Consider the following 57,032-nt stretch of genomic DNA (forward strand, 5'->3'; position numbering starts at 1 on the left):
GTTCAGCCCCATCTTGGGGCCGGAGGTGTGCCCCCACCTCCGGCCCCAAGATGGGGCTGAACCGAGGAGAATCGAGATGATGAAAATACGTTTGTTGCTGGTTGATGATGAAACCGACTTTCTCACCGCCTATTCGCGCAGATTCGAGCGCAGAAATGCCGAAATAACCATCGCTTCAAGCGGTCAGGAGGCCATTGACAAAATTCGGGACGCCGAGTTCGACGTGGTCATTCTCGACGTCATGATGCCCGAGATGAACGGCATCGAGACCTTGAGGCGCATCAAGGCCATAGCCCCCGACCTTCCGGTCATCATCCTGACAGGACACGCCGATTCCAAGACGCTCATCCAGGGCATGGACTTCGGCGCCTTCGACTTCATGCTCAAGCCGGTGGGTACCGACGAATTGTATTTCAAGGTGCTGGATGCCGTCAGATCCAGGCAGCGGAGCTAGGCCCAACTGTCGGAGGTGTGCCGTGAAGAATACGCTCAAGACTCTTTTCAATTTCATTCACAGAAATCCTGACGAAAAGGATGAAACGGCAGAACTGTTCCTGGCAAAATCGGAGAACTTCCGGCTGCTGCTGTCGGCCAACAACGAAGCACTTGAACTCATGGCCGAAATGACCGGCGAGGCGCAGTCCGACCAGGTGTTCGGCATATCCCACGTCAGGGCGCAAAGCCTCAAGGTGGCGTCGGGCGTGCGCCAGATGATCGAACGCCTCTGCCTCATGGCTCCCGGAAAATATGAAGCGCTCAGGAATGTTTTCAACAATGTTGTCCAGTCCATGGACGAAGCTTTCGAATCCCGTTCGGCCCGGCCGCTCGGTCCTGTTGTGCTTGAAATGAAGGAAGTCCGGGCCGAATCCCTGCCCGAAACAGGGTCGAAGGTGGCCCTGCTCGGAGAGATTCGTGCCAGGCTCGGCGTGGATGTCCCCCACGGGTTTTCCATCACGGTTTCGGCTTTCCGCATGTTCATGGAAAGCACCGGGCTTGATGATGAGATCAGCCGACTCATTCAGATCCATGACGGCAGCAATCTGGAACAGCTCTACAGCCTTGAAAAGGCTGTTCGCAACGCCATTGATCTCGCCCAGATCCCGGTTGAGATTGAAAAGGCCGTCCAGGCCCAGTGCGCGCGATTCGGAAATATCCGGTTTGCCGTGCGCAGCAGTGCCCTGGATGAAGATTCCGAACAAGCCGGTTTCGCGGGACAGTTCAAGTCTGTGCTGGGTGTGCGTCCGGCCAACCTGATGGAAGCGTATCGTGCTGTCCTGGCCAGCATGTACTCGGCCACGGCCATGACCTATATCCGCAATCGCGGTCTTCGTGAGGACGACATGATAATGGCTGTGGGGTGCATGGAAATGATCGACGCCAGGGCTGGAGGCGTGGTCTACACCCGGTCCCCCATGGGGGATGACGATACCGTCGTCGTCAATGCCGTATGCGGTTTGCCCTGTGCGGTCGTGGACGGTAGTTCGGAGGTGGATTCATGGATCATCGACCGGACCACCCAGGCCATTGTTCGCAGGGATACAGCCGAAAAGGAAGTTTGCTTCGTGCTGGCCTCCGGCGGCAAGGTTCGCAAGGAGCGCCTTTACGGGGATTTGGCCGTTGCCCCTTCCATCACCGACGCCGATGCGCTTCGGCTGGCGGCCATGGCGATGCGTATCGAAGATCATTTTTCACATCCGCAGGACATCGAATGGGCGCAGGCACGGGACGGGAAGATAGTCATTCTCCAGAGCCGTCCCCTGACGGTGAGTTCCGGAGCGCCGGAAACAGTCTCGGACGAAGACGAGAGCAGGCATTTGGCGCTGTTGTCTGGTTGCACTCCAGCCAGTCCCGGTGCCGCGTTCGGCTATGTGGTCAAAGTGGAGACCAAGGAGGACATGTTCGGGTTTCCCGATGGAGCAGTCCTGCTGGCCAGGAACGCCCGTCCGCAGTTGTCGGCCCTGTTGCCGAAGGCCGCGGCTCTGGTCACGGAGTTCGGCAGTCCCGTGGGACATCTGGCGAATGTCGCCCGGGAATACGGCGTTCCCGCCCTGATCGGTGCGCCGGGTGCAATCGAACGGCTTTCCGGGGTCGGCCTGGTCACGGTCAACGGTTCCACGGGAACGGTGTATCTCGGTCACCGCCAGAAGCAGATCGACCGGTCGTCCAGACCGGCACCCAAGCCGAGGGTCTCTGATGTGGGCATGGCCTTGAAAAATGTGCTCGCCTTCATAACCCCCCTGAACCTGACCGACCCGGAATCGCCCGATTTCAGGCCAGAGAGTTGCCGATCCCTGCACGATATCACCCGGTATTGTCATGAAAAGGCCGTGGCCGAGATGTTCACCAAGGGCAGTCGGCCCGTTTCGAGCGCGCGCAGGCTGACCGGTGAGAAGGCCATGCAATACTGGCTGGTGGACCTTGGCGGCGGCACGGCTGAATCTGCCGAGAGCAAAAGCATCAGCATCGAGGATGTCCGTTCCAACGCCATGAAGGCGTTGTGGTTCGGCATGATGGCTGTTCCCTGGGAAGGACCGCCGCCCGTCTGCATTGACGGTTTCATGTCCGTGCTCAGCAGCGCGGCTCGGAATCCGGCCCTTGCGCCGGGAGCCATGAACGACATGGGAGAACGCAACTACTTCATTGTGGGCAGAAACTACTGCAATCTCCAGTCCCGGTTCGGTTTTCATTTCTGTACCATAGAAGGGTTTGCCGGAGACGACTCGAACGCGAACTATGCCCTGTTCCAATTCAAGGGCGGCGGAGCCGACATGGGGCGCCGTCATTCCAGGGCGCAGCTTGTGGAGGAGGTGCTGGAGCGGCACGGTTTCATCGTAGAAATCAAGGAAGACGCCCTGTTTGCCCGACTTGAAGGGGTGTCCAGGGAGGCCGTCGAAGAGGCCATGGCCATTCTGGGCTATCTGCTCATGCACACGCGCCAGATCGACATGTCCATGGCGGATTCGCAGGCATGTGCCCGGTACAGGAACAAGTTTGAAAATGACATCGGCACAGTCCTTTCGACCCTGCCCACTGAACACGGGGCCGCGAGGTACGTGTCATGATGAGTACATCCTATACCAGGCTCAAGTGGAATCTCGTCCTGATCATCCTGGGCCTTTCCCTCGTCCCTCTGTTCGCGCTGGGCTATGTCATCCATGCCGAATTCAAGCAGACCTATGAGGAAAAACTGACCAGCAATCTGAAGCTCATGGTGAGCAATAGGCGGGATGCCATAGACATGTTCCTCAATGAGCGGGTGGTGCAGCTCCGCATGCTGGCGGACATGCATTCCTTTGCGGAAATGACCGATCAGGCCTACCTCGACGCGGTATTCGAAGTCATTCACGAAACATCGCGTTCCTTCATTGATGTAGGCGTCATCGGTCATGATGGCCGCCATGAGGCGTACAGCGGTCCGTTCGACCTCAAGGAGGTCAATTACAAGGACGAATCCTGGTTCCATCAGGTCATGCTCAAGGGGCTGTATATCAGCGACGTGTTCATGGGATTCCGCAATTTCCCGCATTTCATCATTGCCGTGAAGCGGCAGGAAGCCGGCAAGACATGGATACTCCGGGCCACCATCGATTCCGACGTCTTTATCTCGCTTGTCAGAAATGTCCGTACCGGAAAATACGGTGACGCATATATCGTCAACGACAAAAACCAGTTGCAAACGCCGTCCCGGTTCGGAGGGAAGGTGCTGTCAAAGGCATCCATCCCGGACCACAAGGGCGGCAGGGATATCGAGATACTGGAATGGTCTGACGGTAGCTCGACCTTTCTGGCCGGGACGACCCCGCTGGCCAACACTGACTGGCGTCTGGTCATTCTGGAAAATCCGGAGGAAGGGCTGTCTCCCCTGATGCGGACCAAATCCCTGATATACACCCTGCTCGGGGTGTGCGCGTTGGTGATCTTCTTAGGCGCGTACGTCACGGTCAGTTCGGTGGTGGCAAAGCTCAAGGCATCGGATCGTGAACGGGCGGCCATGGATGCGGCGGTCATGCAGTCCAGCAAGATGGCTTCCCTGGGGAAGCTGGCGGCCGGGGTGGCCCATGAGGTCAACAATCCGCTTTCCATCATCCGGGAAAGCGCAGGTTGGATACGGGACATTCTCAACGACGGCGAGCTGGGAGAAAGCAAGGCCGTGGACGAGCTCCAGGAAGCGCTTGCCGACATCGACAGGCACGTGGAGCGGGCTCGCAAGGTCACGCACAGGATGCTCGGCTTTGCCCGGCGCATGGAACCGCTGAACGAGGACGTGGACCTGAATATGCTGGCCAATCAGACGGTGGCTTTCCTGGAAAATGAAACCCGGCATCGGAATATCCAGGTGGATTGCCGTCTGGATCAGGAACTGCCGCTCATCACCACCGATTCCAACCAGGTGCAGCAGGTCATTCTCAATCTGCTGGAGAACGCCATAGACGCCATCGGCGAGAACGGCGCCATCACGGTCACCACCCGCGTGGAGGGGGATATGGTCGCCATGGATATCGCCGACAGCGGCGAGGGTATTTCCAGGGAGAACCTTTCCAAGGTCTTCGACCCCTTTTTCACGACAAAACCAACAGGCGAGGGGACCGGCCTGGGCCTGTCCATAGTCTACAGCACCCTGAGCAAGATCGGCGGCACCATCAACGTGCACAGTGAGCAGGGTCTCGGCACCACGTTCACTGTCAGGCTGCCGTTCGCCTGTCCTCATTTCCCCGGTTGCAAGGAGGAAGCATGACCAGAATCAGAATACTCGTAGTGGACGACGAACCCGATTTCCTGAAGCTGATCGAGCGGCGCCTGACAAAACGCAATGTGGATGTGGACACTGTCGGCACCGGCGAGGAGGCTCTGTTGTTCTTGAAAAACACCCCGGTCGACGTGGTGGTCCTGGACGTGCGCATGCCGGGCATGAACGGCATCGAGACGCTGAAGGAGATCCGCAAGCGGTTCCGGGAGGTGGAGGTCATCCTGCTTACGGGGCACGGCTCCATGCAGTCGGGCGTCGAAGGCATCAGCCAGGGGGCTTATGACTATATCCTCAAGCCGTTTTCCATCGACAACCTGCTTGAGCGCATCCGTGCTGCCCATGAGCACGCCCGGCTCCGAAGACAGCGGCGGGAGAACGCATGAGCCTGACTCGGGCCAGAGATATCGTCCGGGTGGGACAATATGCCTACCCGGCGTCCTGCCTGGCCATTGCGGCACTTGTCTGGCAACGGCAATTCAGCGGGAGCACGGTTGTCTTGTCCATTGCCACCGTGTTGACGGTTGTCATGTGGATGCTGCTCAGGACGTCCGCCCGTTGGCTCAAGGATGCCTCGGTCGAGCAGTCCGAACTTGGGGACCAGCTCATTCAGTCCCAACGCGTACTGGCACTCGGCGAGCTCTCCACCGGCATAGCCCATGAGATAAACAACCCCCTGAACATCATCATGCAGGAAGCGGAGCTCATGCGGTTCAACCTCGCTTCAAACCCGTCTCCCCAAGAAATGGAGGAAATCCGGGGGAGCCTCGACGTCATCTACGCGCAGGTGATGCGCTGCTCCGACATCACCCACAAGCTGCTGGATTTCGCCCGTCACAGAAAGACCGTATCCCAGCTTGCCGACATCAATCGTCTGGTGGAGGACATGTTGGAGCTGGTCGAGCGCGAAACCAGTCCGAAGAACATCCGGATAATCCGTTTGTTCGACGACCGGTTGCCCATGGTCAAGACCGATCCCCCGCTCTTGCGGCAGGTCTTTCTCAATCTTCTCATCAATGCGGTGCAGGCCGTGCAAGCCGATGGCGACATCCTCATTACCACGTATTGTTCGGGTGAAATGGCCTGTACGGAAATACGGGATACCGGTCCGGGCATCCCGGCAGAATTGCGCGAACGGATATTCAACCCCTTTTTCACGACCAAATCACCGGGCGAAGGCACGGGCCTCGGACTGTCCGTCAGCCTGAGGATCGTCAACGAACTCGGGGGGAACATCTCGGTGAACTCCCGACCCGGAGAGGGGGCGGCATTCACGGTGTGTATCCCGGTCAAATCATAATGAGGTGCTTATGACAATCAAGGCAAGAATCCTTGTGGTCGACGACGAAGAGCGGTTCAGAAAATCCGTAGCCCAGCTCCTGAGAAAGGAGAATTATTATGTGGACGAGGCCCAGGACGGGCATGAGGCCATCAATATGCTCGTCACCAGGGACTATGATGTGGTATTGCTCGACATGAAAATGCCCGGCATGTCCGGCGCGGAAACCTTTAGCGAAATACGGCTGCAGGGTTTTGACGTGGAAACCATTTGTCTGACGGGACATACCTCCATCGGCGATGCCATGGATCTCCTGCAGAACGGGGTGTTCGACTACCTGCTCAAGCCCGCGTCCATGCCGGAAATCATACAGACGGTCCAGCGGGCCACGGAAAGGAAGCTTCTCAGACACGGGCAGATAAGCATGTCGGAACTCATTGACGGATCAGCCGTTCGTTGATTCAAACCGCTAGTCACCTCGGAGACTTGTCATGAATGATTTTACCCATGAGAATATGGGAATCTGCTACTGGAACGGTTCATTGGGGCCGTTCAATGTGGGGGTCGTGGGGACAGGGGCGACCCTGAAGGTCCTGATTGATCTTATCTACAACGAAGCCTTCAGGGAATTCCTGCCTGAAATGCGTTTGACCGCCATAAGCAACGCGGACCAGGGCGATGCTCCGAACCTCTACGAGACGACCTGTCCGGTCTATGTGTCATTTGAGGCCATGCTCGCGGCCCATCCCGAGATCAACCTGGTCGTTGAAATTACGGGAGACAAGTCCATCCGGTCGAGGCTCCGCCAGTCTCTCCCGGATTCCATCGCCCTGATGGATCATCGCGAGATCGTGTTCCTGTGCGGACTGCATGATATGGCCGTGGTCAAGGGCAACTACATGGTTCAGATGGACCATCAGCGCACGCTGATCCAATCCATCATCGATGAAATCAGGGAAGACATCTTTTTGCTCGACAAGAAGGGGATCATTCAGGATCTGAACCGGACTGTATGGCAGCGGGCCGGGGTTCCCCGCAAGGAACTTCTGGGCAAGCCGTGCTGGGTCGCCGCCCGCCTGAGAGACGGCTCCGATTTTTGCAATCAGCTTGATCCCCAGTGCCCTTTTCACAAGACCCTGCAGAGCGGACAGAAGGAAGAGACCCTGATCACGCGGGTCAACGGGAGCGGCCTTTTGCAGTATTATCGGCTCTATGCCTATCCCATTTACGACATGCGAGGGAATATGTCGCATATCATGGTCATGCACAGAGACATCACGGAGAGGACCCAACGCGAGAAGTACCAGCAGCAACGGGATAAGTTCGCCATTATCGGCGAGATGTCCACCTACCTGGCACATGAGATCCGCAACCCGCTTTACGCCGTGGGCGGCTTTGCCAACGCCCTTTTGCGGTCAACCAGTCTCGGCGAGCAGGAAAGGGAGAAGGTGCAGATCATCGTGGATGAGACAAAGCGATTGGATCGCCTGCTCACCAGCATGCTCAGCTTTGCCCGTCCGTCGAGTGTCCCGGAAGGCACTGTTGATGTCGTGGCCGTGTGCCGGGATGTGGCTGAACTGATGCTCGCGGGCTACGGCAAGCACGGGTATCAAATCGAAGTCAGGACGACCCCGCCCTTGCCTTCGGTGCAGGGGGATACCGATTCACTCAAGCAGTGCCTCGTCAATACCGTCAAGAACAGCATCGAGGCCATGGCTGACGGCGGTCTGATCCTGATTGAAATTGGCATGGGCGACAACGAGGTGGTTATACGGATCATCGACACGGGATCGGGCATGGACGAGCACCAGATGGACCGGGCGTTCAACCCGTTCTATTCTACCAAGGACGGGGGTAGCGGACTCGGTTTGCCCATGATCAAGAAGATCATAGAGGAGTGCGGCGGCAGCGTCTCCCTGGCCAGCAAGCCCGGCAAGGGAACCACTGTCACCATTCGGTTGCAGCCCGCGCTTGACTCCGAGGCGTCGGTCCAGGTCGAACCTGCGGAACAGCAGTAGTTCCTGTGGGGTTGTTCCCCGCGCCGAGACCCCGTACCAAAAGGTACGGGGTCTGCTTTTGGGGGTGTTCAAAACCCCTGCGGCGATATAGGTCAGGATTGTTTCGGGACTGCATGCATATCCGACAGGGAAGACGGGAATGCCGGCCCTTCATGCTCGGGCGTTCCTCTCTGTAATTCCCGCCGGACCTCTTCGAGGTCGATGATGCGCGGTGGAACCAGGGTGAACCCGGAAGCGTCGCACCAATCGTGGTTGGTGGCAAATTCCTTGCCGTAGCGAATCTCGTCCAGGATGAAGTATCCCTGTTCGCCCATGATGCGGTCCCATTGGTGCACCATGAATTCGAAGTTGGCCGGGTCGAATTCCGAGATATTGTCCCATTTCCAGGAAAACTTGCACATCTCGTTGTCGAACCCGAGGACACAGAGGTATTTGGCCCGGCTGTCAAGATACATTCGTCTGCGAATCTTCATCGGATCAGCCAATATCCTCTCATGGTCGAGGGCAACGGCTTTTCCATCCACTGAAACCTGGATATGGCATACGTCATCGATACGCATGCCCCAGGTGGAGGTTTTGCCTTTGCGCCACCATTCCAGGGCTTTCATTGAATAGACATCCGATCCATGGGTTTCAATGATTCGGGCCGTTTTCTCTGACACAGGGTGCAGCGCAAGATCACAAGAGTGACCGTGTACGGTAAAGGTGAGTTCCATTATGCGTTCTCCTTGTTGGATTCTCCGTGGCAATGCCTCCTCCTATGCACGGGCCATGCCTGGCGCGTCCATAGCGTGATCGTGTTTTTATCTGATTGAATATAAAGGAGAAAGGTAACGCAAAATCTGGCAATTGCACCCTTGCGCGTCCCTTCTCATGCCGCTTGAATCCAGCAAAGCCGTTGCCGAAAGCAGGGCAGGCAATGAGTCCAGGACTTCTGGCTGATGAGCAACAAGAAGGGCCACTCCATTGCAGGAGCGGCCCTTTCACATTGTCTGGTGGTGAGAATCGGACCTTACATGTCCAGGATCTTCTTGGCAGTGTCGTCCATGACATCGGTGATGAACGGGATACCGGTTTCGCGTTCGGTCTCGCGATTGGCCGAGGCGATGTCGGCGCGGCTGATGCCGGTCAGGTCGAACTTGCGGGCACCGGCCAGCAACTGCTGGAGACCTGCGGAGAGCTTGTCGACCAGGCACCAGATGCCTACGGCACCCAGTGGGATGTTTTTCATTTCATCTTTGCCGACCTTGGCTTCCACGTCCTGGTAGCAGGCGAAGATTTCTTCTGCGGTCTTGCCGTACTTGGAGACGGAAGCGGGCAGGCTGTCCCAGTTGCCGCTGAGTTCGGTGCGGCGTTCAGGGTTCAGCACGCCTTCTATGTTGGCTCCCAGGAACCCGGGAATCATCATGCCGCGGCCCATGCAGATCATCTTGGTGAAGGGAGCGCCCATGGCCAGGGCCTTGAAGATGTTGCTGCCCTTGGCAAAGCCTCCGGCAAAGGACATGTCCACGACCCTTTCACCCTTGGCGGCCAGGCGGGTGGCGTATTCGTGGGCCTTGGAGTGCAGGAGGATGGAGGGAACGCCCCAGCTTTCCATCATGTTCCAGGGGGACATGCCCGTGCCGCCGCCGGAGCCGTCCATGGTCAGCAGGTCGAGCTTGGCCTCGGTGGCGAACTTGATGGCCATGGCCAGGGCTTCCATGCCGTAGGAGCCGGTTTTCAGGGAAATGCGTTTGAAGCCGAGCTTGCGCAGGTAGACCACGGAGTTCATGAAGTCGTCGTGGACCTGTTGGTAGGTGTTCAGCTCGGTGTAGCCCAGGCGGCTGTGGCGGGCAAAGCTGTGGATCGCACCGCGCTTGAAGCCTTCCTGCACTTCGGCCTTTTCCGGGTCGGGGTCGACGAGGTAGCCGCGTTTTTTCAGGAAAAGGGCGTATTCGAGGCTTGAGACTTCGATTTCGCCGCCGATGTTCTTGGCGCCCTGGCCCCATTTGAGCTCGATGATGACCTTGTCGCCGTATTTTTCGGCCACGTACTCGGCCACGCCGTTGCGGGTGTCTTCCACGTTCAGCTGGACGATGATGGCGCCGTAGCCGTCGTAGTAGCGCATGTAGGTTTCGATGCGGCGATCCAACTCGGGAGCGGAGGAGATGCGGCCGTTCTGGATGATGGACTCGCGGTCCACGCCGACCACGTTTTCACCGACCACGATGGGGGCGCCGACCAGGGCGCAGCCCACGGCAAAGGAGTCCCAATATTTGGCTGCGATGAAAGTGGAGCCGAGTGCGCCGGTCATGAAGGGCACGCGACATTTGGTCTTTTCCTCGGCGCCGAAGCTCGTTTCCAGGCTGACGTCCGTGAACAGGTGGTCGCCGTTGGTGCCCTTGGAGCCGAGGGCTCCGTAATTGAGGCCCTGGATGCGCAGGGAGTTGTAGGAGACACCCACATGGGTGGTGTTGCCGCTGCCCGCGGTGACCATGCCGAAATCGCGGGGGTAGAGCATCTCACGTCCGCGCAGGGAAGAGAGCCAGGTTTCGCATTTGCCTTGGCAGTCGGCGCGGCAGAGCGTGCACAATCCGGATTCGATAGCGTTTCCCCGGTTGACGGAACCGAGAACATCGTTGGATTTAGGCCAGGTGAACAATGTTTCATCCTCCAGAATAATATGTATTAGTGTACGGTTGAGAACGGAAAAACGTTCAAATTGTCCTTGGGATGTCTAGAAAAGCAAGCCCCTGTTTTCAAATCGCTGCGCGGCGGGATCAATGCTGCAGTATCTGGCTGAGGAAAAGCTTGGTGCGGTCATATTGCGGATTGGAGAAGAATTCCTCCGGGGGATTCTGTTCCACGATCTCGCCGCAATCCATGAATATGACATGATCGGCCACGGTGCGGGCAAAGCCCATTTCGTGGGTTACGCAAACCATGGTCATGTTTTCTTCGGCCAGGCTTACCATGACATCGAGAACTTCCTTGATCATCTCCGGGTCCAGCGCCGATGTTGGTTCGTCGAATAACAGGATATTGGGGTTCATGCACAGGGCGCGCGCGATGGCCACACGCTGTTGCTGCCCGCCGGACAGTTGGCCGGGGTATTTGGCCGCCTGTTCAGCGATGCGCACCCGCTCAAGGAAATGCATGGCCGTTGCCTCGGCCTCCCTTTTCGGCATTTTCCGTACCCAGATCGGGGCAAGGGTGAGATTCTCCAGCACGGTCATGTGCGGGAAGAGGTTGAAATTCTGGAAGACCATACCCACTTCGCGGCGGATTTTTTCAATGCCCTTCAGGTTTCCTGTGAGCTCGGTCCCGTCCACGATGATGACCCCTTCCTCGTGATGTTCAAGCTGGTTCATGCACCGGATGAGGGTCGATTTGCCGGAGCCGGACGGTCCGCAGATGACGATGCGTTCGCCCTTGTGAACCTGGAGGTCGACGTTTTTGAGCACATGGAAGTCGCCGTACCACTTGTTCAGCCCTTTTATGTCAATGACGATTTCGTTGATATCCATGGCGAAGCCTTTTAGCTGTTGTTCTTGGGGCCGCGTTTCTCGATGCTGCGGCCGTATCGGCTCATGCCGAAGCAGATGCACCAGTACACCACGGCGCAAAAAATGTAGCCTTCGACCTCATGGCCGAGCCATACCTGATCCTGGGAAGCGGCCTTGGCCATGCCCAGGAAGTCCAGCAGCCCGACGATGATGACCAGGGAGGTGTCCTTGAACAGGGCGATGCAGCGGCCGATCAGGGACGGCAGCACATAGCGCAGAGCCTGCGGCAGGATCACGAAGGAGGTGACCATCCAGGGGGAAAGCCCCAGGGCCTTGGCCGCGTCGATCTGGCCGGTTGGGACTGCCTGCAGTCCGCCCCGAACCACTTCGGCTATGTAGGCGGACGAGAAGAAGATGATGCCCACCTGGACGCGCAGCAGGTTGTTGATCTGCATGTTTACCGGCAGAAACAGCGGCATCATCACCGAGGCCATGAACAGGATGGTGATGAGCGGAACACCTCTGACCAGTTCGATGAATCCGATGCAGATGGAACTGATGCTCACCATCCTGGACTGCCGCCCCAGGGCCAGCAGGATGCCGAATGGCACCGACAACAGGATGCCCACGGCGGCCAGTCCGAGGCTGAGCATGAGACCTCCCCACATGGACTGATCCACTTCCTTTAGTCCGGCGTTTCCGCCGACGAGCCAGAGGGCAATCACGAAAAACAGGGGCCAGATGCCGGTCAGGATGCGTTTTCGGCAACGGCCGCTCACCGTGGCCGCGATCACCCCTGCGAACAGCACCGCGGCTGTCAGCGGTCGCCATGCGAGTTCCGGCGGGTAGGTGCCTATGAGCATGACCCTGGCCTTGGCTGCGATAAAGGCCCAGCACGCGCCGGTGGTGCCGTCGCACATCTCCGGGCCGCCCAACCAGACCGCATGGATCAACGCCCAGGAAATCAGCGGCGGGATGGTCTTGATCAGGAGCAGGAGGGCCAGGATGGAAAGCGCTGAATTGAACCAGCTCGAAAACAGATTGGTGCGAAGCCAGAGGATGACGCCGGTGGCGGCGATGGGAGGCGGTGAGGACGGAGAGGGGGTGAAGGTCTTGGTTTGAGAACTCATCGTTCCACCAACTGCACTTTGGCGTTGAACCAGTTCATGCCCATGGAAAGGACGAGGTTGATGGTCAGGTATACCGCCATCCACATGCCGATGATCTCGATGGCCTGGTCGTTCTGGCCGATGATGGTGCCGCCGATGGACACCATGTCCGGATAGCCGATAGCCACGGCCAGGGAGCTGTTCTTTACAAGGCTCGTGTAATCGTTGGTGGTGGCCGGGATGCAGACGCGCAGGGTCTGCGGCAGGATGACCTTGCGCATGACCATACCCGGTTTGAGGCCAAGGGCCTTGGCCGCTTCGAGTTGTCCCTTGTCCACGGATTGGATGCCGCTGCGCACGTTTTCACCGATAAAGGCTGCGGTGTACATCACCAGTCCGATCAGCAGGGCGGAAAATTCGGGTTTAAGGACCATGCCTCCCTTGAAATTGAACCCCTTGAGCGCCGGGACGTCAAAGGCCAGCGGCTGGCCTGCCAGGAAGTAGGCTGCGGTGGGCAGTCCTGCGAGCAGGCCCAGAGAGAGCCATCCGGCCGGGAGGCCTCGGCCTGTCTCATCGCGCATCCGTTTGGATTTCCTGATCAGCAGTATGGAGGCCAGGGCGGCTCCGGTCACGGCCAGGAACACCCACCCCATGCCGTCCTGAAATTCTGGCCGGGAAGCGAACATGCCTCTGTTGTTGATGAAGATATCGCCGAAGGGATTCAGGCTGTTGCGCGGCGCAGGCAGGAAGGCCAGCAGGGTCGAATAGCAGAAAAACAGGGTCAGCAGCAGGGGGATGTTGCGGAGCACCTCAACATAGACGGCCGCCAAACGGGCCACCAGCCAGTTGGTGGACACACGCGCCACGCCCACCAGGACACCGAGTATGGTGGCCAGCACGATGGACAGGGCGGATACGAACAGGGTGTTCAGGATACCGATGACAAAGGCTTGTCCATAGGTGTCGGCCGGGGAATAGGGCAGGAGCGTGTCGTTGATGGGCAGCCCGCCTTCCACGGAAAGGAACCCGAAGCCCGAGGCGATGTTGCGCGCCTCAAGATTGGCCTGGGTGTTTTGGAAGAGTTGCAGCGCCACATAGAGAATCGCCCCGACTACGAGAGTCTGGGCCAGGAGCGTGGGTAACTGCGTTTTCAGTTTGGAAGCTTTCAAAACAACCGGCTTTGGTTTGGGGTGAACGAACGACCGCACCGGCCAGGGTCCCGGTCGGTGCGGTGTGTGTGCATCGTGATGACGGTCCGGCTAGCGGATCGGCATGGCGTAGATCAGCCCGCCTTTGGTCCAAAGGTTGTTGTGGCCGCGGGGGATTTTCAAGGCGGTGTCGGGGCCGAAGTTGCGGTTGTACATCTCGCCGTAGTTGCCCACAGCCTGAATGGCACGGACCAGCCAGTCATTGTCCAGATTGACGAAGGTGCCGATGTCGCCGGTGGCGCCAAGCATGCGCTGGACCATCGGGTCGGTAGAGGTCTTTTTCATTTCCAGGACATTGGCCTGGGTAATGCCCTTTTCTTCGGCTTCGATGAGTCCGAAAAGAACCCATGTGACCAGGTCCTTCCACTGATTGTCGCCGTGACGGACAAAGGGAGACAGGGGCTCCTTGGAGAAAACTTCGGGCAGGATGATGTGTTGGTCGGAATCAGTCGCACCGGCACGAAGGGAGGCCAACTGGCTGACATCGGTGGTGAAGGCGTCGGTGCGTCCGGCCACATAGGCGTTGAAGGCCTCTTTCTTGGAATCGAAGACCACGGTTTCCAACTTGATGTTGTTGGCGCGGGCGAAATCGGCCACGTTCAGCTCGGAAGTGGTGCCGGAGACCACGGCCACCGAGGCGCCGTCAAGGTCGGTGGCTTTGCTCACGCCCAGGCTCTTCTTTACCATGAGGCCCTGACCATCGTAGAACAGGACCACGGTGAAATCCACGCCCTGCTTTCCGTCACGTTTCATGGTCCAGGTTGTGCCGCGGGACAGGTCTACCTGGCCCGAGGAAACAGCGACGATCTTCTGTTTGGAGGCAAGGGGCACAAATTTGATGGCATCCGGGTCTTTCAGGACAGCGGCTGCCACGGCATGGCCCATATCTACGTCGAAACCGGTCCAGCGACCGTTGGAGTCAGGCGCGGAAAAACCGGCCACGCCTTCGCTGACGCCAAGAATAAGTTCTTTGTTTTGCTGAACTTTTTCAAGTGTCCCTGCCATGGCGGTGGTGGCCATGGCAAGCATGAGAACTGCCAATAGAATTTTGCCGATAGTCTTCATTCTCTCTCTCCTTGAATATTGAGTCGGGCCAGACATTGGTTGGTGTCAATGTTACGATTAAGTGACAATGGTGTTACAGACATGGGTCAGGCTGTCAATGAACGTCTCTTGAAAAGTAGGCTGTCGCAACCGTTGGCAGGAATATTCCATTCTCGTCTGGCAGGGCGAAGTCAGGCCCCGTCTGCGGCATCCTGAAGAGAACAAAAATGGAGAGCGCGCCAGGTACCGGCCTCTTTCCCTTGAGCTTGTTTGGGCTGAACGGGCTTTCGCACATGATAGGGGAAAGTCGAGTGCTTTTATTCTGATTGATGGATTGCCAGATGCAAAAGGATACACAAGGTAGAGTCTGCCAGTTCAGCACACCTGATGCAGTCATTGGCATTATTTGAACATCCAAAAGCACAAAAGCGGCGGGATGAGAACGCTCAAAGGAAAAGGCCTTACGAAGAATACTCCGTAAGGCCTTTGATATCTATGGTGCTCGGGGACGGAATTGAACCGCCGACACGGGGATTTTCAGTCCCCTGCTCTACCGACTGAGCTACCCGAGCAACCGGTTGAGAAGTGGGGTTTACCCAAATGGGGGACGGTTTGCAACCTGCTTGAATGGTTGTTTATATCGGCCGTCAGAATGTCCCTGCGGATAAGCATAGGGGTTGGAAACAACCCGAGTGAATTCATGGCGCAGACCAGAGAAAAAGCGTCGTGAGTTTACCCTATGTTTACCCGGAGGATCGATGGCGATCACGATCAAATGCCCGAACTGTTCATCGACGTACAAACTCGGCACCAAGTCTTGCCGCAAGTGCAAGACCAACCTCCAGCAACACCGGAAATACAAGGTCATGATCAAGGTGCGGGGCCGATGGAAGACGAAGACCGTCGACTCCCTGAAGCTGGCCGAACAGATCGAAGCGAAGTGGAGGCACGATATCACTGTCGCAGCCGTGGTGCCGGAGAAGATGCCGGTGCCGACCTTGCAGGAGGTCTGGGACAGGTTCGACAGGCTGCATAACTCAAAGCTGAAGTCGCCGCGATCATGGCGCAAGGTCTGGGAAACCCGTGTCCGAAAACGGTTCGGGCAAATGCGGCTGGATGAGATCACGCCGCCGGACATAGCCGAGTTCATGTGCTCCATGAAGAGCATGCAAAGGACCAAGGGGACTCGGAAACCACTGGCGATGGAGACGGTCACCAAGAACGTGAAACTCATCAGCAGGTTGTACAGCTACGCAGCCAAGAACGGACTCTACGAGGGCACTAACCCGGCGACACGCCTCGACATGCCCCGATACGACAACCAAGTGACCAACCCCCTCACCGATGCCGAGCTAGACCGCCTCATGGCCGTTCTGGGCACATGGAAGAACCGCATGGTCGCCCTTGCCTTCCAGTTCTGCCTCGCGACAGGGAAAAGGACGGGCGAGGTCTTCAGCCTCACGTGGCCGGATGTGGACTACGAGGGAGACGTCATCCGGTTCGAGATCAAGAGCATGGTTAAGGGACGGTGCCAGTACCTACCCATGAACGACATGATGAAGAGCATCCTTGCCGAGGCCCGAGCCGAACGACAGGCGCGGTCGAATTTGGTCTTCCATTCGACCAACGGCAATCGCATCCACTACCGCTGGCCGTGGACCCGTATCAAGGCCGCAGCCAATCTTCGCGCAGAAATTCGCCCCCACGACCTGCGGCACACGTTTGCATCAAGGCTTGTCAGTACCGGCAAGGTCGATCTCTACACGCTTCAGCACATCCTTGGTCACAAGACCGTGAGCATGACCCAGCGGTATGCCCATCTTGCCGATGAGTCGGTCAGGAGAGGGATGGCGGCGGCGGAGAGTGTGTTTTCAGGCAGTTGCCGGGTACCCCCGAATCGAGAAGGTTCTTGAGCGACTGCATCCCTTCTGCTAGAGTCTGGAGAAATTCAAGAAATCACCATGAAGCACAAACTGATCGACCTTTTCTCCGGCTGCGGAGGTATGACCTTAGGGTTCGTTCATCCCGATTACTGCGGGAGGTTCGAGTCCGTCTTTGCGTTGGACAACGATCAGGCGGCCGTCAACAGCTATATCGCCAACTTCGGCAGCCATGCCGTGTGCGACGACATCGAGAATTGGGCGTCGGGCGGGCTGGTCGGACAAGTCCCCGAAGCCGACATTGTCATCGGTGGGCCTCCCTGTCAGGGGTTCAGCCTGCTCAACAAGAAGCGCAAAGGGGATCACCGCCGAGCCTTGTGGGAGCCGTACATGGACATCGTTGCCATGTCCGGTGCGCGAGTCTTCGTCATCGAGAACGTGCAGGGACTGCTCAAGGCGGACGAGAAGAAGGAAATTGTTAAGAGAGCCGAAAAGCTCGGGTTTAAGACGACCTCGGCTCTTCTCAATGCGGCCGACTACGGAGCACCCCAGACCCGGAAGAGGGCATTCATCGTGGGCTGGAAGATGTCGGCATTCGACGTCGTGTCCTTTCCACCGAAGCCGACGCACTCCTTGGACCCGGAAAGGACGGGGTTGCCTCGGTGGCGTACCGTTGCCGATATGATCTCCGATCTTCCGCCACCGGAGGGGTTCGAGATCAGGGATGTCCCGGCACCGCTCAATCTTCATTTTCGCCGGAACCCGACGGCCAAGAGTCTGCAGCGGTACAGAGCCGTTCCGCCGGGGGGCAATCGGTTCGATTTGCAACGCAATGCGCCGGAGATCACTCCTCAGTGTTGGATCAGGAAGGTTTCGGGCGGTACAGACTTGTTCGGCCGTTTGTGGTGGGATCGTCCGTCAGTGACTATTCGGACGGAGTTCTTCAAGCCGGAAAAGGGTCGGTATCTACACCCGGAGCAGCATCGTCCCATCACCCACCGAGAAGCTGCTCGGCTCATGGGTTTCCCCGATCACTTTGTCTTCACGGGCACGAAGACCGAAGTAGCCCGTCAGATCGGCAATGCCGTTCCCCCGGATATGGCCGCCGCCGTGGCGAGGGCCATTGCCGACGTGCTCGCCATGAGGGCCAGAAAGGCCGCCTAGTCCTTTTCGCCCTTGCTGTGCCGCTTGTCGTGGCAGATGTTGCAGAGGGTGGTCAGATTCTCCACCGTGTTCTCGCCGCCGTCAGCATGATGCTTCATGTGGTGCGCTTCAAGATGCCTCGGGTCGGAAGGGTTCCATAGGTCGTGATTCCAGCCGCAGTCTTGGCATGTGTGACCGTCTCGCATGTACACTTCACGGCGAACCGCATCCTTGATGACCCGGTCATGCTCAGGTGCCTGTCGGTCCTCGACCAGCACATACATGCTCACTGGGAGATCGGGCATGCCGGTGTTCTGGGTCATGATGGGCCAGCCGTATTCGGTACGTAGCTCGCGGGTTCGTCGTGCCCACTCACTTCTGTTGTCGGCTACGTACCGAAGCTCCTCACCGGAGACTTCCTTGCCGACGTTGCTGCGGAAGAATTTGAGAATTTTGTCTCGGACGGACAAGTCCTTTTCCTTGCGAATCTCGTTGGCCACATTCCAGCGATAGGCTGCATCGCGGTCCTGTTCGTCGGAGAGGAGCAGATAGTCATCCGGCTTCATGGCGTCGAGTTCCTCCCCGAAGCCGTTCTCCTCGTCGTCCTTCATGTCCTTGACCGTGTATCCGGTGATGACCTTCCAGCCGTGTTCGACACGGAGTTCCCGGATGCGACGGGCGTATTCGCTGATGCCGCCGATGACCATGAGTTCCTCCCCGTCGATGACCACGCCGACATACTTGAGCAGGTAGCGGAGTATGCGGTCCCGTGCCGCCTTTGCCGTCTCGTCGCGCAGAAGGGAACTACCGAGGTCGCGAAGGAGATGATTGGCCGGGATGAGTTCGCGTACCTGTTGCCTGAGGCTGCTGCTCTTGAGATGGTTCTCGAAATCATTCAAGAGCTCAACCAATGCAGAGCGTAGGGATTCGGGGTTGCCGATGCAGGATCGTCTTGCCATGAGTGCTGCCTTATCGAGGTAGGAAGGCCGTCAGCCTGTCCGTCAGTTCGTCGAGGTTCTTGGTTTCGCATTCCCAGATCACAAGACACCTGTACCCAAGGTCTTGAAGTTGTTCAATGGCCTTGGCATCGCGGGAGACATTACCCTTTAGCTTTTTCTCCCAGAATTCGACGTTGGTTTTGGGCATGGTCGCTCTTTTGCATCCCGGATGCAGATGCCAGAAACAGCCGTGGACGAAGATCACCGACTTCCTGCGGGGAAGGACAATATCGGGTGTGCCGGGAAGGTCTTTGCGATGCAGACGGAAGCGGTAGCCGAGGGCGTGAAGGAGCTTGCGGACTTGGATTTCTGGTTTGGTATCCTTCGAAACAATCGAACTCATAATTGACGAGCGTTTCGTTTTCACAAATGTATCCACCAAGATTGATTAATCCCCTTCCGGCTTCGTAACCATTAAAAACAAAAAAGCCACAGTATATACTGTGGCTTAAATAATCTCTGTGAGCCTGTTGTCAAAAACACAACTCATAAGCCTCATCGGCTAGCTCTTTTAGAGTTTTTTCCTTTTTGGCTTTTTGTTCAGATTTTGATTGCTCACTTACATATGTGCAAAAACTAATAATCTTTGAATGAGTTGCAACCTTTGCTTCTTCAACATGCTCTACCCTAGTATCCGTAAACGGTAGCTCAAGCTGCTTAGCAACTATCCGCGTTTTGCGACTCATCCTCTAAACTCCCTTAAATTGTCCACAGTTTCTAGACGTCCCTTGGACATATAAAATCTAGTGAAAAAACTAACCCAAATCAAGCTTATTTTTTTGCCGCCATTTGCTCCCCATGATAGGTGGCCACCACTTTTTCAAAGTCGAGTGAGTTAAATAAGAATTTCTGAAGTACAGGTTTTGCCACACTAAGATCGACATCGATTCTCTTGCCGTTTTTCTTTCGGTTCCCAATTTCGAACATATTTACAAATTGTTTCGGGGCGACGCCTTCAAAGGGAATGATACGCAGCTTCGAAATATCTTGTAGTTTGTCTGAAGCATCGATTTCTATCGAATCGCTATGCAGATCAAAGGCCAAACTCTTTTCATAAGGCTCTATGTAATAGACCTTACTAATCCCGGAAGATACAATGTGACGAGCGCAGTGGTGGCATGGAAAAGTAGTACAATATAAAGACCCGCCTCTAAGTGAGACTGTAGACATCCGAGCTGCTGTAGTGATTGCATCCATTTCAGCATGGACAGCTCTGGAAAACTCTATGAGTCCCTCAAGCTGCGGGATGTCAGCAGCCTTTTTGCGAAGCATCTCGACTATGCCATCGACATCCATATTCTCTTTTTTTAAAAGCTCAACAAGGCCATCCACCTTTTTACAAACTTTCATCAACTCGCTTTTAAAAACCCCTTCAATCTCTCCAATTATCTCATTTTTTTTGTCATTACTTTGGCACGTGCCGTTTGCTTTCATTACACAACGGAAATCATCTTCACCATCTTCGGGTCCATACAAACCTCCTCCTCCCCTCGGGACGTCATTCCTCCCGGTCGAAATCAAGTCGCCCTCAGCGCTCAATATAGCTGCACCCACCTGCCTCGACATACAGCCTGATCGCAATGAAGCTGAATGTGCAGCATTCATAGCGTATTCATCCAGTGTAGGCGTTATGTCCCTCTTTCCGAGCATTAGGTTCAGATACCGATCAATAGGATTGTCCAGTGCGCCAGCGTTTCCTTTAGCGTTCCTGATGAAGAAATCTGCGTGTTGAATTGTTTTTACAAGCTTTTGTCCATACTTTAGGCCTTCATTCTTATCCCTCTGAGTAAGAATTACAGCATCTTCCTTGCCAAACCCATCTTCATTTACAAGTCGATTTGTCCTAATTTGCTCGGGACACAACACGCCTACCATATAAAACATGTTGCCATACACTGCCTTCAAAAGTTCGTACTCGGCAGGATGCTTCAAGCTATCGATGAATGTTACGTGGCGTCTGTTGCGTTTATTTTCCTCTTTGGATTCCTTGGTCTCTTCTCGCCTATCGATGGCAATACTGCTGACGATTTTTTGAGCTAGAACATCCGTCCCGTATTCATCTCGAAGTTCATTCCCTAAGTCCTGAAGTGTCTCGATTTTCTTGGCCTTAGCCATGCTGCCGAGATTCTCAATCCTTTTATCTTCAGGGAAAGAGTCAACGATCAGTGTGCTGACCTTTATATATTTTGTGTCGTACTTTTTCCCCGCGAGATTGGCTTCAAACCTTTTCGCGACTACGGATGTCCCACTTCCCAATGCTCCGCAAAAAGCTATAATCAACTCGTCAGTCTGCCTACTATTGATGAGCTCCATCAACGAGCCTGCTTTACTGCTGAGTTTTTCGCCCTTTCTAGCTTGGTCAACCATCTTCTTTGCTTCGGACATAGGAATCTCCATATGGTTTGAAACCTCCATACTTCACATCTTATACAAATAAAAGCTTTGAAAGACTGTTCTGAGATCAAAAACGGAATTTCCTGTGTGGCCGCATGGGTATACCCATGTGTCTAGTAGACATGTCGTGGACAAGAGGGTTGACATCTGGATTTATGTCCATGTAGAGTGGCAACGTCTTAGAATAAAATGTCCACACAGGGAGTCACTCATGATCATCGCCTACGCCCGAGTCAGCACTACCGACCAAGACGCATCCATGCAGGTCGCCGCCATCCGCAAGGAGTACCCGGAAGCCCTCATCCATGAAGAGCAGGCAAGCGCGACGAGTCGGGATGGCAGACCGAGGCTAGAGATGATCATCCAGACCCTCCGTGAAGGCGACTCGCTGGTCGTGTGGAAACTGGATCGACTGGCCCGCAACGTCCTCGACCTGCTTCAGATCGTCGAGGAGTTGGAGACGAAAGGGGCTGGTCTCGTGATCCTCGATCAGAAGATCGACACCAGCACGGCAGCGGGGAAGTGCTTCTTGCAGATGCTGGGAGTGTTCGCCGAGTTCGAGACCAACCTCCGCAGGGAGCGGCAGATGGCCGGGATCGCCAAGGCGAAGTCCGAAGGCAAGTACCGAGGCCGTCCGGCCACTCTCAACAAGGACAAGATCAGCGGGATGCTGGCAGATGGGATGAGCCATGCCGCCATCGCCAAGAAGCTCGGCATCAGCACCAAGAGTGTCCAGCGGGTACGGCGGGAGATTGAAGAAAAGTCAACCGTCGATTAGTACTCAATGCTCATTCTGGGGACATCTCGCCAATCTTGGCGAAGTCTCAATCACTGATAACGACTCGATCAGCATTCGCATGTTACCATTCCCGCCAAAATGGATGGTTGTGCAGGGGAAATGCTGCGGCATCACGCCGTGCAGGTATGCACCCATGAGGCGGAGCCAGTGGTCACGGTCGATCAGCGGCTGGCGGGTAGGCGTCCGCATGCCCGCGTCGCCGGTGAAACCGAGATAGAGAAGAGCGACGGGCAGACCGCAATCGGCGAGCTTCCATGCCGTGGCGATGCGGTTAGAGAGTTGGTAGTGAGTGTCTCGGCTGATGGAGAAGCCGGGGAGGATCTGATTCAGCGCTGAGTTGGCTTCTTCGATACACTGCCCGATGATATGGTGATTCTCCTTGGACTGGTCGCTGGCCTTGGGTGACAGCGGCTTGCCGTTCCAGTCGAGTTCCTGATCGTTGGCCTTGGCCTCCACGAGGAGCAGGCCGGGAGTGCCGTCAATGGTGCAGGTGGACAGGATGTCCCACTGCGGGTTGCGGTATCGGTCCGGCACCCACCATGCGTCGAATCGAGCGAAGTCGAATCGATCCTTGCAGTGCTCGGCGCAAAATCGACGTACGGTCCACTCTTCGCTGTCGGCGTACCCCTGCGGTCGCTGCGTATCGCCCTCAACCACGTGTACCCCATGCTCTCCAAGTATGTTGGACATTACGACAGCGAACCTGCCGGAATCGAGCAGGTCGAGGACGTGTTTGAGGCTTCCGCGCGGCATCGGGGTTATTGCAGTTCGGTTAAGGGGATGAGGCGTACCCCTTCCTCGCTGCATGCCGCCAACACATTTCCGTCTGGGAAAAAGTCGACAGAGTATATCGCCTTCTGGGTGATGTTCGAATAGGCAACGCGTCCATTGACAACATCAAAGAGCACTATGGCCCCTTGTCCTCCTACCGGATACGCTTGAATCGCCATGGCCAGATACCTCCCGTCAGGAGAATAGGTTGCATCCATGATCCCGGCTGCTTCCTCAGAGGTGAACTGCTGCACCTTTCGACCATTGACGAGGTCATAAGTCATCATATCTGCCCCTCGAAGCGCACTGTAGGTGGTCAAGAGATTTCCGTCAGGGGAGAGGGCAATCCCACGCAACTCTTGGGGGGCAGTCCATGAGTACATCGTTTTGCCGCTCGCAGGATCATACAGCCGAATCTCGCCAAAACCTGCCGTTTCCCAGTCCTTGAGCGCTCCAAGGGCAAGAAAGCGTCCATCATGAGAAAACTGGGTCGACACGGCAACGGAATCGACCAGTGTCTGGTCAACAATTGTCTGTCCGCTGGCGAGATCGTAAAGGTGCAACTCGTCATCAGCGAACAGGCCCACCGTGGCATCCAGAAGCCAGATGGTCCCGGTTATATACTCAAACGGTCTGCCCGCGACATTCTTCTTGGTTACTACAGCCAGTCGCTGGCAGTCTGGAGAAAAAAAAGCCACGCAGTCTTCCATGGGACGTTCAAAGAGCAACTTCCCGTCCTCGACATTAATGACCCGGACAGAGGTTTTCGTGGAGTAGGCCAGCATCTTGCCATCCGAGGAATAGGAGACGTGCCGTGGCGAGTCCAGGCTTCCCCATTCGTGGATGGTTTCCCCGGTTTGGAGTGCTCTGATCCGAATGACCTCATCAGTGGAGGTAAGCAAAGCTTTGCCGTCCGGGGAAAAGGCTTGGAAGGTGGTTCCCTTGTCAAGGGCCAGTTGCCAGCCGTTTTCCGGGTTGATGATCATGTCCGTCTTGAAAAGTTGGTGGATTGCCATGTGGCGGCCGTCGCTGGATATCGTTACCCCATAGACTCTTTGATCCTTGAGCAGCGTCTTCTCATTCTTCATCTGCGAATAGAACGCGCAGTTCCCTGTTGGAGCCCCCTCAAGCTCCACAACCGGGTTCTTGAGCTTTCCGGCACAGCCGACACACAGCAAGAGGGCGATAACCGCGCAGGCCAGCACAACATACCGTTTCACGTTCTCAAACACCTTCATTTACAGTTCCTCGCTTCAGCTTCGATATGAGTTTGGTTGGTTCAGTTTTCGTTCGAATACAGAGGATCGGTTCGTGTCATTTCATCAAGTTCGCGACCTGCTGCGACATTAGGTCTGTCAATATCTTCACAGCAACATCCATGGTCACCCCGCCCAGTTTGGCGAATATGCCTTGGGCCTTCTTCCAGCGTTTGCTGTCGCGAGAGGCGTCGAGGAAGTCATGACCGTACCACGTCAGGCGGATAGGCATGGCTGAGGGGCTTGATGACCCCAAATCGGAAATCTCCTCTCCCTCAATCAACCCGGCTTCGACCATCAAGAGAAAATGATAGCCAACCTCTTCTTCTGAGTAACCATCCACCTCAATGTTGTCCGGGGAATAGCCATCAGGATGCTCTTCAAGTTCAAAAAGCAGGCTCCGTACAAGATCCATGTTTCTTTTCATCAGATAAACTCCTCCCACATATCGTTTTTGTCGGTTAAAGCTGCTGAGATGAAGAAGGACTCTTTGGTCGGTTCCAACACGTATTCGAGACGACGAAGAAGCGTGAACGGGAGGATGACAAGGCCATACTGGGACTGCTTGAAGTCGCCCCGAAGGAGGTCGGCAACGGCCCAGATGCTGGCGGCAGTGGCGGAGAAGTTGGTCATGTGAAAGCCCGTGTTGTTTAACGATGCGGAAAGACGATTGAAAATCTGCTCAGTTGTTATCCCGGATCGCCATGACAATCAAGGTGTTGCCATTGAGCTGAAACGCGCGCGAGGATGCTGGTTGAACGCAAATGGCAACAGTGGTAGCAGCAGTCGTCGACATACAAGTTAAGGTGATACCAATCAGGAACTGGAACAAATAAAGAGGGCACGATGGCATCAAATACGAAGCTGAAATGGGAAAAGGACTTGGTCGAGGAGCTCCTTGAGGTTGTGCGGAATGCTGCCCGGGGACAGCTTAAAACAACGGGACCGGAGCCGTATTTGACCAAAACTGATTTGAGAAAGCTCGGTTACTCCTTGGACGAAGTGAAGGCTCTCATCGAGCAAGAGTTCGGCCTGCAGGTCAAGACCGACCCTCGGAGCATGTGGCCTTTCAACGATCACACCATCAAGCTGTCCCCCAACTTCGAGGACGTGTTCCGGTCGATACTGGAGAATGATGAACTGAAGCCGCGAAACGACCAGAAGATCAAGCAGATCATCAAGGATGCTGGCGGCAGGCCATACTACTCCAAGGGGTACGGCGACAAGAATGTCGGAGATGCAGTGGTCCAGCCCAACAAGGATGTAATCGCCACCCAGATCGGCAAATCCTCGAGGACGGTCGAGCGAGAAATCAAGCACATGGTCGATGCCGGGATATTGATCCCGCTCAAGACGGCCCGCAACGAACCCAACCTGTATGTGATTGGCGTTCTCGCGCCCTACGCGGGCAACAACGCCATGGTCCGGCCATTCCTCAACATGACTTCACGTCGGGATGAGATCAGAACGGCGTTGCAGAAGCTGGGATTCTGATCGAGTTCCTGTCCGCCATTTGTCGCACAGTAAGCATCCATTTTGTCGCACAGAATCCTGTTAAACACTCAGAGTCGTATTCTGCGCGACATTCTTCTGCATGATTTATTCGTTATTTCGATATGTTGAGAAAAAGCATAAAGAGTAACCACCCTCTGGGCGTAACATAGAAGCACATCAGTTCGCTGGGTCTGATTCATGTGTTGCCAGATGTTGCAAGGAGGAGGCATGTGGTTGGCGTCCCTGACGGGACAACTCAGCTTCGCTCCGTGGAAGCCTTCGGCTCTCATCTTCCGGACAAGGAAACAAAGGAGACCCAGCGCGCGCAGCGCGGGTGGGATGACGAGAGAGACGAGGCCGCAGGCCGAGACGGTGGAGGCAGACCACAAAGAAGAGACGACTACACGGAGCATACCCAGCTATCGGTAGTTGCTTCCATCTGTGTAGTTCGATGTTCGCTGGCGTCTCTGAATTTTGGTATCGCCTTTTCACAAAGTGCCTCAAGTCGAGCTGCTGTACCACGCCAGACTCCCCCTCCGGGATTTTTCCAGTACGGCGATAGATGCCCTGTCGAGGAAAAATTTTGAGAGGGTCGTTTTCGCGGATGGAGGGTACTCAAGGGGGCTAGGCACAGCCACCGCGAAGAGGCAGAAGTCCTACAGAAGTCGGACGATTTTGTGTGCCCTGCGTTTTTTGAGGAAAAGCGCATGGGCCGTGGCTTCCCTAGGTGCACAAAGAGAGGCTGGCAGACTTCGGACGATCTATGGACGATTTTGGGCGTTTTGTCTTTTTTTTTAGGGTAAACGACTGTCCTGCATGTTGTGCAGGGTGAAAGCGAATGGCGCGACGATCAACTAGAGGGAATCGAAGCGGTTGCGAGGATCGCTGTTTTGTGAGTAGATGAGAGTTACGCCGCACGGCAGCAAGCCGTTAAGGCGGGAGGAAAATCGACGAGAGTTTACCCTATGTTTACCCGCCCACGAAAAAAGGCCTTCATCGTTTCCGATGAAAGCCTTTATTTCCAAGTGGTGCTCGGGGACGGAATTGAACCGCCGACACGGGGATTTTCAGTCCCCTGCTCTACCGACTGAGCTACCCGAGCAACCGGTCGAGAAGTGGGGTTTACCCAAATGGCGGGCGGTTTGCAACCTCTTTTTTTCTGGACAACCTTTTTTTTAGTCGTCTTCCTCAAGCGGGGCACCCATTTCCAGGATGCGCGCTGCATAACCTGTGCGCAGCGCTTCCATGTATTCCGTATCAAGAGGTCCCTTCCAGGTGGTGATCTCCGAGTACCGTTTGGGGATCTTTGCCTGGTCGGGGCGGTAGCCCATCCGGAGCCGCAGCCGCCAGCGCAGTTTTTGTACCCGATGTCCGATGTCGGCGACGGATTCATTGTGGACGCCGTAGCCCACTGACTCCAACGCTTCAGCCAAAAGGTCGTCCTTGTACACGCCGCGAGAGAACAGGCAGCCTACCATGCAGTTGAGCACGATCCGCTCGCGTTCGTCGTTGACAAGGAAATCCAAGGCCTTGGTTACATCCTTGTCTTCGTGCTTCTGGTCGTAGGCATAACCTCCTGAATCCAGATGGGAGTGCCGGAAACCGAGTCCCTCGGAGACGAAGAAAACTTCTCCCGTGGCATAGCCGGCCATTTCCTGGCCGAGTACGCAGGCGAAATCCGCACCGCCGTAGTGTTCTGCGCACTTCAGGGTACCCTGGGCCAGCAGTTTGTAGAAGTCATTGGTGGGCCGTCCCAGGCGTTCCACGGCCTGCATATACGTCTCGGCATCGCCCCAGGTCAGTTTGACCTCGGTCTCCTTTTCACTGATGACGCCCTTTTCCAGGGCCTCGGTGGCCCAGGCCAGGGCCACGCCTGTGGACATGCAGTCCAGCCCTTCCTTTTCGATGACGTCCAGGATGCGCAGGACCTGAGGGGCATCCGTGACCTCCAGCATGCCTCCGCAGGAAAAGATGGGTTCGTAGTCGTACCCGACCTGGCGATAGAGATACTGATTGTTGGTCTGGAACTGTTCGCGGACAAAGCCGACATGGATGCAACCCACAGGACACCCCGCACAGGCCGCGTTCCGCAGCAGGGTGTCGTCTGCAAAGGTCTCGCCGGAAATACCCCCGGCATTCGGGCTGGAGGTCTGTTGCAGGTTCTTCCACGGCAGGCTTTTCAATTCATTGAGCGGGTTGATGTTCACCGCCGTTCCCAGGCCGTGATATTTGGCCATCATTTCGGTGGTGGTGAGTTGTTCGAAGATGTGTTTGTAGAGTTTTGGATAGGCCTTGCCCTCTGGCAGATCAAAGCCCCGGTCACCCAGGATGCAGATGGCCTTCAGGTTCTTGATGCCCATGGCCGTACCGCCGCCCAATCGTCCGAAATGGCGGAAGGTATCCACGTTGATGCAGGCGTATGCCGACAGATTCTCGCCCGCAGGACCGATGCGCAGGATGGATCGGCGGCCCGAGCCGGGGAATATCTTTCTGAGCACGCGACCGGTGTGTATGGCATCGAATCCGCGCATGTATTCCACATCGCGGGTCTCCACCCGCCGGGAACCGACGCACAGGGCCGTCAGCCGTTTTGCCTTTCCGGTCACCACCAGGGCGTCCAGGTTGGCAAACCGCAGGGACAGGGCGGATTTACCGCCAGCGTAACTCTCGGTGTACTGGTTGTGGTAGGGGGACCGGAATGCGCAGCAGGTCTTGCTCATGAGCGGGAAGTAGCCGGTCAAGGGGCCGATGGCGAAGATGACGGGTTGTTCCGGGTCGTCCCAATCGCGGTCAATGAAGCCGAATTTTTCGAACAGCCGGGCCGCAAGGCCTGCGCCGCCGAGGTATTCACCCCGTCCGGGAAGCTCGATGATGTTGGTCTTGCCTGTGGTCAGGTTGACCTCCATGACGCGGAAGAAGTCTCTAATCATCGCTCCCTCCTTCGGTCTGCTCCCGCTTGGGGAGATCCACCAGTTCAAGGCAGTCGTGCGGACAGAACGGCACACATTGTCCGCAGTGGATGCATACATACGGGTTTACCAGGTGGTCCAGAAAGATGGCGTCCACCGGGCAGGCTTCAGCACATTTGCCACAGCGGATGCACAGCTTCTTTTTCTGGATGACGCCGCCGTCGCGCCGCTGGATGAGCGAGCCGGTGGGACATGCTTCGGCGCAGGGGGCCGGTGAGCAGGCCAGACAGACTCGTGCCTCGAAGCCGGTGGACAGGCCGCCCGCCGACGAGATGCGAATGCCCGCCTTGTTCCAGGAGAGAAATTTGTGGACCTGTCTTGCGCAGGCCAGTGAGCATGAGTGGCAGCCTATGCATCGTTCCATGCGTGCTGCTCTAAGAACTTTCATTGCAATGCCTCCAAGGACTCTTGTGCATGGGGACTATTCCACTTTTTGTAAGATATCCTGTTTGAGAGCCCAAAGGATATGATTTTCTATTTTTGGAGTATTTAAGGACGCGATTTCGGAAATCTTGCTTATCAGGGTGTTGGTGTCAACCGGATTACGGGCAAAAAAAGCAAGTTTTTTGATGACGTCCGGGTCGATGGTCCCATGAAGGCCGGTATAGATGTTGGGGTAATCCCTGTCCCGGTAAAACGCCTCGCCTGTTCGACCGATCTTGAGCACGGTCGATCCGGTCAGGGTTTGGCTGGCGTAGTGGCTGAACAGTGCCCCGAATTCAGGAGCCAGGGGGTGGGGGAGGTCCCGCAGTGGTTCGGCCGTTGCCGGTTCTTTCCACAGGGCGTCCCACAGGGAGACGTACTGGTCGATGACCTTGGGCCAGGAAAACCGTTCAAGCACCCGATTGCGTGCGGCGGCACCCATGGCCTGTCGCAGGGTCGGGGAGTGGATCAGTCGCCCGAGAGCCTCGGTCAGGAGCGGGATGTCCACGGCAGTGGTCTGCGCAAGTTGCAGGTGATAGTGGCTGTCAAAATTCAGGGGAGCCATGAGGTCCACTTCGGGGGTGGTAGCCGGTCCTGTTGTCGGCACCAGAAGCCCGGTCACGCCGTCCTCCACGATATCCCGGTAGCCGTCGTAGTCCGATGCCACCACGGGCAGGCCGAAGGCTCCGGCCTCGACCAGGGTGATGCCGAAGGTCTCCTGCGGGTTGTCGGCAATGGACACGAAAATGTCCGCAGACTGGAACAGCAGCAGCTTGTTGGCTTCGTTCGGGCGCAGGTGGATGCTCAGGGAGATGCCGATATTGGCCGCCAGGTTGGTCAGCGTGTCCAGGGTGTGGTTGTCCTTGTCGCTCCAGCCCGCCAGGACCAGTTCCACGCCGCCGGGGTCCATGCCGTCCTGCACCAGCCGGTGCAGTGCGCGGATCAGAGGCACCAGGTCCATTTTTGAATGGTGGGATATCCGTCCGAAGACCAGCACGCGGACCAGGGGGCCCTGATTCGGCTCGCCGGGGCCATAGGCTTCCGTGTCCACGGCCAGGGGGATGTGCGCCAGCCCTGGCGCCGGGTGCGTCTCCTCAGACAGGGCAAACCCGTTGCGCAGGAGACGGAAGTAGGTGTCCACAACCTGCCTGCCTGCTGTGGAGGTGCAGACAATGGCGTCCCTACGGGTGGTTCCAGGCCACAGGTGTTGCAGAAAGGCCTGGGGGTAATTGGCATAGCTCAGGGAATGGATGAGGCCGGTGACCGGAAAGATCCGTTCGCTGTAGCGGTTGCGCATGCGGGCCAGGTAGGGCTGGCTGGTGATGCAGTCGGACAGGTGGAAGCAATGGTAGCTGCCGGCGGCCAGCATCCGGGGCAACTCCGCGCGCTGCATGAGTTTGATCCGTCCCGCCTCAAGCATTGCCAAAGCGGTCTTTTCCAGATGGCGTTGCAATGGGGCGAGCGCACTGTTTCCGGGAAGAAAGAAATGATATTCGCTGAAGGGGTCCGCTTGAAGCAGGGAGTCCAGGAACCTTACATTCGCCACGGTGCGCCCCAGAATCGGGCCGCCTTCGAAAAAGGGGTCCAGGGTTCCCCATATGCGTTGTTTTTTCGGCATACTTAGGTCCAAACGTTTCTTTGAGGTTTTGTCAATGGGCAGCCGGGCCAAGACCGGCAGTCTTTGCCTACCCCGGAACCGGCGTGCGTCACAGCTCATTTTTTTTCATATTGAATATCAAACGAATAGACGGTGGTAACGGCCGTGTTCGCGGGGTTTTCATCGCAGGAAGATCCTTTGGCCCTGTTTTTGCTCAACTCCCTGTGCGGGCGTGAAGCCCGTCAATGATTTGACGCTTAAGGAGTATGGTGGAGACATGCCAAGACAGACCATCAAGCGGGGCAGGCGGCCTGAGCTCATGTGGGGGCTCGGGTTGGACGATGCGCTCAGGCAGCAGATAGAAGAGGGTGTGGGGCCCGGTTTTCACATTCGGAATTTTCCTGCCGGTGCATTGCCTGTGACCAAGGAACTGGAGCAGGACGAGAAGCCTTCAGCCGCCTGGATTCCCTGGTCGGTATGGAAGGACTTTCCAGAGTACCGGAAGGAAGAATACCGCAATCAGGACGATACCCAGCGCATCCTGATCCAGGACAAGGACGATATGCCCCTTGAAATGGACCGGGTTCTTGCCGAAGGTTTCCTGACCGTGGTGCATACGCCGCTCACCAAGCCCAAGATCCAGGACGTCCTGTTCAGGGCCAAGGAACTGACGAGCATGTATTCGGACATCTACCGGATGACCGAGGAGATCATGCTCGAGCGCGAACTGCTGGCCCGCAAGAGCGATCAACTCCTGTTCTTGAACAAGGTGCTGGCGTCGGCCACCGAAAGCCTGGATGCGTCCACCATCCTGGCCAATGCCAAGAGCACGCTCGGCCTGGTGCTTCCCATCAAGATGCTGCATGCGGCATTCTGGAGTCTCCAGAGCGAGTCCGGCGATGTGGAAATATTTCTCAACGGCAAGATGACCCCGGAAACCGAATCCGCCTGGATCGAGCATGTCATGGTCTCTGCCAGTTCCATGGGTTCCGGTCCGTTCGGCGGATTTCAGGTCGAGTACACGGATTCCGTGCGCAGGCCGGAATATTCCCTGACGCCCGACAAGGGCAAGCTGGTGACCATGCCGCTTACGGCCGGTGCCGAGACTTTCGGCTGTCTGGTCCTGCTTTGCGAATCCGGCTATCGGTTGGGCAAGGATCAGGTGGAAACCTTCCGCTCTGCGGTCAACCACATCGGGTTGGCCCTGCGCAATGCCCAGGCCTTCAAGGAGGTCAAGCTGCGCGCCGATCGCGATGCCCTGACCCGTATCTACAACCGTCACTCCTTTGATGAGCGGCTGGTCTACGAGATCAAGCGCCGCCGCCGCTACCGCCATGACCTTTCCCTGCTCATGCTGGATCTTGATCACTTCAAGTCCGTGAACGACACATACGGCCACAAGGCCGGGGACATGGTGCTGCGCAAGGTCGGCGACATCCTGACCAACACGTTCCGCACCACGGACCTGCCCGCCCGCTACGGCGGCGAAGAGTTTGTCGTGCTCCTCCCGCACACCACCGAGGAGGCGGCCTGGAAGCTGGCTGAAAGGGTCCGCACGGTCGTGGAGGAATGCAGTTTCGATTTTGACGGACAGAAGTTTGCCGTTACCGCGTCCATCGGCGTGGCCACCGTGGAAGGAGGTTCGCTGACCTCCGATGACGAACTCATCGTCAAGGCGGACAAGGCCTTGTACCAGGCCAAGAACAACGGCCGGAACATGGTCGTGGTTTCCGGTCAGAAGACCGCTGCCCAAAGGGCCATGCAATAACAAAAGACAGGCGATGAACCGCCCTGTCCGGCTTTGGCCGGGCAGGGCGGTTTTTTTATGTCCGATTTTCCGTCCGTACCCCTGCCGGGCAATGCTTTCACCGTACCCCTGTCAAGTTGATTTTTTATACCTCTCGGCTGCTTTTTCTATACATTCGCCGACATCTCCGGGGTTTGTAAAAAACCGGGTCTACACTCCTGCCAAACACTTTAACAGGAGGATTTTGACTATGGGAGGAAGCGCATCGTTAATTACAACCGTTTTCGGCTCCGTGCTGAGTTCGGCAATGGGGAAATCGAAACCGGACAGGTCCGACGCCCTGGAAGAAGAGCGCAAGGCCCGAGCGGAGGAAAAGCTCCGGGAGGAGGCCGAGGAACGCCGTCGGGACAGGGAAAAGGTTCTGGAGTCACGCAAGCTGGAGGAAAAAAGCCGTCAGGAAGGCACACTCTCCGGGAGTGCGGCCTCATTGGTGGACGGCCCCGAGGTCAGCTCTATGGCCTTGAAACGAAAGCTGGGAGAGTAAGATGGACAGGACAGAACTTGCCCGCTCCCTGCTCACCCGGTTCAAGGGGCTGGAGGAAACGCGTCAGCCGTGGGTCGGTTCGTGGCAGGAGCTGACGGAGTACATGCTGCCCCGCAAGAACAGCTTCACAGCGCCCGGACCGGGCATGACCATGCGTGGTCGTACCGGGGACGAGCGCATCTTCGATTCCACGCCCATGCATGCGCTGGAGTTGTTGGCCTCGTCCCTGGGCGGATTGCTGACCAATTCGGCCTTGCCGTGGTTCGACATCTCGGTGAAGGACCGCCGGCTCGGAGACGCCACGGCCGTGCGCGACTTCCTGCAGGCGGCCCGCGAACGCATGGTGGCGGTCTTCAATTCCGAAGACACCGGCTTCCAGGCCCATGTCCACGAACTGTATCTGGATGTGGCCCTGCTCGGCACGGCGGTCATGTATGTGGAGTCCGACAACCAGACCGTGGTCCGCTTCACCACCCGTCCCCTGGGCGAGGTGTATGTGGCCGAATCCGTGCGCGGTCAGGTGGACACCGTGTACCGCAAGTACGAGATCCCGGCCCGTCAGGCCGCCCTGGAATGGGGCGGGGCCTGTTCGGACGAGATCAGGCGCATGGCCGAGGACCGGCCCGAGGAAAAGGTGGAGATCCTGCATGCGGTCTTCCCTCGCACCGACCGGGACCCGCGCGGTCTGGGCGTGATCAACTTCCCGTATGCCAGCGTGTACTTGGAGATCAGGAACAGCCACATAGTGGAGGAGAGCGGCTACCTGGAAATGCCGTACATGGTCCCGCGCTGGGCCAAGGCCGCAGGCGAGATATACGGGCGGGGACCGGGCCAGACCGCCCTGTCCGACACCCGCGTGCTCAACGCCATGGCCCGCACCGCGCTCATGGCCGCAGAAAAGATGTCGGACCCGCCGCTCATGGTGCCGGACGACGGTTTTCTCGGTCCGGTGCGTTCCGGTCCGGGCGGGCTGTCGTACTACCGGGCCGGCTCTTCGGACCGCATCGAACCCCTGCCCGTGAACGTTGATCTGCGTGCCACCGAGGACATGATGACCCAGCGTCGCGAGTCCATCCGGCGCATCTTTCTGGGTGATCAGCTCTCCCAGGAAGGCCCGGCGGTCACGGCCACCGAGGCGGTCATCCGCCAATCCGAGAAGATGCGCGTGCTCGGCCCGGTCCTGGGCAGACTCCAGACCGAATTCCTGAGTCCGCTCATCAAGCGGGTCTTCCGCATCATGCTGCGCATGGGCGAATTGCCCACTTTCCCCGAAGGGTTGAATCCCGAAGACCTGGAGGTGCGCTACACCTCGCCCGTGGCCCGCGCCCAGAAGCAGTACGAGGCCCAGGGGCTGGCCCAGGTCATGGAGTACCTCTCGCCCCTGGTGGGCGCGCAGGACGCCTTCGGCATCATGGACAACTTCGACACCGACCGCATGGCCCGGCATGTGGCCGAGCTGTTTCACATCCCGTCCGACTATCTCAAGGCCGAGGATATGGTGTCCGAGTCCCGGGACCAGAGACAACAGGCAGCGGGCAGTGCGCAGACCGCATCCACGGTGGCCAACATGGCGGCCATCGCCAAGACCCTGTCCGAGGCCTACACGGATCGGCCCAACGTGCTGACCGAGCTGTGGGCCATGCTCTCCGGCACCCTTGCCGGAGCGGCGCTCGACACGCTCGAACCCTCCTCGCAGGAAACAATCAAACCCGAACAATCAGACAGGGAGGAGCCCCATGCCTGAAACAAGTCCATTCGAACTGCACCGGGCCTACAAGCGGCTCTTTGATTCCGCCGACGGGCACACCGTCATGGACGATCTGGAAAAACGCGGCTGCTTCATGAGGTCCACCTTTTCCACGGACGCGGGCCGCACCGAGTTCAACGAAGGCCGCAGGTCATTGGTCCTGCACATGAAACACATGCTTACCGAAGACAACTTCATCGAAAAGGAGAACAACCGATGATCAGCGATACCAACAAGAAATGGCAGATGACCCTGCCCGAGGACTGGACCGTCAGGCAGATGGATGAAAACGGCGTCGAGACCGAGATTCCCCTGCGCGACCATCCGTCGCTGGAAAAGTACGCCACCAAGGACGAGGCCGTGAAGGCCCTGGTCCACGCCCAGCGCATGCTCGGCAAGAGCCCCGACGGATACATCCGCCTGCCGGGCGATGAGGACGGTCCCGAGGCGTTGGCCGCCTTCCATGCCGCCCTTGGCAGGCCCGAGGGGCCGGACGGCTATGAACTGCCGGGCATGGACCTGCCCGACGGGTTCGAGGTCCGGGAGGAATTGATCGACGGCCTCAGGCAGAAGGCGCACGAGCTGGGTCTGAACCCGAAGCAGGTGTCCGGCCTGTACGAGTGGTTCATGCCCATGGTTCTGGACGCCCATCACGGCCTGGAATCCGAGGCGTCCAAACTGTGCGAATCCGAGCTGGAATCCTTGCGTTCCGTGCATCGCGGCGACACCCCGGCCCTGCTCGACTCCGCCCTGCGCGCCGCCGAGGCCCTTGGCGGCGAGGATCTGCTGGTCGCCCTGGACAAGACCGGGGCAGGCAATCGGGCCGCAGTCATCAGCGCCTTCGCCAAGATCGCGCCCCTGGTTCTCGAAGGCGGCCTGCGCGGTTCGGCCAGGGGGTGGGGCGAGGACCTGACCATCGAGCGGCTGCGCGAGATGATGCAGGACCCGCGCTACAAGGACCCGACCAAGCGCGACGACACGTTCGTGAAAAAGGTCAACCAGGGCTTCGAGTTGCTCTATCCCGGAGACTACATGCCCGGAAGTCGTATCTGATCGGCTTTCGACTCTACCACCGGGCCGGAGGCAGCATGCCTCCGGCCCGCAACATAAGGAAACACATATGAATTCACTGTTGAACACGGACGCATTTACCCGTATTGCGGCAAACAGGGACACCGGAGAACCCCGGCGCAGATGGAAAGAACACCGCTTGTCTCTGGATGGGGACATCCCCCTTTGCCCCCCCCATTCGGTTGAAAGGGGGGCAATGTTTATGCCGCGTTCATGACCACCACTCCGGGCGTAAGTTCGTTCGTCAGGATGGTGGCGGCAAGGGTGTTGTGTCTGACAGGGGTGACCGTCGCAGGCCTTGCCGTGCTGATTCGCGCACGTCATGAGGGGAGCTAGGCAGTTTTGAAGGCTTCGCGGGCTTGTCCGGCTACTTGATTTCAGAGAGTGTTTTTCGGAACGCGTCCAGATGCGGCCCGCCGCAGGCCACGGCCTTTTTGGCTGCTGCCAGAGCTTTTTCGCGTTGCCCCATCTCCGCCAGGACCTGGGCCAGATTGTTGAAGGCTATGCCGTTGTCGGGACGAAGCATTGTGGCGCGTTGAAACGCGGCAGCCGCATCGGGTCTGCTGCCCAGGGCATACCTGGCATTGCCCAACCCGATCCAGGCGTCATAGTTTTCCGGCCATCTTTCCACGGCGGCGGCATAGGCCGGAGCCGCCGACTCCGGGACCTGTGCGCGTTCAAGCCCCACGGAGGCTTCGAGCCACGCCTTTTCCTTGACCGTCACCGGCATCCGTGACGGCGGCAGCACCAAAAGCCCCCAGAAGTCGCTCGACCCCCAGGTGTTTTCAAAGACGCGATACGGCGAGACCTTGGTTTCGGTGACCCCGGACCGGAGGAAGACCTGTCCGGCGGGTTGGTCGTACCCGATGACCATCGCATAGTGCCACACCGGATACCAGGATAACCCCAGGTTTTGCAGGACGATCACCGGATTGCCTCCGGCCACTTCGGCAATGAGCTGTTCCGCACCCGTGATGGGATAGGCTATGCGGCCATGACGCCGGGCAGCAGTGATCATGTCCGGTTGCAGGCTCCCTTTGCGTGCAGGGGTGTAGACTTCGTCCACCAGCGCACCGGGTTGCATGGGCAGGCCGCTCCAGGTGAGGGCCATGGCCAAGGCCGCAGGGCCGCACTGATACTCTTCCTGAGGATAGAAAGGGACATCCTCGACCACGAATTGCGGATTCCCTGCCGGGGGCGGGGGCATCACGCCCCCGTACAGGCTGCAGCCCGAACCCGTGGCAAGGAGCAACAGGAGGAGAACGGCGGCCGCTGTCCGGCCGCCGCTCCTTTTAATTCCGTGCATGGGGCTGATACCTTGTCACGAACGGATAGACGTCCGTCCATCCGGCAATGTCCGTGACCAGCAGCACCACAAAGACAAAAAGTGCAGCTCCGATGATCACGCCGAATGCGCCGCTGCCAGCGGGCATGTCCGCCACCTGGTCCGCGATCTGCGCTACTTCGGCATCGGACAGGGCGTCAACACGCTTTTCCACTTCGGCAACGTCAACGCCCTGGTCGGCCAGGACCTGCCGGACTTCGGCCCGCTGCAGGTGCGTTTTGATCAGGGCGCGGTTTTCGGCACTCCGGCTCACGGCCATGGAGGCTTCCGTGGAGATCATCTTCGCTTGGGCGACCGAGACGGAAACATTCAGGAGGAACAGGGAAAAAACCATGAACAGACATACAAAACGGGTAAATTTGGGATAAGTTTTCATGTTGGCGATCCTTTGGTTTTATGATCCAGGGTAATCCTGCGCGTCCCATACATTGCGGAAATGCTTATGACAAGTTGTACTTTTTTTGCACATGCCCCCTGTGCCGTGTTGGTCAATTCGCCCTTGACACGCCTTGCCAATGACCTACAAGGGACACGCATGCAAAACCTCATCGAGCTGACAAAAAACGATCTCGAAGCCTTTGTGGCCGAGGACCTCAAGGAACCCCGTTTCCGGACCGAGCAGATCTGGCAGTGGCTGTGGCAAAAGCGCGTCCGCGACGTGGAAGCCATGACCAACCTGTCCAAGCCGCTTCGGGACAAGGTGGCGTCCATGGCCTGTATTGTCTGGCCCGAGATCGCCAAGGTGGCCACAAGCAAGGACGGGACCATCAAGTTCCTGCTGCGGCTGGGCGACGGCAAGCTCATCGAGACCGTGCTCATTCCCATGAACGACCGCTACTCCCAGTGCCTGTCCACCCAGGTGGGCTGCGCCATGGCCTGCACGTTCTGCAATACCGGCAAGCTCGGCTTCGAACGCAATCTTTCCTACGGCGAGATCATGGGGCAGATCCTGGTGGGCCGCCAGTACCTGGAAGACCGGGGCATGAACCCGCTCAAGAATCTCGTGTTCATGGGCATGGGCGAGCCGCTGCTCAACCTGGATAATCTGATCAAGGTATTGACCGACCTGCCGTGCGAACGCGGCCTTTCGCTCTCCTGGCGGCGGTCCATGGTTTCCACGGTGGGCTTCCCGGACAAGCTCAAGATTCTGGGCGATCTGGAAATAGCCCTGCCCGCCATCTCCCTGCACGCGCCCACCCAGGAACTGCGTGCGCAAATCATGCCCAAGGCGGCCAAGGTCCATCTGGACGACCTCATGGCGGCGCTTCGAGCCTATCCCATGCGTCCGCGTGAGCGGATCACCTTCGAGTATCTGCTCCTGAAGGACGTGAACGATTCCCTTGAACATGCGGATCAGTTGGCCCGACTCATCGACCGCAAAAAGGGCAAGATCAACCTCATCGCCTACAACGCCACCGAGGGCATGCCCTACGGCGCACCGGATCGCGACAAGGTGGAGGCGTTCGAGAAGCGGTTGTGGGCTCATGGCCTGACCGCTTTCATCCGCCGCTCCATGGGCGCGGACATCGAGGCGGCCTGCGGCCAGCTCAAGGCTGAGAACCGCGACACCTGACCCTGACGGCTATTGCATCAGGCCGTGTTTCTTCTTGATGGAATCCACCAGTTCGCGGTGGGTTTTCATGAATTCGTTGAATTCCCGGAGCACCTCGGGGCGGTTTATGGTCGACAGGTGGTAGACGTCGGTCTTGTGGGGCAGGGCAGGGTCCATGACCAGACGCCCCTTGAGTCCCATCGCCGCGAGCAGGTGGCGGACCGCCTCCTCGTTGGCGTAGACGGCGTCCACCCGGTCGATCAGCGCCTTGCCCAGCAGTCCTGAAATGGACGCGTTCTCCGAGACGGTCAGGTCTTTGGGATTCATGATGGGTTTGAGCAGCCAGGGCTTGAATCCGGCAATGATGCCCAGAACCCGGATGCCCTTGACGCCCCTTCCCAGATTCTCGGGCTTGACATGGATGCCGTCGGTGTATTCGCACACGGGATCGGAGTAGGTTATGGCGAGCCCCTTGCGCTTGCCGGGGTGCCAGTCTTTGGAGTCCGGGAATTTCAGGTCCAGGATGCGGGTGACCAGGAAATCCTGGTACAGCCGTTTAACGGGCAGGGGGTCGTAGACCAAGTCGTAGCCGTACTCGATGGCGAATGCGTCGAGAAGATCCCGGGCATAGCCCCTGTATTCACCGTTCTGGATGGAACCGTAGGGGGGGTAGTCCAGGCACTCGACTCCTACGGTGAGCCGCTGTCCGGCCAGGGCCGGGGTGATGAGAAGCAGAAGGGCACACAGGGCCAGGGCCGTCGCAAATGATCGCGTCAGGGCGGTCGTTGTCATCGTATCGGTTGCGGTTTGTTTCAAGTGAGGTTTTTCGGCTGGTTTGTTGTGAATAAGAGTAGCCCGTATTCGGGTTCACATGCTTTCGGAGATGGTTACCCCGAATCAAAGCAGGTGACAATGGTTAGTTAGGTAGCGTATATACCGGCCATGGATTCCCAAACCGTACTCTACGCCTTCGGGCTGACACTGTTCGCCGGACTTTCCACCGGCATCGGCTCGGCAATCGCATTTTTCGCCCGCCGGACCAATACCAAATTCCTGTCCCTTGCCCTGGGGTTTTCCGCAGGGGTCATGATCTATGTTTCCTTTGTGGAGATTCTGGTCAAGGCCAGGGATGCCCTGACCATTGAACTGGGCGAGTTTTCCGCCGCCTGGGTGACCGCGCTTTCCTTCTTCGGCGGCATCGCGTTCATCGCCGTCATCGACAAGTTCGTGCCCAGCTATGAAAATCCGCACGAGATGCATTCCATTGAAGAGATGGATGAAGGCAAGGAAAACCTGCCCAAGAACGAGGCCCACAATTTTGACAAATTGAGGCGTACCGGCGTGTTTGCGGCCATTGCCATCGCCATCCACAATTTCCCCGAGGGGCTGGCCACCTTTACCGCGGCCCTGACCGACCCGGCCCTGGGCACGGCCATTGCCGTGGCCATCGCCATCCACAACATCCCGGAAGGCATTGCCGTGTCCATCCCGCTCTTCTACGCCACCGGGGACCGCAAGAAGGCCTTTTTCTACTCCTTCCTGTCCGGCCTGTCCGAGCCGGTGGGCGCGCTCATAGGCTACCTCATCCTGATGCCGTTCTTCACGCCCACCCTCTTCGGCGTCCTGTTCGCGGGTGTGGGCGGGATCATGGTCTTTATCTCCCTGGATGAGTTGCTCCCGGCTGCCGAGGAGTTCGGTGAACACCACCTCGCTATCTACGGACTGATTGCCGGGATGGTGGTCATGGCCCTGTCCTTGTTGCTTTTTTTGTGACACGGTTTGGGATAGCCGGCCGTCTGCACCCCTTCCATGTACGATTTGAAGCTCAAGGCGGCGCGGCTGCGCCTGCGCTCAAGCCGTACCCGAAATCCACACGCCTGACCCGTTTTCGAAGGCCGTCCGAGAGCGGAAATCCGGGAATAACGTTTCTTTCAATCTAAGACATGAGGGCAGCGGCGAAGCGATGTGCCCCCCTGCATAACACGGCGCAAGGCTTGGAAGAGCGGGACAGATGTGCATGTGTCGGGTGTGGTTTAACCGGAGGCGCAGCCTGGCTACGGTGAGGATTAAACCGTGCCCGGCAAATGTGCAGATGGTCCGCTATCCCAAGCCGGGGAGCGAGGGAATCCGGGGGTTGCCTTCGTCCATCATCATATGTATGGGTAATCCCCTGCCGCCGGGATTCGGCGGACATCATATATTCAGGAGCGCATCTATGGCATCCAACGTGGACGAAATCACCATCAATTATTCCGAAGACAACCAGCTCATCGTCAAGGAGTTGGACAAGGTCATCCTGTCCAAGGGCGCATGGACCACCATCGTCTTCCGGTATCAGGAACTCAATCGCGCCAAGGGCGAATTCGGCCCGGAAAAATACACCATCCGCCGCTATCAGAAAGTGGACGGGACCTACCGTCCCAAGTCCAAGTTCAATATCTCCTCCCAGGCCCAGGCCCAGAAGGTCGTGGAAGCCCTGAGCGGCTGGTTCGAGTAGGTCTGAGAGGCGCCCATGTATTTGGGAGCGCATATGTCCATTGCCGGAGGCCTGTATATGGCCTTCGAGCGCATCGGCAAGGTCGGTGGCACGGCCTTGCAGATTTTTACCCGCAATCAGCGGCAGTGGAAGGTTCCCGACCTGACCGCTTACGACATAGAGCTTTTTTCCATGGCCTGGCAGCAGTGGGGTGATTATCCCGTTGCCGCGCACGATTCCTATCTGATCAATCTCGCCTCCAACAATCCCGACCTGCTGAACCGGTCGACCCTGGCCTTTGCCGAGGAACTCCGGCGGATCGAGGCCCTGTCCGTTCCCTATCTGGTCACCCATCCCGGTTCCCATCTGGGCGATGGCGTGGAGGCGGGCATAGAACGGTATGCGGCCAATCTTGACGCGGCCATCGAGAAATCCGGCAGCGAGCGCGGCATGGTCCTGCTGGAGACCACGGCCGGACAGGGCACCAACCTCGGTTCCACGTTCGAAGAGCTGGCAGCCGTCATCGCCCTGTCCGCCCACCCGGACCGGCTCGGTGTCTGCTACGACACCTGTCACACTTTTGCCGCAGGCTACGATATCCGAACTCCCGAGGCGTATGCGGAAACCTTTGCCGCCTTTGACCGCATCATCGGTCTGGACCGGCTCAAATTTTTCCATCTGAACGACACCAAGAACGAATTCGGCTCCCGCAAGGACCGGCACGAACATATCGGGCAGGGCGAGATCGGCCAGGAAGGCTTCCGCAACCTCATGCGCGACCTTCGTTTTGCCGACATCCCCAAGACTCTGGAAACGCCCAAGGACGACGACCTTGAAGACGACATTCGCAACCTGGACTTGCTGCGCGGACTGGTGAAATAGCATTCGAAGCGCCCATCCGGTTGGCTGCGGCGCCAGTTGCGCGTTCGAATCTGCTGGTCCTGACAATTCAGTTGTAAGGGCCTTTTCATTTGGGTATTCCTTGGTTGGTGCTTCATCAGGAGAGAAAGGCATGCCAATGAACATCGTCGTTGCAATGGAAGATGACTACCTTGAAATCATGGAAGTTTGGGAAGCATCCGTTCGGGCTACGCATGAGTTCCTGACGGAAAGGGATATCCGGTTTTTCAGGTCTGTGATTCTGAGTGAATATCTTCCCACGGTCACGCTCCATTGCGTCAAGGACGGGGTTGGTAGAATCCACGGCTTCGTGGGTGTGGTCGAACAGGCTGTAGAAATGCTGTTTCTGGCCCCGCAAAGCAGGGGCAAGGGGCTGGGGAAGATGTTGTTGAATTTTGCCATAGCCGAATTCGGGGCAAGGAAGTTGGACGTTAACGAACAAAATCCTGGTGCGGTCGGTTTCTACGAACACATGGGGTTCAAGGTAGTGAGCCGTTCTCCGGTGGATGCAACGGGCAAGCCATTTCCTCTCCTGCATATGGAGCTGTAGTTTTTGAATTCTGCGTGCACTGCACGTCGCAACACATACTCCCCCTCCTATCCCGCGAAGCGACACCGAAAAGTTAGGAAAGGAGAGGGGATGGGGTCCGGTGAAGGGGAGAGGGAAAGCCCTTTTCAAAGGGTTTCTCTCTCCCCTTCACCGGCTGCCGGAGGCCTCTGTCTTGCCCAAGCTTGACGCCATTATATTCGATTTCGACGGGACGTTGGCCGACGTGCCTTTGGACTTTGATTTCATGAAGACCAAGATCGCGGCCCTGGGCGAGGTGTTCATGGACGAGCGCCCGGTGCCTGACGGTCTGCCCGCGCTGGAGTGGCTGGAGGCGCTGGCGGCCCAGGTCATGGAGCGGGACCGGGCCGAAGGCATGGAGTTCCTGTCGCGCGGCAGGCTGGTCATCGCGGCCACGGAGCTGGACGCAGCCAGGGACGGCCAGCTGTTCGAGTTCACCCGACCGACTCTTGCCACGCTGCGAAAACGCGGTGTGGCCGCAGGCGTGATCACCCGCAATATCTCGGCGGCGGTGAAAGTGGTTTTCCCTGACATAGAGAAATTTATCGAAGTATTCATTCCCCGCGAGATCGCCGTGTGTCTCAAGCCGAATCCCGGCCACCTGCTTCAGGCCTTGGATTTACTGGGCATTGCCCCGGAACATACCCTCATGGTGGGTGATCACCCCATGGATGTCGAGACGGCCAAGGCCGCCGGGGCCATGTCCGCGGCCGTGACCAGCGGCAAGGTGACTGCCCAGGGGTTTGCTCATCTCGACCCCGATTTCGTGTCTGCGGACGTGCAGGCCCTGATGGCTGTTCTGGCGGAGACCGGCCTTTTGTGACATCTGCGCATATATTTTTCGAACAGCTGTCCGGACATGCGGGCTCTTTCCGTGTCGTTTGGTGAACGACAGGAATAGTGCGGCTAACGACATTGTGCAGCTATTGTAAATAAGCTAATGTTAAGAAAGGAAACATTACTATTATCAGGCGAGAGAACATGTTCGATTGGGAAAAATCCATGTCGGCCGAAGAGGCACGAAAGGCCATGGAGCGGGAGCGCCCTGAAGGACGCGAGCCGGAGACGGTGGTCGTTGTCGGGGAAATGGTTCCCATTCAGGAGGAATTGGTTCGCGCCGATAGGATGTATGGCGAGGCCGTGGGGTACGCACATGAGTTCATGGACGCGGTCAGGCGCGGAAAGTCCTTTGAATTCAATGATGCCGTGCCGCTGGTCAGCGGATTTATCGAGTCCGTGTTTCGGAACGAGTCGGCCGCTGCCGCCATCGGCAAGCTGAAGGCTTTTGACAAGTATACCTATACCCACTGCATCAACGTTTCCATCCTGGCCGTGATCCTCGGCAAAAGGCTCGGTTATTCTCAGGAGAATCTTGAACTGATCGGTCTTGCCGGAATCTTCCACGACGTGGGCAAGGCGGTCATTCCAGAAAGCGTCTTGAACAAGCCGGGCAAGTTGAACGAAAAAGAGATGAATATCATGCGCACACACCCCCTGCGCGGATACGAGATCCTCAAGAAGCAGAAGAACATCCCGGAAGAGGTCCTGCACGCGGCATTGGACCACCACGAAAAATTCGACGGCAGCGGATATCCGCGCGGCCTGAAGGGAGACGAGATCAGCGATTTTTCCCGGTTGTTGTCCGTGGTGGATGTGTACGACGCCCTGACCAGCAAGCGGGTGTACAAGGATCCTTTGCCGCCCGGCAAGGTTCTGGGGATGATGTTCAAGTGGCGGGTGACCGACTACCACCCCAATATCGTGGAGGAGTTCATCAAGAGTCTGGGGGTGTATCCCGTGGGCAGTTTTGTGCGTCTCTCCAACGGACATTATGCCGTGGTCATCGATCACAACATCGTCGACCCGCTTTTGCCCCTGGTTCGCGAGGTCTATGACGGTTCCATGCGGCAGATCCCGGCCACTGAAATCGATCTGGCCGTCAGCGGGACGACCATCACCGAAGTGGTCAATCCCGACGATTACAACATCAACGTCTACAGATTGATCTAGCTGATCCCGTCGGTCCGCTTTCCTGTCCCGGCCTTCCGTGGTACATTTCCCCATCGATGCTTCAACAAGGATGTTTCCATGGCTTCAAAGGTGTATTTCTGGAATCTGCGGGCCTCGTCCAAGGCTCCGTTCGGCAAGAGGATGCGCAGCCTGCTCAAGGCCGCCAAAGCGGATAAGGCCATCAACGAGGGCGACCTGACCGCGGTCAAGCTGCACTTCGGCGAACAGGGAACCACCGGTTTCCTGCGTCCTTTGTGGATCAAGCCGATCCTGGATTTCATCATCGAGGCGGGCGGGAAGCCGTTTTTGACCGATGCCTCCACCTTGTATGTGGGCCAGCGCGGTGAGGCTGTGTCCCATGCCCTGTGTGCGGCCCGGCACGGTTGGGATCCGCTCATCCTGAATGCGCCGGTGATCATCGCCGATGGCCTCAGGGGAGAGTTCGAGGTGACCGTGCCCGTGGAGGGCAAGCATCTGGACGAGGTCTATCTGGGCGGGGCCATTGCCGAGGCCGATTTCCTGGTGTCGCTGAATCATTTCAAGGGGCACGAACTGGCCGGTTACGGAGGCGCTCTCAAAAATCTCGGTATGGGGGCCGCATCCAAGAAGGGCAAGATGCAGCAGCATTTTTCCACTGGTCCCATTGTCAAACCGGACCTGTGCGAGGCGTGCGAGGCCTGCATCAAGGCATGCAAGACCGGGGCGCTTTACATCGACGATACTATTGGCAAGATAGCCCTCAACGCGGAAAAGTGTGTGGGTTGCGGTGGCTGTTTCGTGGCTTGTCGCCACGGCGGCCTGGAGGTGAACTGGAAGGTGGGCGTTCAGGACTTTCTGGAGCGGATGATGGAGTACGTCAAGGGCGTGCTGGCCACCAAGCGCACCCCCTGTCTGCATGTCAATTTCGTCATGGACGTGGTGCCCGACTGCGACTGTGTGGGCTTTACCGATGCACCCATCTGCCCGGATATCGGCGTCCTGGTCAGCTTCGACCCCGTGGCCGTGGATCAGGCGTCCATGGACCTGGTCAGTCAGGCCCAGCCCCTGTATCCGAGCCAGTTGCCCTTCGGGGTGACTCCCGGTCAAAACAAGTTTCTGGCCATCCACAGGCACGTGCCCGAAAACTTCGGCCTGGACTACGCCGAGGAACTCGGTATCGGCACACGGGAGTATGAGCTGGTGAGCCTGTAGGGGCTCTGTTCGAAGTCGTTTTTCCGTCTCCTGCGCAGATGTACGGTGCGTCTATTTGCTGATCCAGAGGGCCGCGTCCGTGAGTTGGCGCAGGAGCTGTACCGAGACCGTGCTGGGAAACAGGTTTTCCATCCTGGTCTGACTGCTGGTGCCGTGCCGTCCCACGCCCACCGCAGAGTAGTTGCCCACCTGCACCTCACTGAGGATAGCCTTGACCACGTTTTTATCCGTGACCATCTTCAGTTCGATGCGGTCATCAGGGACGCCGTTCTCGCCCAGCAAGGCCAAACCCTCATCAAAGATACGCCCGGCCCGGGCCGTTTCGTAGCCCTGCTGGGCCACATGAAACAGCGTGAAGGTATGCCTGGGTTCCTCGGCCAGCATGTACCCGGCGTGGTCGACCATGCGCAGGGAGGGTTCTGAGCCGTCCATGCACAGCAGGATATCGTGCCGGGGGTGGTCGGGCGGCCGTTTGCAGACCCAGATGGGGAAATCGATGTCCTGCCACAACAGCTCGTGACACACGGAGTTCTCGAATATCTCCTCGAACCAGGAGAACTCCTTGCGGCCCAGGACCAGGGCATCGTAGAGGCCGTTTCGCGCTTCGTCGATGAGTTCCCGGACAGTGCCCACCTTGGAATGCACCACCTTGGTTCGTACTTTTTCACCGCTGCATCCTGCGACGTCGACTATCCAGCGGCGCGCATCTTCGAGCGCCTTTTTCCCTGAGCCTTTCTTGTGAGCCACAAGCTCCCTGTGCTCGTCGTCCGTGAGGGGCCTGTTTGTATCGAGCCTGTCGCAGATGACGACTCTGGGGGCAACATAGAACAGGGTCATCTTGAGGTCGCAGAAGCTGTCGAACACCTCGTTGAGGAAACGCAGGTTGTATGAGGCGGCGCGGTCGTCGCCGATGGCGAGGAGGAGGTCTTTTTCCACGGGGAGGACTCCTTTGGGAATGTGTATTCGTTATTCATGACACTAACGGACCGGACCGGGAAAAGACAAGGCCGGACCTCTTGTCCTTTATATCGGGTGCTGGTACATGTTCAAGGATAATGCGTACCCATGAGAAAAAGAAGATTTTGGCCCAAATCGGGGTTGTCCTGGTTATCCTCCTCCTGGCCGGAAGCGCACTGGCCCAGAGTCTGAGCCTCATGGCCCCTTCCCTGGCCAATGTACGGGGCAGGCTCACGGCCCGTTTCGGGGTCGCCGTGGAGGAGAAACCCATATTGAAGGGAGAGCTTGAGGACGGTGGCGTGCTGGTACTCAAGTGTCAGGTGCGGCTGATCGAAGCCAACGATTACTGGTTTAATCGTGTGATTTCCGAGGCCCAGTTCGAGAGCATCCTCAAGTTCGATCCGCTGACCAGGGATTTCATCATGTCCCTGCCTGATCGCGAGACCCTCCTGCGGAATACCGACCTGGGCAAGCTGCTCGACGAGGGCTGGGGGACCATAGAAGCCAGCTTGGGCGAGTGGGCACTCCTTGACCGCGGCAGAAAGTACAGTCTGCTGCTGCATACCTCCATGAACGAGCAGGACGCGCCCGAGGGCGTGATGCGGTATATCTATTTCTGGTCCTGGGACGCCGGGGCCGACAACTCCTTTCAGCTTGATTTTACCTTCTAGCGGAGCTGCCAGTGACGCCTGATCCAATCCGCATCAGCTCCACCACCCGTCGTGACCAGAAGCGACACAAGCGCGAGTATATCCTTGCCCTGGTCTTTCTGGTGCTCATCGTCGGACTGACCTTTGCCGAACTCAAGTACCTGAGCGGGGATTACTACCTTATTCTCAACCTGCTCATTTTGAACGTGGTCTTCCTGCTGGCCATGCTTTTTTACGTGGCCAGGAATGCGGTCAGGCTCATTCTCGAACGGCAGCGAAGGGTTCTCGGGTCCAAGCTGCGCACGCGTCTGGTATTGGCTTTCATCTCTCTGTCGCTCATTCCTACCGTGCTCATCTATCTGGTCTCGGTGAAGTTCGTGCAGACCTCGGTGGACTACTGGTTCAAGGGCCAGGTGGAGGAGTCCATGGAGCAGGCCCTGGAGCTGGGACGGGCTTTTTACGGTTCGGCTCAGGAGCGGTTGGAGCGGCGCGGCGCGGTCATGATCAATGAGATCATCGAGTCCAAGTTCGCCTGGGGCGGCAAGGCCATGGACAAGTACCTGAGCAAGAAATTCGACGAATACGACCTGACCCTGGTGGGTGTCATCAACCCCGAGGGCAATGAACAGAACACCCATGCCACGGCCCAGTGGAGTCAGGCCTGGCCTGAGATCAAGGAGAAGATCGACTGGGTGTCGCTGCGCGCGGACCCGCGTTCCTGGACGACCATCATTCCCAAGCCCGGGTCCGATCTGGTGCTCGGGGTTACGCCCGTGGACGAAGGGCGGAGCGGCTATCTGGTCATCGGTGAAACCGTGGGCCAGGGGCTCCTGCACCGCCTCGATCAGATCGTGCGCGGCCTGGACGAATACAAGAAGCTCAAGACCCGCAAATATCCGTGGAAGATGAATCTCTATCTTACCCTGGGGGTCATGGCCCTGCTCATCATTCTGGGTGCCATCTGGTTCGGGTTCAGGCTGGCCAAGGAAATATCGGCCCCGGTTCAGGCCCTGGCCGCAGGCACCGAGCGCATTGGGCGCGGGGACCTTTCCGTCCGCCTGGAGGATCGCTCCGACGACGAACTCGGGTTTCTGGTTCAGTCCTTCAACCGCATGGCCGAGGATCTGGAACAGAGCCAGAACTCGGTGCAGCAGGCAAACGAGCGCCTGGGCCAGCAGAATCAGGAGTTGGAGCGGCGTGGGCAGTATATCGAGACCGTGCTCAACAACATCACCTCGGGCGTCATCTCCATGGACGCCGAAGGACGCATCGGCACGGTGAACACCGCAGCCGAGAATATTCTCGGAGTTCCTGGTGTCTTTCTTATCGGCAAGGTGCCGCACAACCTGCTCTCCGGGGATTTCGCCCTGTTGATGCAGGGTGCCATCACGCAACTTTCCTCAAAACCCGGTGCAGTCTGGCAGCGTCAGATCGATCTGCCCGTGCGGGGCAAGATCATCAAGGTCCTGGTCAACGTGGTGTCGCTCAAGAATGTGGGTGGTCGCAACGCGGGTCATGTGGCCGTGTTCGAGGACATCACCGAGCTGGAAAAAATTCAGCGTTTGGCCGCATGGCGTGAAGTGGCCCGCCGCATCGCCCATGAGATCAAGAATCCGCTCACTCCCATCAAGCTGTCGGCCCAACGTTTGCAGCGCAAGTATGGCGGCAGGATCGGCGAGGCGACTTTTGACGAGTGTACCGGGTTGATCGTCAACCAGGTGGAGCGGCTCCAGAACATGGTCACCGAGTTTTCTGCCTATGCCAAGCTGCCTGAAGTGCAGCCGCAACCGGACCTGCTGGCCCCGCTCCTGGAAGAGGTCACGGCCATGTTCGCGAATACCCATCGCAAGATAAAGTGGGATCTTTCCTTTTCCACGCCCATCCAGGAATTTCCCTTTGACCGGGAGGGTATCCGCAAGGTGCTCATCAACCTGCTTACCAATGCGGCCGAGGCCCTGCGGGGCATGAAGGGCGGCGAGGTCCAGATCACGACCGCCCATGACGTTGAAGCGGGTACGGTGACCATTGCCGTGGCTGACAACGGGCCGGGGCTGCCCAAGGATTCCTCGCGCATGTTCGAGCCTTACTACACGGAAAAGAAGGGCGGCACAGGCCTGGGCCTGACCATTGTCCGGTCCATCGTCTCCGACCACGGCGGCACAGTTCGTGCCGCATCCAATCACCCTCAGGGAACGGTCTTCATCGTCGAGTTGCATGACGCCTGATCCGCTGGTCTTGTCCGTACATAAATCCGGAAGACACGGGTAACCGTGCAGGCGAACGTGTAATCGACGAGCAGGTCTGATTTTTCCAATCGTGTTGACATGTTGGAAACTGGCAATCGATTTCGAGCCGTGTTAATCTGGATTTGGGCGTGACGCTTTCACGCCCGAACACGTATTCAAGGATAATGCAGTGCGCGCAATAATCGCCGGCGGGACCGGCTTCATAGGCAGGGCTCTGGTTCGGGAACTCAAGGAGCACGGTTGGGAGATCGTGGTTCTGTCACGCAATCCCGGCAAGGTCGCTGCCGTGTTCGATACCGGCGTCATAGGTATGCCATGGGACAACGGCGACTGGCCCGACATGATCGAGCCGGATACGGCCGTGGTCAATCTGGCTGGGGAAGACATTGCGGGCGGTCGGTGGACCGGGGCCAGGAAGCGGCGCATCCTGGACAGCCGGGTCCGGGCGGGCGAGCGTATCGTTCAGGCTGTGAAAAAGGCGGGCGTTGCCCCCGGCGTCCTGATTCAGGCCTCGGCTGTTGGTTACTACGGTCCGTGCGGCAACACGCCTGTCAATGAATACGCTGAGTCCGGCAAGGGATTCCTGGCCGAAGTGACTCGTCGGTGGGAGTCTTCGACGTCCGGGCTGGAGGAGCTGGGTTCCAGGCGTTGTATCGTCCGTACGGGGGTGGTCCTCGGTCAGGGCGGAGCGCTCAAACGCATGTTGCCTCCCTTCCGATATTTCCTGGGCGGGCCTCCCGGCAGCGGTTTCCAGGGCGTCTCCTGGATTCACCTGCACGATGAAGTCAGGGCCATTCGGTTTCTCATGGAAAACCCCGAGGCCAGCGGTCCATACAATCTGACCTCCCCAAATCCGGTCAATTTCCGCAAGTTCGCCCACGCCTTGGGCACGGTCCTGAACCGTCCCTACAAGACCCCGGTGCCGCCGTTCGCCCTGCGTCTGCTGTTTGGTGAGATGGCCGACGAGGTGCTGCTCTCCGGTCAGTTGGCCCTGCCCGAACGGTTGATGAAGGCGGGCTTCACCTTCGGTTTTCCTGACCTCAGGGATGCGCTTCGGGATATTCTTCGATAGGGACTGCTACTTCCCCAAGCCGTGATCAAGAATGGCGATCTTTTCCGTCAGCCAGTTGGTCCAGAATCGGCAGACAGTTTTGTCGTGGTGTGCGGAAAGGGGATTCATGAACCCATGCCCCGCTTCGGCCTGATGACACAGCACCAGCGGTTTTGTCTCCAGGGTGCGGATCAACTCGGTCACGTCGAAGTGGGGTTCGCGGTTGGGAAAGATCAAATCCACGGGCGCATGTGGGGTGAGGTCCGCCATGTCCCGGATGGCGGAGCCGTAGAAACAACATGCCCGGATCGCGGGTGAGGGTTTTTGGCAGGCAGCCGCCCAGACCGCACCGGCCCCGGCGCTGAAGCCGACCAGGAAAACCGGGTACTCGGCCCTGTTCAACCGTGCGGTTACCCGTCGGGCGTACTCCGCATGCCCACACTGATCGAGATAGGCCGCATAAGCCTCGTTCTCGTTGGAGAAATGCGGGTCGCGGCCGTCATAGGGGTCGATGACGTTGACCCGGTACGCGAGCGGACGCAGGGTTTCCGCGAGGCTGTCCACGTGGGCCGTGCGTCCCCATATCTCGGTGGCCAATATGATTTCCAAATCTGTTCCTTGGCGTTGCTGGATCATAGTACATAGTCCCCATGCCGGGAACTGGCAACAAGGAGAACGCCCCCTCCGAACCGTTCGGAGGGGGCGTTTGTGCAACAGGAGTTACGAGAGTGTGAGATCGTAACTAGTCGTTAAGCGCTTCGTAGACCTTGCCCACCATGGCGTCGTTGGGGGTCAGGGTTTTTTCGCCGGGAGTCCACTTGGCCGGGCAGACCTCGGCGGGATGGTCCTTGAGGTAGGTGTTGGCCTCCATCTTGCGGACCAGTTCGTCGGCGTTGCGGCCCACGTTGTAGAAGTTGACTTCGGACGAGGCCAGCACGCCTTCGGGGTTGATGACGAAGGTGCCGCGCAGGGCCAGGCCGGTGTCGTAGTCCCAGACATCGAAGAAGCGGGACACTTCGCCCGTGGGGTCGGCGGCCATCTTGAACCTTACGTCCGCCAGCATGCGCTCGTCCGTCCTCCAGGCCATGTGGCTGAATTTGGTGTCCGTGGATACGGAGATCACCTCGGCACCCAGCTTGACCAGTTCCTGGTGTCTGGTTGCCAGATCAGCCAACTCGGTGGGGCAGACAAAGGTGAAGTCGGCCGGGTAGAAGAACAGGATGGTCCACTTGCCTTCTTTGCGCACAGCGCCCAGGTCCACTTCGCAGAAGGCACCTTCGGCAGGATCAAAGGCCTCCATGGTAAATGCAGGGACAGGCTGGCCTACTTTGGCGAAATCAGGCATCATTTCATCGGTATCGTGTTCGTGTGTCATAATTTATTCCTTGTTATCGAGTGAGTTGAATTATTAATAGGAATGATTTCTGTTCTCAAGAGACTAGTGCTGGTCCGTACTGCCGTCAAGTGTTTTTTGCATAATTCCCCACTTTGCCCCCGGGAGCGTGGTAGTGTATACCGTGACTTCGTGCTGACGCGGCGTATGTGCCGGCGTCCGGGCTGGTCCTGATACATACAAATAAGAGAGTATACATGAGTTTCGGTTTTACCAAGATACGGGAAATGGAAATTGAGGAGATGGCAACCACGGCCATCATCTACCGCCACGACAAGACCGGCGCACGCGTCCTGTCCATGATCAACGACGACGAGAACAAGGTGTTCGGCATCTCGTTCCGCACGCCGCCCAAGGATTCCACAGGCGTGGCGCATATCCTGGAGCATTCGGTCCTGTGCGGGTCCGACAGGTATCCGGTCAGGGAGCCTTTCGTGGAACTGCTCAAGGGGTCGCTCCAGACCTTTCTCAATGCCCTGACCTTTCCGGACAAGACCTGTTATCCTGTTGCCTCGGCCAATGTGCAGGACTTCTACAATCTGATCGACGTCTATCTGGATGCGGTTTTCCATCCCCGCCTGACCGAGAACACCCTGAAGCAGGAGGGCTGGCATTATGAACTGGAGAGCCGCGAGAAATCCATGACCTACAAGGGCGTGGTCTTCAACGAGATGAAGGGCGCGTACTCCTCGCCCGATTCCCTGCTCCACGAGCACTCCCAGCAGTCCCTGTTCCCGGACGTCACCTACGGCCTGGATTCCGGCGGCGACCCGGCAACCATCCCGGACCTGACCTTCGAGCAGTTCATGGCCTTTCATCGCGATCACTATCATCCGTCCAACGGATACGCCTTTTTCTACGGGGACGATGATCCGCAAAAGCGGCTGGAAATCCTGGACGCGGTTTTTTCCGGGTATGAGGCCATTGACGTGGCCGAAACCCGCGTGCCTTTGCAGGAACGGTTCGCTGAAGCCCGGTCCGTGCGCAAGGGATACCCCGCGTCCGACCGCCTGGCCAAGGGCATGTTCACGGTCAACTGGCTCCTGGCCGAGACTGCGGACGCCAACCTGAACCTGGCCCTGCACATCCTGGAGCACATCCTCATCGGCCTGCCCAGCTCGCCGCTGAAGAAGGCGCTTACGGACTCGGGCCTGGGCGACGATCTGGCCGGTGTGGGGTTGGAAGCGGACATGCGCCAGATGTTCTTTTCCGTGGGGCTCAAGGGCATGCACCCGTCCAACGCCATCAAGGCGGAGTCGATCATTTTCCATACCATCAAGGAATTGGTGGAGAACGGCATCGACGTCCGCGACATCGAGGCGGCCGTGAACTCGGTGGAGTTTTCCCTGCGCGAGAACAACACCGGCTCCTATCCGCGCGGCCTGTCCCTCATGTTTCAGGCCCTGTCCACCTGGATTTATGACGACGACGGGCAGGAGGGCGACCCCCTGATTCTGCTCCCCTTCGAACAGCCCCTGAAGAATATCAAGGCGTGGATCGAAAAGGGCGACAGGATTTTCGAGGAGTTGCTGGCGCGGCTTTTTCTGCACAACCCCCATCGCACCACCGTGTTGCTGGAACCGGACCACAAGATGGCCCGGCGCATGTCCAAGGTCGAGATCGATCGCCTTGCGGCAGCCAAGGACGCCATGACCCCGGAGCAGCTGGATGCGGTCATTGCCGATGCCAGGGAGCTGAACCGCCTTCAGGCAGAACCGGATTCGGTGGATGCCCTGAACACCATCCCCCGCCTGTCGGTGAGCGACCTGCCCGCCGAGAACCGGATCATCCCCGCCGAACTGCGGCAGGTGGCAGGCCGGGACCTGCTCTATCATGACCTGTCCACCAACGGCATCGGGTACCTGGATTTCGGGTTCGACCTGTCGGTCATACCGGACGAGCTGCTGCCCTATACAGGCATTTTCGGGCGTGCCCTGGTGGAGTCCGGCACCACCACGCGGGATTATGTGGACCTGTCCCAGCGCATTGCCCGGACCTCCGGCGGCATCTGGACCCAGGCTTTTGCCTCGCCCATACGCGATTCAAGGGACGCGGCTGCCCGGCTGTTCGTGCGCACCAAGGCCACAGCGGAAAAGATGACTTCCACCCTGGAAATCCTGACCGAAATCCTGACTTCGGCCAAGCTCGACAACAAGGAGCGGCTCTCGAACATCGTGTCCGAGGCCCGTGCCCGCGCCGAGCAGCGACTGATTCCGTCCGGTCACATGGTCGTGGCTACGCGGCTGCGCGCCCGGACCCACACGGCCCATGCCATGGACGAGGCCATGTCCGGCCTGACCAACCTGCATTTCCTGCGTGATCTGGAAAAGCGCATGGAGGATGATTTCCGCAACGTTGCCAAGGACCTGGAGCGATTCCGTTCCCTGCTCCTGAACCAGGGCAACCTGCTGGTCAACGCCACCATGGATGCGGACATCTTCAGTGCATTGGAGACGGAACTGGCTTCCGTGGTCGGGGCCCTGCCCCAGGGGAAAGTCGCCATGGCCACGCGTACCGCACCGCAGCTTCCCCGCCGCGAGGGCCTCGCCATACCGGCCCAGGTCAACTATGTGGGCAAGGGGTGCTCTGTGGCCGAGCACGGCTTCGTCTTCACCGGCGCGGCCCAGGTGGTGAACAAGCTCATCCGCACCGGCTATCTCTGGGAAAAGGTCCGAGTCCAGGGCGGGGCTTACGGCGCATTCTGCATCATGGACCGCCTGGCCGGGGCGCTCGCCTTTGTCTCCTACCGCGACCCCAATGTGGCCGATACCGTGGCCGCCTTTGACGCGGCGGCCGACTATCTCGAAACCGTGAACATCAACGGCGATGAGCTGGAAAAGTCCATCATCGGTGCCATAGGCGAGATCGATTCCTACCAGTTGCCCGACGCCAAGGGGTTCACCAGCCTGATCCGCCATCTCACGGGCCAGGACAACGGCTACCTCCAGATCATCCGCGATCAGGTGCTCTCGGCCACCGAAGCGGACTTCCGCGCCTTTGCACAGGCCGTGCGCATCAATGCGCAGCACGGCGACATCTGCGTGCTCGGGGACTCCCTGGCCATGGAAAACGCCGGGCTGGATCTGGAATTGGAGCAGGTGTTGTAAGGGGCGGTCAGTCGTCGAGGAAAGCTTCCAGCGCGGCCTGGACTGTCGGGTACTGGACGGTCTGCATGATGTTGCGGGCTTTCCGGGCCAACCCTTTCCGGTCCGCCATGGTTCTCTGCATATCCCGGATGGTGGCGGCGTATTTGTCCGCCATGTCCGGGATGTTGCATTGCCGCATGATACGCTCGCAATCCGCGAATGACTGAAGACTCGGGCAGAGCAGGGAGCGGAAATAGGCCACGGGCATGGCTTCGGTCAATCTGCCTTGATCCGCCAACATGCGGAACAGGGTGTCGTAGCCCGCAGCCCACAGCGGTTCCCGCTCCAGGAGCGCGAACAGATGTTCCGTGGTCGGATCGTCGAGGTGTCGGGCCAGTTCTTCCGTGCGTTCTTCGGGCAAGCGCACCATCAGCTCCAGCCAGGGGGTGAACCCCGGCTCGAACCCGTCAGCCAGGATCAGGTCGTACAAATCCGCCTTTGCGTGCCTGCACCGCCTCCGAAGCAGGCGCAGGTTGTCGGACTCATGGTCGAACCGTCCTTCGGTGCCGTGGGTGAGGTGATAGGTCACGCTCTGTGGGATGATCGAAAAATAACCGCCCTGTCGGGCTATGCGGCAACACAGGTCCACGTCTTCCATGCCGTTGACGAACCCTGCAAAAAAGCCGTTTTCAGCCTTGAACAGCCGGGTGGGCATGAGCAGGGCCGCTGCCGTGACCACGTTCAGCCTGCGTTGTTTTGTGACGGCCGGATGCGTGTGGGGAAAATATTCATACAGGTGCCGGAATTCCATGCCGTAGGAGACCGCAATGCCCAGGTGCTGCACCCGCTTGGAGCGCACGGTGCCGTCATCAGGGAACAGGAGCAGGGGGCCGACACCGGCAAGGCGGGGGTCGCCCTTCATGGCCTTGAGAAGCGGGGGCAACCAGTTGGGCGTCACGAGAGTGTCGTTGTTCAGGAAGTAGAGATATTCCGCCGAGCTGGCCCAGGCACCTTCGTTGCACGCCTTGGCAAACCCCAGATTTTCAGTCAGACGCAAATAGGTGAAGTGTTCGCCGAAGAGCGATTTGCCCAGCAGGGGGGCCTCGTCGGGCGTTTGGTCCGTGGAGCCGTTGTCCGCCAGGATGACCTGAAAATCCGGGCCGGGGGTATGTTCCCTGAGGCTGTGCAGACAACTGCTCGTCAACTCCCAATTGTTCCATACCGGGATGACCACGGAAACGGTGTGCAGTGGTTTCATAGTGTTGTCGGGTGGCTAGCCCATCTCCGGTTCGCTTTTCCAGGCAAAGAGCGGCGTCAGGGGTTTCATGTTCGTGAAGTCCACGCGCACGGCCACAAAGGCCCCCAGTGAGGGCGGCAGGATCTTCGAATTGATCAGGTTGCACAGGCCGGTGGGTTTCCAGGTCTTGGCGGGGCCGGGCAGGACCGAGCGGGCCAGGGTGGGGCGAAACCCCGTGGCATTGTGGATGAGGTCCTGCATTTCGCACCAGGTGAACCAATTGGCCTTGCTCAGGGTGGAGCCGGAGTTGCGCACGTTCATGGTGTAGTAGAGGGAGTTCTTGTTCAGGAAGCCGATGAGCAGTCCCTTTTCGGCCACACGGGCGGCTTCCGTGAGCATGGCCTCGGGTTCTTCCGTAAACTCCAGCACGGACCAGAGCAGGGCATAGTCGAACTCGTTGTCCGAGTAGCCCATGTGCTCTCCATGGCCCAGGTGCAGTTCGGCCCGGTTGCCGAATCGCTTGCGTGCGGCCATGATCATCTCCGGGGAGTTGTCCATGCCGGTCACGTCCAGTCCCATCTGATAGAGCATCTCCAGGAACAGCCCCGTGCCGCATCCGATCTCCAACAGCTTGTGCTTGCGGCGGGGCC

The 57,032-nt window shown here is 58.0% G+C and carries 53 protein-coding genes and 2 tRNA genes (1 of these 55 running past the window's edge); 28 read left to right on the forward strand and 27 right to left on the reverse strand.

The features are described from left to right. Positions 1–76 precede the first annotated feature (76 nt). Genes DWB63_RS13010 through DWB63_RS13040 form a run of 7 tightly spaced genes read left to right on the forward strand, consistent with a single transcriptional unit; the run spans position 77 to position 8,041 of the window. A complete protein-coding gene (locus DWB63_RS13010; protein ID WP_128329282.1) occupies positions 77–454 on the forward strand; it encodes a response regulator in 378 nt (125 codons plus the stop codon). A gap of 22 nt (positions 455–476) precedes the next feature. Further along, positions 477–3,062, forward strand: a complete 2,586-nt coding sequence (locus DWB63_RS13015) for a PEP/pyruvate-binding domain-containing protein (RefSeq protein ID WP_164879891.1) — start codon at positions 477–479, stop codon at positions 3,060–3,062. Beyond that, positions 3,059–4,735 (forward strand): PAS domain-containing sensor histidine kinase, encoded by a 1,677-nt coding sequence (locus tag DWB63_RS13020; RefSeq protein WP_128329284.1) that lies wholly within the window; start codon positions 3,059–3,061, stop codon positions 4,733–4,735. Before DWB63_RS13015 ends, DWB63_RS13020 begins: the two co-directional genes overlap by 4 nt. Next, positions 4,732–5,130, forward strand: a complete 399-nt coding sequence (locus DWB63_RS13025; protein ID WP_128329285.1) for a response regulator — start codon at positions 4,732–4,734, stop codon at positions 5,128–5,130. The genes DWB63_RS13020 and DWB63_RS13025 overlap by 4 nt, the downstream gene beginning before the upstream one ends. Further along, positions 5,127–6,044: an ATP-binding protein gene (locus DWB63_RS13030; protein ID WP_128329286.1), complete on the forward strand. Its 918-nt coding sequence runs from the start codon at positions 5,127–5,129 to the stop codon at positions 6,042–6,044. Before DWB63_RS13025 ends, DWB63_RS13030 begins: the two co-directional genes overlap by 4 nt. Before the next feature lie 10 nt (positions 6,045–6,054). After that, positions 6,055–6,483 carry a response regulator gene (locus tag DWB63_RS13035; RefSeq protein WP_128329287.1) on the forward strand — a complete coding sequence of 143 codons (429 nt, stop codon included), beginning with the start codon at positions 6,055–6,057 and terminating at the stop codon, positions 6,481–6,483. A gap of 31 nt (positions 6,484–6,514) precedes the next feature. Next, positions 6,515–8,041, forward strand: coding sequence for an ATP-binding protein (locus DWB63_RS13040; RefSeq protein ID WP_128329288.1), 1,527 nt, complete (start codon positions 6,515–6,517; stop codon positions 8,039–8,041). 92 nt (positions 8,042–8,133) lie between these two features. Here DWB63_RS13040 and DWB63_RS13045 read toward each other — a convergent pair whose 3' ends face one another. From DWB63_RS13045 to DWB63_RS13075, 7 genes are all read right to left on the reverse strand, one after another. After that, positions 8,134–8,757, reverse strand: coding sequence for a hypothetical protein (locus DWB63_RS13045; RefSeq protein ID WP_128329289.1), 624 nt, complete (start codon positions 8,755–8,757; stop codon positions 8,134–8,136). Between the two features lie 296 nt (positions 8,758–9,053). Then, positions 9,054–10,682 (reverse strand): glutamate synthase-related protein, encoded by a 1,629-nt coding sequence (locus tag DWB63_RS13050; protein ID WP_128329290.1) that lies wholly within the window; start codon positions 10,680–10,682, stop codon positions 9,054–9,056. Positions 10,683–10,800: 118 nt separating this feature from the next. Beyond that, positions 10,801–11,547: an amino acid ABC transporter ATP-binding protein gene (locus tag DWB63_RS13055; protein WP_128329291.1), complete on the reverse strand. Its 747-nt coding sequence runs from the start codon at positions 11,545–11,547 to the stop codon at positions 10,801–10,803. Positions 11,548–11,558: 11 nt separating this feature from the next. Beyond that, positions 11,559–12,656 (reverse strand): amino acid ABC transporter permease, encoded by a 1,098-nt coding sequence (locus DWB63_RS13060; RefSeq protein WP_128329292.1) that lies wholly within the window; start codon positions 12,654–12,656, stop codon positions 11,559–11,561. Further along, entirely contained in the window at positions 12,653–13,804 is a 1,152-nt protein-coding gene (locus DWB63_RS13065) for an ABC transporter permease subunit (protein WP_128329293.1), read from the reverse strand. The genes DWB63_RS13060 and DWB63_RS13065 overlap by 4 nt, the downstream gene beginning before the upstream one ends. Before the next feature lie 90 nt (positions 13,805–13,894). Continuing rightward, positions 13,895–14,908, reverse strand: a complete 1,014-nt coding sequence (locus DWB63_RS13070) for an amino acid ABC transporter substrate-binding protein (protein WP_128329294.1) — start codon at positions 14,906–14,908, stop codon at positions 13,895–13,897. A gap of 475 nt (positions 14,909–15,383) precedes the next feature. Continuing rightward, a tRNA-Phe gene (locus tag DWB63_RS13075) sits at positions 15,384–15,459 on the reverse strand. 186 nt (positions 15,460–15,645) lie between these two features. Here DWB63_RS13075 and DWB63_RS13080 point away from each other — a divergent pair. After that, entirely contained in the window at positions 15,646–16,800 is a 1,155-nt protein-coding gene (locus tag DWB63_RS13080; protein ID WP_128329295.1) for a site-specific integrase, read from the forward strand. Between the two features lie 48 nt (positions 16,801–16,848). After that, positions 16,849–17,931, forward strand: coding sequence for a DNA cytosine methyltransferase (locus tag DWB63_RS13085; protein ID WP_128329296.1), 1,083 nt, complete (start codon positions 16,849–16,851; stop codon positions 17,929–17,931). Here the strand turns inward: DWB63_RS13085 and DWB63_RS13090 are convergent. The 4 genes from DWB63_RS13090 to DWB63_RS13105 all read right to left on the reverse strand — a co-directional run bounded on the left by DWB63_RS13090 (position 17,928) and on the right by DWB63_RS13105 (position 21,293). Next, positions 17,928–18,869 (reverse strand): HNH endonuclease signature motif containing protein, encoded by a 942-nt coding sequence (locus tag DWB63_RS13090; protein WP_128329297.1) that lies wholly within the window; start codon positions 18,867–18,869, stop codon positions 17,928–17,930. The genes DWB63_RS13085 and DWB63_RS13090 overlap by 4 nt on opposite strands. A gap of 10 nt (positions 18,870–18,879) precedes the next feature. Then, positions 18,880–19,287 (reverse strand): DNA mismatch endonuclease Vsr, encoded by a 408-nt coding sequence (gene vsr, locus DWB63_RS13095; protein ID WP_347231976.1) that lies wholly within the window; start codon positions 19,285–19,287, stop codon positions 18,880–18,882. Positions 19,288–19,381: 94 nt separating this feature from the next. Beyond that, complete coding sequence (locus DWB63_RS13100; RefSeq protein WP_128329298.1) at positions 19,382–19,594, reverse strand: hypothetical protein; 213 nt, start codon at positions 19,592–19,594, stop codon at positions 19,382–19,384. An 85-nt stretch (positions 19,595–19,679) separates the two neighbouring features. Next, positions 19,680–21,293, reverse strand: a complete 1,614-nt coding sequence (locus tag DWB63_RS13105) for an anti-phage dCTP deaminase (protein ID WP_164879892.1) — start codon at positions 21,291–21,293, stop codon at positions 19,680–19,682. Positions 21,294–21,411: 118 nt separating this feature from the next. Between DWB63_RS13105 and DWB63_RS13110 the strand changes: the two genes are divergently transcribed. Then, positions 21,412–22,080, forward strand: a complete 669-nt coding sequence (locus DWB63_RS13110) for a recombinase family protein (RefSeq protein WP_206613169.1) — start codon at positions 21,412–21,414, stop codon at positions 22,078–22,080. A gap of 3 nt (positions 22,081–22,083) precedes the next feature. On the opposite strand, the gene DWB63_RS13115 is transcribed toward DWB63_RS13110, so the two are convergent. From DWB63_RS13115 to DWB63_RS13130, 4 genes are all read right to left on the reverse strand, one after another. Beyond that, positions 22,084–22,854: a hypothetical protein gene (locus DWB63_RS13115; RefSeq protein WP_128329300.1), complete on the reverse strand. Its 771-nt coding sequence runs from the start codon at positions 22,852–22,854 to the stop codon at positions 22,084–22,086. A 5-nt stretch (positions 22,855–22,859) separates the two neighbouring features. Further along, a complete protein-coding gene (locus DWB63_RS13120; RefSeq protein WP_128329301.1) occupies positions 22,860–24,092 on the reverse strand; it encodes a hypothetical protein in 1,233 nt (410 codons plus the stop codon). A gap of 94 nt (positions 24,093–24,186) precedes the next feature. After that, positions 24,187–24,555 (reverse strand): DUF2513 domain-containing protein, encoded by a 369-nt coding sequence (locus tag DWB63_RS13125; protein ID WP_128329302.1) that lies wholly within the window; start codon positions 24,553–24,555, stop codon positions 24,187–24,189. Then, positions 24,555–24,761, reverse strand: coding sequence for a type I restriction-modification system subunit M N-terminal domain-containing protein (locus DWB63_RS13130; protein ID WP_206613170.1), 207 nt, complete (start codon positions 24,759–24,761; stop codon positions 24,555–24,557). The genes DWB63_RS13125 and DWB63_RS13130 overlap by 1 nt, the downstream gene beginning before the upstream one ends. A 213-nt stretch (positions 24,762–24,974) precedes the next feature. On the opposite strand from DWB63_RS13130, the gene DWB63_RS13135 reads away from it, so the two are divergent. After that, positions 24,975–25,622 (forward strand): hypothetical protein, encoded by a 648-nt coding sequence (locus DWB63_RS13135; RefSeq protein WP_128329303.1) that lies wholly within the window; start codon positions 24,975–24,977, stop codon positions 25,620–25,622. Between the two features lie 1,026 nt (positions 25,623–26,648). Here DWB63_RS13135 and DWB63_RS13140 read toward each other — a convergent pair. The 4 genes from DWB63_RS13140 to DWB63_RS13155 all read right to left on the reverse strand — a co-directional run bounded on the left by DWB63_RS13140 (position 26,649) and on the right by DWB63_RS13155 (position 30,632). Continuing rightward, positions 26,649–26,724, reverse strand: a tRNA-Phe gene (locus DWB63_RS13140). A 73-nt stretch (positions 26,725–26,797) separates the two neighbouring features. Then, entirely contained in the window at positions 26,798–28,552 is a 1,755-nt protein-coding gene (locus DWB63_RS13145; protein WP_128329304.1) for an aldehyde ferredoxin oxidoreductase C-terminal domain-containing protein, read from the reverse strand. Beyond that, the gene (locus tag DWB63_RS13150; RefSeq protein WP_128329305.1) at positions 28,545–28,979 is read right to left on the reverse strand and encodes a 4Fe-4S binding protein; all 435 of its coding nucleotides are present in this window, start codon (positions 28,977–28,979) and stop codon (positions 28,545–28,547) included. The genes DWB63_RS13145 and DWB63_RS13150 overlap by 8 nt, the downstream gene beginning before the upstream one ends. A gap of 33 nt (positions 28,980–29,012) precedes the next feature. After that, positions 29,013–30,632 (reverse strand): glycosyltransferase family 4 protein, encoded by a 1,620-nt coding sequence (locus tag DWB63_RS13155; RefSeq protein WP_128329306.1) that lies wholly within the window; start codon positions 30,630–30,632, stop codon positions 29,013–29,015. A 256-nt stretch (positions 30,633–30,888) separates the two neighbouring features. On the opposite strand from DWB63_RS13155, the gene DWB63_RS13160 reads away from it, so the two are divergent. The 5 genes from DWB63_RS13160 (at position 30,889) to DWB63_RS13180 (ending at position 35,702) form a co-directional block, all read left to right on the forward strand. Beyond that, complete coding sequence (locus tag DWB63_RS13160; RefSeq protein ID WP_128329307.1) at positions 30,889–32,379, forward strand: sensor domain-containing diguanylate cyclase; 1,491 nt, start codon at positions 30,889–30,891, stop codon at positions 32,377–32,379. A 286-nt stretch (positions 32,380–32,665) separates the two neighbouring features. Then, positions 32,666–32,902: a hypothetical protein gene (locus tag DWB63_RS13165; protein ID WP_128329308.1), complete on the forward strand. Its 237-nt coding sequence runs from the start codon at positions 32,666–32,668 to the stop codon at positions 32,900–32,902. A gap of 1 nt (position 32,903) precedes the next feature. Further along, a complete protein-coding gene (locus DWB63_RS13170) occupies positions 32,904–34,646 on the forward strand; it encodes a portal protein (RefSeq protein WP_128329309.1) in 1,743 nt (580 codons plus the stop codon). Then, complete coding sequence (locus tag DWB63_RS13175; protein WP_128329310.1) at positions 34,639–34,869, forward strand: hypothetical protein; 231 nt, start codon at positions 34,639–34,641, stop codon at positions 34,867–34,869. The genes DWB63_RS13170 and DWB63_RS13175 overlap by 8 nt, the downstream gene beginning before the upstream one ends. Next, on the forward strand, positions 34,866–35,702 hold the full coding sequence (locus DWB63_RS13180) for a hypothetical protein (protein WP_128329311.1): 837 nt from the start codon (positions 34,866–34,868) through the stop codon (positions 35,700–35,702). The genes DWB63_RS13175 and DWB63_RS13180 overlap by 4 nt, the downstream gene beginning before the upstream one ends. Before the next feature lie 385 nt (positions 35,703–36,087). On the opposite strand, the gene DWB63_RS13185 is transcribed toward DWB63_RS13180, so the two are convergent. Both DWB63_RS13185 and DWB63_RS13190 read right to left on the reverse strand, forming a co-directional pair. Next, on the reverse strand, positions 36,088–37,026 hold the full coding sequence (locus DWB63_RS13185) for a PA2778 family cysteine peptidase (RefSeq protein WP_128329312.1): 939 nt from the start codon (positions 37,024–37,026) through the stop codon (positions 36,088–36,090). Further along, a complete protein-coding gene (locus DWB63_RS13190) occupies positions 37,013–37,441 on the reverse strand; it encodes a PA2779 family protein (protein ID WP_128329313.1) in 429 nt (142 codons plus the stop codon). Before DWB63_RS13190 ends, DWB63_RS13185 begins: the two co-directional genes overlap by 14 nt. A gap of 159 nt (positions 37,442–37,600) precedes the next feature. On the opposite strand from DWB63_RS13190, the gene rlmN reads away from it, so the two are divergent. Next, the gene (gene rlmN / locus DWB63_RS13195; protein WP_128329314.1) at positions 37,601–38,638 is read left to right on the forward strand and encodes a 23S rRNA (adenine(2503)-C(2))-methyltransferase RlmN; all 1,038 of its coding nucleotides are present in this window, start codon (positions 37,601–37,603) and stop codon (positions 38,636–38,638) included. Positions 38,639–38,647: 9 nt separating this feature from the next. Here the strand turns inward: rlmN and DWB63_RS13200 are convergent, their stop codons facing one another. Next, positions 38,648–39,409: a hypothetical protein gene (locus DWB63_RS13200; RefSeq protein WP_128329315.1), complete on the reverse strand. Its 762-nt coding sequence runs from the start codon at positions 39,407–39,409 to the stop codon at positions 38,648–38,650. Positions 39,410–39,559: 150 nt separating this feature from the next. On the opposite strand from DWB63_RS13200, the gene zupT reads away from it, so the two are divergent. The 7 genes from zupT to DWB63_RS13235 all read left to right on the forward strand — a co-directional run bounded on the left by zupT (position 39,560) and on the right by DWB63_RS13235 (position 45,762). Continuing rightward, positions 39,560–40,390 carry a zinc transporter ZupT gene (zupT, locus tag DWB63_RS13205; protein ID WP_128329316.1) on the forward strand — a complete coding sequence of 277 codons (831 nt, stop codon included), beginning with the start codon at positions 39,560–39,562 and terminating at the stop codon, positions 40,388–40,390. A 442-nt stretch (positions 40,391–40,832) separates the two neighbouring features. Then, positions 40,833–41,114: a hypothetical protein gene (locus DWB63_RS13210; protein ID WP_128329317.1), complete on the forward strand. Its 282-nt coding sequence runs from the start codon at positions 40,833–40,835 to the stop codon at positions 41,112–41,114. Between the two features lie 15 nt (positions 41,115–41,129). Continuing rightward, positions 41,130–41,975: a deoxyribonuclease IV gene (locus DWB63_RS13215; protein WP_128329318.1), complete on the forward strand. Its 846-nt coding sequence runs from the start codon at positions 41,130–41,132 to the stop codon at positions 41,973–41,975. A gap of 130 nt (positions 41,976–42,105) precedes the next feature. Continuing rightward, complete coding sequence (locus DWB63_RS13220; RefSeq protein WP_347231975.1) at positions 42,106–42,543, forward strand: GNAT family N-acetyltransferase; 438 nt, start codon at positions 42,106–42,108, stop codon at positions 42,541–42,543. Positions 42,544–42,715: 172 nt separating this feature from the next. After that, positions 42,716–43,384, forward strand: a complete 669-nt coding sequence (locus tag DWB63_RS13225; RefSeq protein WP_128329319.1) for an HAD-IA family hydrolase — start codon at positions 42,716–42,718, stop codon at positions 43,382–43,384. A 158-nt stretch (positions 43,385–43,542) separates the two neighbouring features. Further along, the gene (locus tag DWB63_RS13230) at positions 43,543–44,571 is read left to right on the forward strand and encodes an HD-GYP domain-containing protein (RefSeq protein WP_128329320.1); all 1,029 of its coding nucleotides are present in this window, start codon (positions 43,543–43,545) and stop codon (positions 44,569–44,571) included. Positions 44,572–44,649: 78 nt separating this feature from the next. Beyond that, the gene (locus DWB63_RS13235; RefSeq protein WP_128329321.1) at positions 44,650–45,762 is read left to right on the forward strand and encodes a DUF362 domain-containing protein; all 1,113 of its coding nucleotides are present in this window, start codon (positions 44,650–44,652) and stop codon (positions 45,760–45,762) included. A 51-nt stretch (positions 45,763–45,813) separates the two neighbouring features. On the opposite strand, the gene DWB63_RS13240 is transcribed toward DWB63_RS13235, so the two are convergent. Beyond that, entirely contained in the window at positions 45,814–46,698 is an 885-nt protein-coding gene (locus DWB63_RS13240; protein WP_128329322.1) for a universal stress protein, read from the reverse strand. 119 nt (positions 46,699–46,817) lie between these two features. Between DWB63_RS13240 and DWB63_RS13245 the strand changes: the two genes are divergently transcribed. From DWB63_RS13245 to DWB63_RS13255, 3 genes are all read left to right on the forward strand, one after another. Further along, the gene (locus DWB63_RS13245) at positions 46,818–47,390 is read left to right on the forward strand and encodes a DUF4390 domain-containing protein (RefSeq protein WP_128329323.1); all 573 of its coding nucleotides are present in this window, start codon (positions 46,818–46,820) and stop codon (positions 47,388–47,390) included. Positions 47,391–47,401: 11 nt separating this feature from the next. After that, positions 47,402–49,594 (forward strand): ATP-binding protein, encoded by a 2,193-nt coding sequence (locus DWB63_RS13250; protein WP_128329324.1) that lies wholly within the window; start codon positions 47,402–47,404, stop codon positions 49,592–49,594. A gap of 190 nt (positions 49,595–49,784) precedes the next feature. Next, a complete protein-coding gene (locus DWB63_RS13255) occupies positions 49,785–50,687 on the forward strand; it encodes a TIGR01777 family oxidoreductase (protein WP_128329325.1) in 903 nt (300 codons plus the stop codon). A gap of 6 nt (positions 50,688–50,693) precedes the next feature. On the opposite strand, the gene DWB63_RS13260 is transcribed toward DWB63_RS13255, so the two are convergent. After that, positions 50,694–51,275, reverse strand: coding sequence for a dienelactone hydrolase family protein (locus tag DWB63_RS13260; protein WP_128329326.1), 582 nt, complete (start codon positions 51,273–51,275; stop codon positions 50,694–50,696). Between the two features lie 133 nt (positions 51,276–51,408). Continuing rightward, positions 51,409–52,041: a redoxin domain-containing protein gene (locus DWB63_RS13265; RefSeq protein WP_128329327.1), complete on the reverse strand. Its 633-nt coding sequence runs from the start codon at positions 52,039–52,041 to the stop codon at positions 51,409–51,411. A 215-nt stretch (positions 52,042–52,256) separates the two neighbouring features. On the opposite strand from DWB63_RS13265, the gene DWB63_RS13270 reads away from it, so the two are divergent. Beyond that, complete coding sequence (locus DWB63_RS13270; RefSeq protein WP_128329328.1) at positions 52,257–55,166, forward strand: insulinase family protein; 2,910 nt, start codon at positions 52,257–52,259, stop codon at positions 55,164–55,166. 7 nt (positions 55,167–55,173) lie between these two features. Here DWB63_RS13270 and DWB63_RS13275 read toward each other — a convergent pair whose 3' ends face one another. Further along, on the reverse strand, positions 55,174–56,403 hold the full coding sequence (locus tag DWB63_RS13275) for a glycosyltransferase family 2 protein (RefSeq protein WP_128329329.1): 1,230 nt from the start codon (positions 56,401–56,403) through the stop codon (positions 55,174–55,176). 15 nt (positions 56,404–56,418) lie between these two features. Continuing rightward, positions 56,419–57,032, reverse strand: the 3' portion of a protein-coding gene (locus tag DWB63_RS13280) for a class I SAM-dependent methyltransferase (protein ID WP_128329330.1). It continues 103 nt past the right edge of the window; 614 of the gene's 717 nt are visible here — the last part of the coding sequence; its start codon lies off the right edge, out of view; it ends in the stop codon at positions 56,419–56,421.

Source organism: Pseudodesulfovibrio sp. S3, from assembly GCF_004025585.1.
Lineage (GTDB): Bacteria > Desulfobacterota > Desulfovibrionia > Desulfovibrionales > Desulfovibrionaceae > Pseudodesulfovibrio.

Bases quoted from the DNA above. Each gene is read 5' to 3' on its own strand.
- DWB63_RS13010 (WP_128329282.1), top strand. From the start codon at position 77: ATGATGAAAATACGTTTGTTGCTGGTTGATGATGAAACCGACTTTCTC.
- DWB63_RS13020 (WP_128329284.1), top strand. From the start codon at position 3,059: ATGATGAGTACATCCTATACCAGGCTCAAGTGGAATCTCGTCCTGATC.
- DWB63_RS13025 (WP_128329285.1), top strand. From the start codon at position 4,732: ATGACCAGAATCAGAATACTCGTAGTGGACGACGAACCCGATTTCCTG.
- DWB63_RS13030 (WP_128329286.1), top strand. From the start codon at position 5,127: ATGAGCCTGACTCGGGCCAGAGATATCGTCCGGGTGGGACAATATGCC.
- DWB63_RS13035 (WP_128329287.1), top strand. From the start codon at position 6,055: ATGACAATCAAGGCAAGAATCCTTGTGGTCGACGACGAAGAGCGGTTC.
- DWB63_RS13040 (WP_128329288.1), top strand. From the start codon at position 6,515: ATGAATGATTTTACCCATGAGAATATGGGAATCTGCTACTGGAACGGT.
- DWB63_RS13045 (WP_128329289.1), bottom strand. From the start codon at position 8,757: ATGGAACTCACCTTTACCGTACACGGTCACTCTTGTGATCTTGCGCTG.
- DWB63_RS13055 (WP_128329291.1), bottom strand. From the start codon at position 11,547: ATGGATATCAACGAAATCGTCATTGACATAAAAGGGCTGAACAAGTGG.
- DWB63_RS13060 (WP_128329292.1), bottom strand. From the start codon at position 12,656: ATGAGTTCTCAAACCAAGACCTTCACCCCCTCTCCGTCCTCACCGCCT.
- DWB63_RS13070 (WP_128329294.1), bottom strand. From the start codon at position 14,908: ATGAAGACTATCGGCAAAATTCTATTGGCAGTTCTCATGCTTGCCATG.
- DWB63_RS13080 (WP_128329295.1), top strand. From the start codon at position 15,646: ATGGCGATCACGATCAAATGCCCGAACTGTTCATCGACGTACAAACTC.
- DWB63_RS13085 (WP_128329296.1), top strand. From the start codon at position 16,849: ATGAAGCACAAACTGATCGACCTTTTCTCCGGCTGCGGAGGTATGACC.
- DWB63_RS13090 (WP_128329297.1), bottom strand. From the start codon at position 18,869: ATGGCAAGACGATCCTGCATCGGCAACCCCGAATCCCTACGCTCTGCA.
- DWB63_RS13100 (WP_128329298.1), bottom strand. From the start codon at position 19,594: ATGAGTCGCAAAACGCGGATAGTTGCTAAGCAGCTTGAGCTACCGTTT.
- DWB63_RS13105 (WP_164879892.1), bottom strand. From the start codon at position 21,293: ATGTCCGAAGCAAAGAAGATGGTTGACCAAGCTAGAAAGGGCGAAAAA.
- DWB63_RS13115 (WP_128329300.1), bottom strand. From the start codon at position 22,854: ATGCCGCGCGGAAGCCTCAAACACGTCCTCGACCTGCTCGATTCCGGC.
- DWB63_RS13125 (WP_128329302.1), bottom strand. From the start codon at position 24,555: ATGAAAAGAAACATGGATCTTGTACGGAGCCTGCTTTTTGAACTTGAA.
- DWB63_RS13130 (WP_206613170.1), bottom strand. From the start codon at position 24,761: ATGACCAACTTCTCCGCCACTGCCGCCAGCATCTGGGCCGTTGCCGAC.
- DWB63_RS13135 (WP_128329303.1), top strand. From the start codon at position 24,975: ATGGCATCAAATACGAAGCTGAAATGGGAAAAGGACTTGGTCGAGGAG.
- DWB63_RS13145 (WP_128329304.1), bottom strand. From the start codon at position 28,552: ATGATTAGAGACTTCTTCCGCGTCATGGAGGTCAACCTGACCACAGGC.
- DWB63_RS13150 (WP_128329305.1), bottom strand. From the start codon at position 28,979: ATGAAAGTTCTTAGAGCAGCACGCATGGAACGATGCATAGGCTGCCAC.
- DWB63_RS13155 (WP_128329306.1), bottom strand. From the start codon at position 30,632: ATGCCGAAAAAACAACGCATATGGGGAACCCTGGACCCCTTTTTCGAA.
- DWB63_RS13160 (WP_128329307.1), top strand. From the start codon at position 30,889: ATGCCAAGACAGACCATCAAGCGGGGCAGGCGGCCTGAGCTCATGTGG.
- DWB63_RS13165 (WP_128329308.1), top strand. From the start codon at position 32,666: ATGGGGAAATCGAAACCGGACAGGTCCGACGCCCTGGAAGAAGAGCGC.
- DWB63_RS13170 (WP_128329309.1), top strand. From the start codon at position 32,904: ATGGACAGGACAGAACTTGCCCGCTCCCTGCTCACCCGGTTCAAGGGG.
- DWB63_RS13175 (WP_128329310.1), top strand. From the start codon at position 34,639: ATGCCTGAAACAAGTCCATTCGAACTGCACCGGGCCTACAAGCGGCTC.
- DWB63_RS13180 (WP_128329311.1), top strand. From the start codon at position 34,866: ATGATCAGCGATACCAACAAGAAATGGCAGATGACCCTGCCCGAGGAC.
- DWB63_RS13185 (WP_128329312.1), bottom strand. From the start codon at position 37,026: ATGCACGGAATTAAAAGGAGCGGCGGCCGGACAGCGGCCGCCGTTCTC.
- DWB63_RS13190 (WP_128329313.1), bottom strand. From the start codon at position 37,441: ATGAAAACTTATCCCAAATTTACCCGTTTTGTATGTCTGTTCATGGTT.
- rlmN (WP_128329314.1), top strand. From the start codon at position 37,601: ATGCAAAACCTCATCGAGCTGACAAAAAACGATCTCGAAGCCTTTGTG.
- DWB63_RS13200 (WP_128329315.1), bottom strand. From the start codon at position 39,409: ATGACAACGACCGCCCTGACGCGATCATTTGCGACGGCCCTGGCCCTG.
- zupT (WP_128329316.1), top strand. From the start codon at position 39,560: ATGGATTCCCAAACCGTACTCTACGCCTTCGGGCTGACACTGTTCGCC.
- DWB63_RS13210 (WP_128329317.1), top strand. From the start codon at position 40,833: ATGGCATCCAACGTGGACGAAATCACCATCAATTATTCCGAAGACAAC.
- DWB63_RS13215 (WP_128329318.1), top strand. From the start codon at position 41,130: ATGTATTTGGGAGCGCATATGTCCATTGCCGGAGGCCTGTATATGGCC.
- DWB63_RS13220 (WP_347231975.1), top strand. From the start codon at position 42,106: ATGCCAATGAACATCGTCGTTGCAATGGAAGATGACTACCTTGAAATC.
- DWB63_RS13230 (WP_128329320.1), top strand. From the start codon at position 43,543: ATGTTCGATTGGGAAAAATCCATGTCGGCCGAAGAGGCACGAAAGGCC.
- DWB63_RS13235 (WP_128329321.1), top strand. From the start codon at position 44,650: ATGGCTTCAAAGGTGTATTTCTGGAATCTGCGGGCCTCGTCCAAGGCT.
- DWB63_RS13245 (WP_128329323.1), top strand. From the start codon at position 46,818: ATGCGTACCCATGAGAAAAAGAAGATTTTGGCCCAAATCGGGGTTGTC.
- DWB63_RS13265 (WP_128329327.1), bottom strand. From the start codon at position 52,041: ATGACACACGAACACGATACCGATGAAATGATGCCTGATTTCGCCAAA.
- DWB63_RS13270 (WP_128329328.1), top strand. From the start codon at position 52,257: ATGAGTTTCGGTTTTACCAAGATACGGGAAATGGAAATTGAGGAGATG.
- DWB63_RS13275 (WP_128329329.1), bottom strand. From the start codon at position 56,403: ATGAAACCACTGCACACCGTTTCCGTGGTCATCCCGGTATGGAACAAT.